This is a genomic window from Pseudarthrobacter sp. CC12 (genome assembly GCF_039907755.1).
GTDB classification, from domain to species: Bacteria; Actinomycetota; Actinomycetes; order Actinomycetales; family Micrococcaceae; genus Arthrobacter; species Arthrobacter niigatensis.
In genome coordinates this window covers 171,496-228,417 of record NZ_JARDJH010000005.1, presented here as the reverse complement: position 1 = coordinate 228,417, position 56,922 = coordinate 171,496, and the positions used below count along the sequence as shown (strand labels likewise).

Genomic DNA, 56,922 nt, shown 5'->3' with positions numbered 1-56,922 from the left:
TCCCGTGTTCCGGGGTCGTGGGTCATCCTGGTCATGGTGATGGTGTGCAGAGCCCGGTTGAGTCGCCTATCGCCACCCCGGTTAAGTCTGTGCCGGACTGTGTTGCCGCTTGAGGCCGGCAAGGGATTCACCCCTGCCAGTGAGGCGAAGGCAGCTTCGCTGCGTACCCTGCCGGGGTGCGACCACACCGTAAGGACAGTGGCTACCGTGACCGCCCCGGCGCCCATAATCTCCAACAGCGGTGCAGCGGGGCTTTGCTGGATCAGCTCTGTCATGCGCTTCTGGTTCGCTGCCAGCTGGGTGGTCACTTCGAGAACGCGGCGTCCCAGCCGAATTGCTTCCTCGCGAGCAATCGATAATTCGATCGGTTCTTGCCGTTCCCGCCATCTGGTGATCGTCGCGATCTGCGCGGGGACCAGTGCTTTACGGGCGTCAATTCCAAGACCATGTGCCCGGAGCAAGGCGACGAGTGCATTGACATTCATTGTCCGGTCGCGGGTCAACTGATCCCGAGCTGCGCTGAGGATCCTGAGTGCGGCACGGGTTCCCTCATCACGACGCGGAGCTCGGAGCTGCGACTCCTCCAGGCCCAAAACAGCGGTTCCGATGGCGGCCGCGTCCAGCGGGTCGGATTTACCGAGACCCCGGCGGCCACGGGCGTTCATCCGTGGAGCTTCGGCGACGTCGTAGCCGGCGTCGGTTACGGCCCTGGCCAGACGTGCCCCATAAGTACCGACACCCTCAATGGCCCATAAACACGCCATATCCCCGTCTGTCCTGCGGCCTGCCCAGGCAAGTGCACGGGAAATCCCTGTCGGGGTCGTTGGGAACTGCTCGCTCGCGACTTGTCGCCTGCTGCTGGCCTCGATGACGGCGTAAGTGTGGGTGCGGGCGTGACAGTCCACGCCGATGACGAATGGTCGGGTCTGAGCAACGATAGTCAACGCTGTGACCCTCCTTCCTTTCGAACGGACAAGAACGGCCGCACGGCGGCCGGTATTGGACCTGGGAAGAGTCACCTCGAGGCAAAACTGTGATGAGCCACAACCACCAAAGGCTGGGCAAGCTTCTAATCAAGCCACCAACGTGGAACAGGCCAACGCCGGCCGCTCCACCCAGCGCGGACAAGTCGGGGGAAACGCACCCTCAAGAGGAGCAAATTGTTTTTCGAGTCACGCGCCAGGCAGAACGACCGGCATCAACACTGCCAGCCAGTCCCAGACCAACCACTGCAAGACTCACAGTTGTTTTTGGCTGCTGGCGAAGCTTGCGGAGCTGTGCACGTGCAGGCCCGTCTACCCGCAGGGCAAGACCCGGGAAATCTTCGAAAGGAAATAAGCGACGAAGGAGCGCCGGAGAAGACTTTCCCGGGGCGCAGGCCCCGGGAGGAACGACAGGGGCTAGAGGGGCCGGAACGGGCACGTACAATCCGAAGGAATCTCAATGATGTTGTCAACGGATGTTGGTGTGCAGTGAGGGTGTCCCGGCCGGTCTTGGCCGGGACACCTCAAGAAACCCTTTAGCTGGTCCAGCCCGGATACGGTCTGCGGTCATGCTCCGGGAGTTCGGCGGCTGTGGTGGGGAGGTTGTCCGGGCCATCGGACTGGCCGGAGGACCAGTGGAAGAAGACCGGTGATGGTTTCGAAGCAGGCGTCCGTGGAGCGGAACCAGTGCGTCGCGGTGTCGCCTTCGACGTAGGTTCCGTAGCCGAAGAGTTCCCCGTTTTCGTCGCGGGTGCGGGCGACGGCGAGGATGATGTAGGGCCAGGACCCGGCGTCCCAGCCCTCGCTGGCCCAGTTCGGCAGCACGGACCACGCGGTGCCCTCGAGGGTGTCCATCCAGTCGTACCCGTCCCCGGTCGGGTCGTCGGCGGGAAGGACCGGGGCGGTCACCGGTTCGGCGGTGTCGGCCGTGACCGTGCGGGTCATGGTTTCTGTGCTCATGAGGTGATGCTCCGTTTCGCTGGGGCGGGGCGGGTGCCTGAAGTACCGGCTATCCCTCTCCCCCACCATGTTTTTTGCCTGCTGGCGGAGCATCGCGTAGCTGTGCCCGACGGAGCCGGGGCAACCCGCAGGGCAAGCAGCGGATGGGTTGTGGGAGGAAATAAGCGCAGCGCCGACCCAAGGCATCCGGTGCGCTGCCGTCCGCAGGACGGTTGAGCCGGTGGAGCGGGCACGTATGATCCAACGGACAGCAGCAAAAAAGGAAATGAAGAATGCTTGTACTGCCCGAGCGCAGCAAGGCCCGATCTGGTGCCCGCTGGGCCGTGGCAAAGCAGTGCAATCCCCTGTAGGTTCATCGTATGTAGCCGTCGCCGCCCGGCGTTTGGCCGTGGCGTGAGGAATGAACCAATGGGGTTGGATTCGCCCAAGAACAAGCCAATGTTTGAGCGGACCGAACGCTGGGCGTCTTCACTCACGGCGTCAGCTGCGTCAGATGCTGTTTCCCGAGCATTCTCCGCCCGAAACGCCACAGTCGATCAGGACGGCAATGCCGTAAGGATCCGCTGCGGATCAAATTGGCAGTATCGGCTGTGGGGCAACCTCTTTCCTGCTGGCCGACAAAACATTCCTGTGGCCCTGGTCATTGAAGCGACGCCTGCAGCTGAGGGATCGGTGATCGAAGCCCACGCTTTTGACACGTTCGGCTTCCGATTGGTCGAGAAAGCTTTCTTCGGAGCCAAGGAAACCTTCGAAGAACGGTTGGAAGAACTTCTCGCCGTCGCTGCCGCGGCAGCGAAGGTTGAGTCGAGATCCTAAATGCAGGGTAGAGCCTCTGCTGAACTTCGACGTCTTAGCGCTCCCGGGATCGGTTCATGTATTCAATCCACATCGGCACAGCAACGCCGGCGCCAATTCCCACGCATATGACCTGGGCCCACATGCCAAGTTGCGGAAAGAGCCGCCCGAGGACCACCGTTGCGGCAACACTCAATACGAGTGTTATGCAGCTCACGAAGACAATGCGCCGAAGTCTTTCCTTACGTGCCATCCTGGGGCCTCTTCTCTAAGTGACTCTGCCGGTCATGCCTGAGACTACTTCAACACCCCATGCGTTCGGTCGACACCGGAGAGATCTCTCTTCAGGCTGTAGTAGATCTCGGGGGCAATGAAGCGTCTGAGGCAGCGGGAGAGGAACGGGACGCATCCGATGGTTCCCGATAAGGTCTTCCTCCTGTGAAGAGTCAGGCGGCAAACCGCGCAGCCTGGACCGGCCCCGGGGTGTAGGTGGTCCCGTCGCGGAGCATGGCCCAGAGGACGTTGAGACGACGCCGGGCCAGGGAAAGCATGGCCTGGATATGGGTTTTGCCTTCGGTGCGTTTGCGGTCGTAATAGCCGCGCGAGGAGGGACAGGACTTCAGGGCCGAGAGCCCGGAAAGGTAGAAAACCCGCAGGAGCCGGCGGTCATAGCGCCGGGGCCGATGGTGGTTGCCGGTGATCCTGCCGGAGTCACGGGGTGCGGGGGCCAGTCCGGCGACGCCGGCGAACCGGTCGGCGGACTGGAAGACGGTGAGGTCACCGCCGGTCGCGCCAAGGAACTCCGCGGCCAGGACCGGTCCGAACCCCGGCATGCTCAACAGCACCTCGGTGTGCTGGTGTTCGGTGACTTTCTCGCTGATCAGCGCATCCAGTTTGGCGAGGTCCTCGTTCAGGGTGGTGATTTCCCGGGCGAGGGCGGCGACGATCTCCTCCCCCATTTGCTGGGCGGGAACGGTGGTGTGCTGGGATTTTGCGGCCTCTACGGCGGCTGCGGCGACGGCTGCAGAGGAGCGGGTGCCGTGTTTCTTCAGCCAGGCGTGGATTCTGGCTTGGCCGGTGCGGCGGATCCCGTCCGGAGTCCGGTGTTTGGTGAGCAGCAACAAGGCGGCTTTGGAGCGGCTGTAGTCGAAGGCACGTTCCAGCGCGTCTCTCAATCAGCGGTCGGGTCATCGCGGGGAGGCAGGCGGCCAATCCTTCGAAGCCGTCACACAAAAACGTCGTAGACACACAGGTTCAGGGGGTCCGGAGCTCTGCGACGGTGCGCCCTGGACCCAACAGCCGGCCGCGCCAGCGGACGCCCACGCTAAGGCAGGCGTGAACTCTACGTCCGCTCGGCGGTTGCTTCCAGTGATCACGCTTGAGTCCCTGCATCGGCTCCGGCTGAGTGCGCATCGCTCACACTGCCAAGACTGGACCCGGACAAGCCAGCTGTGAGCTGGGCGTATCGGTCAAAGAGCCGCTCCTGCCTCTCAAGAAGCGTGGGTGCTTTTCGAAAACCGAATACCGAATCAACGGCACGGTCCAGAGCCTTGTGCGCTGTGACGAGGTCCTGCGGCATCGCCAGCGGGTGATATAGGTCAGCAAGCGTATAACCGGGATGTTCCTCACGGGCTCGAAGCACGTTTTGTCCTGCTTCGATGACACGCGAGCGTTGAAGCTCAGTGATCTCAGTTAGGGGGAAGTTGTTCCACACAATGGTGTTTGAGAATCGGAGGTCCGATTTCAGCCGGCCACCTACCGTTTTTTGCCAGGTCATGAACATGGCTGAAGATATGACTCCGAAGAGGAATCCATCGACGTCGGGCGCCGTGAAGGCTAGATTGCTCGTGACGACATCTGGTTCGAAGCGGCCACAGGTCAGGTAGGGCCTTTGCTCGCTGACAACCGAGGGGATGCATAGATACGGAACGGAAGGTTGTCTACGCTCTGCAAAGACGGCAGGCGTAGAAGAAAGAGCTCGGGTGGCCGCCTTTGTACTTTCAAGACGAAACCGCCTCACGTTCTCGATGCGCTCCCTTAGAAATCCCGAGTCTCTTAGGTCCTGCGCGGATACTGTTTCCAGCCAGAGGCACCAGCGGTTCCCACCATTAATGAGTTCCCGCGCGCCCACAAATGGCCGCAGGTACTGGGCGACGATGGGGTCGGATTTCAGTGCCGGAGCCTCATCTCCCTCGACAATGAGGTGGCCGCCATCCGTGGGCTGTGATCCTTTAGTAACGGGAAGAAGGTGCGGCGAAAGCGGCTGACTTCGCTTTTCGATCAGTACCGTAGGTGCATCCACCAGGTAGGGGTTAATCGTGCGCGAGTCCACCTCAACTGGATCTGCTTTCGGGCTCTCGTACTCCCAGAGTCGCGCCTTATCTGACGCGTTCCGGTCAAATCCGACGATGACGCAGTGCACAGCTGCTTTTCCGGTGGCTTCCGATGTCCACGCAAATGTTCTGTGGGCAAAACGGACCCTCCAGCCATCCCGAAGGATTGGCTTGAAAAGAGCGGGGACGGGCTGCCCCTGCGTAATGGAGTTGGTGGTGACGAAACCGAACCGGCCACCAGGGGCGCTTTTGAGGAAGCTGAGAGCTTTTGCGTGCCAAGCGGTGACGTAGTCGAGGTATCCGTCGTAGTCCGGCCCCCACGCCCGTTTCATGTCTTCGGTTTGCTGCGCAGACTTGGAGTACTGACCGATAAAAGGAGGGTTGCCGAACGACCGTGCTGGGGGACTACCACATGAACGGTGCCGCAGCTGCGGCCGCTGGCGAGGAGGTCATGCGCGCCTTCGCGCGACCCGACCTCGACCACGAGAGCTGGTGGGCGGCGCTGGAGCCGCTCCTGAGCAGCGAGGCCCAGGCCGACTACGTCTACGTCGAGCCCGCCAGCATCCCCGCACGCGAGGTCACCGCCGAGCCCTCCGCGCGCGAGGACACCAGCGCATACATCGCCCGCGTCACGGTCCCCACCGACATCGGCGACTACACAGTCCTGCTCAGCCGGCAGGACGCCAACGCCCCCTGGCTCGCCGAGCGCATCACCCCACCCGAGACCGCGGGCTGAGGTCATGCCATGTCATCCAAGCTCCTGCCCATCACGGGGATCGTCCTCATCCCCGCTGGCCTCCTCGCGCTCGTGCTCAGCCTGCTGCTGCTGGGTGGGTCGTCGGCGGAGGCGACCTGCAATCCCGGCCAGGACTCCACCGTCACCATCGGCGCGGATGACGTGCCCACCGGCGAGGTCAACGGATACCGCGGCGAGCAGCTCATCAACGCGGCCCACATCCTGCGGGCCGGGGCGGACCTCGGGATGAGCGTGCGGGACCAGACGATCGGCGTCATGACCGCCATGGGCGAGTACAGCCTGCACGTCCTGGACCACGGCGACGCCGCCGGCCCGGACTCCCGCGGCCTGTTCCAGCAACGCGACAACGGCGCCTGGGGCAGCTACGCCGACCGCATGGACCCCTACGTCTCAGCCACCAACTTCTTCGAGGCGATGATCCAGCTCCACGAACGCGACTCCCTCGAGCCGACCATGGTGGCCCACCGCGTGCAGCGCAACGCCGACCCCTTCCACTACGAGCGGTACTGGGACGACGCGGTCGCCGTCGTCGAAGCCCTCTCCGGCACCGACACCGGCCTCAACCTCGGCGCCGGCGGCGTCGTGTGCACGAGCCAAGGCACTACGCCGGGCACCGTCAGCTCCGAAGGCTGGGCACTGCCCGCTGAGGGGCCGATCAACAGCGGCTACGGCATGCGCACCGACCCGGTCACCGGAGCCTTCACCCGCCTCCATGCCGGACTCGACTTCCAGGCCGGCGGCTGCGGCGGACCCATCTGGGCGGCCCAGACCGGCACGGTCATCGGTGTATTCACCGACCAGTACGGCGGCTGGACCCTCGACGTCGACCACGACGGCGTGATCACTCGCTACAAGCACATGTACGCCAGCGGAGTCCTGGTCGCGGTCGGCGACCGGGTCGAGGCCGGGCAGCAGATCGCCCGCACCGGCAACAGCGGCTGGTCCACCGGCTGCCACCTGCACTTTGAGATCCACGTCGACGGCCTGCCCGTCAACCCCCGAGAGTTCCTCGCCGACCTCGGCATCGCGCTGTGACAGACAGGAGAGAAGTCATGACCACCAGGACAGTGGCGACCTGGCCCCGCATCCAGGCCGTCACCCGCGAGGACGGCACCGGCGAGATCATCATCAACGGCACCTCACGGCCCATCGAGACCACACACGCCGAGGCAGCCCGCGCCGCCATCGTCGCGGTCATCGCCGAAACCGCCACCAAGGTCAACCGGCCCGTGCGCGTCACCGCCACCGGCCCGGAGGGGACCTGGCCGCTCATCGTCCACCCCGACGGCACCGTCGAAGCTGATGAGGACGCCGAGGCCGCACCCCAGCGCCGCTCCCGGCGCCGGCAGGCCACGCCCGTGGACGACCCAGCGACCGCCCCCGCCAGCCCACCCCCGGCAGCGCCGCAGACCCAGAATCCTGCCTCCACAGGCAGCTCTGCACCATGGGTGCGGGAGGCGCCCGAAGCCACGCGCCCCACGACCCGGCGAGAGCTACGCCAGTCCTTCCTGGCCGGGGGCACTGGCCCGACAGGGTCGGGCGCCCGGACAGCCTAGATCAGCCCCGCCGCGCCCTCGAACCGATTTCGCTCACGGCATGCCCTCACCCGAACGGCCACAGGTGTGCTCCGTCGGTCGTGGACCGACGGAGCACACCGATCGGTGCGGTGGGGTTCGCCCGGCTACCGATTGCCGTGATCCGGGGCAGGCGTGTGTCGGAGCTGACTGTCCATGTCCTCGAGCTCGATGCCCGCCGTCTCCTTGACGAGGTGCTTCACGAGGAAGAACGACGCGAGGGCGCTGAGTGCGTAGAAACTGTACGAGCCGGTCAACGAGATCGCCGCCATCACGGGGAAGGTGGTCGAGATGGCGAAGTTCGACAGCCAGTTCACGGCGGTCGAGACGGCCATCGCCCCGGCACGGATTCGGTTGGGGAACATCTCGCCGAGCAGCACCCACATGACCGAGCCCCAGGCCACGCCGAAGAAGGCGACGAACAGGTTGGCGCTGACGAGGGCGACCACACCCCAGACGCCCGGCAGCAGGACCTCACCAGCGACGGTGGTGATCGCCTGCGAGAACGCGAGTGCCATGACCCCGAGGGTCACCGCCATGCCGAGTGACCCGGAGAGCATGAGCAGGCGCCTGCCAACCTTGTCGATGAGCAGGAGCGAGAGCACCGTCGCGCCAATGTTGATGAGGGAGGTGATCGCGGTGATGAGCAGTGCGTTCGACTCACCGAATCCGACCGAGCGCCAGAGGGTGGTCGAGTAGTAGAAGATGACGTTGATACCGACGAACTGCTGGGCGGCCGCGACGAGGATGCCTACCCACACGATCGGCTTGAGCCCGAACGCCCGACCCGCGAGATCGCGTAGCGATGCGCGGCGGTCCGTCTGCAGCGAGCCACGGATCTCCTCGATCTTCGCGCGTGGGTCGGCCAGGCCCGTGCAGGTCCTCAGCACGTGCTCGGCGTCCGCGTCGCGCCCGAGGCCGACGAGGTATCGCGGTGACTCCGGCACCCTCAGTGCGGCGACGCCGTAGGCGATGGCCGGAACCGCCTCGACGATGAACATCCACCGCCACGCGGGCAGGTCGAACCAGAGGGGGTTCGCGGCACCGCCGGCCTGCCACGCCAGGCCGGCATCGACGAAGAGCGAGACCGCGATGCCGGTGACACCCGCGAGGCCCTGCACCGAGACGAGGCGCCCGCGCATGTGTGCTGGAGAGATCTCGGCGATGTAGGTGGGGGCGATGACGGAGGCGGCGCCGACTCCGAGACCGCCGACGACCCGCCACACGATGAGATCGGTGATGCCGAACGCGAGGCCAGTACCTATCGCCGACACGAGGAAGAGGACGGACGAGGTGAGCATGACTGGCACCCGGCCGACGCGGTTCGACAGCGGGCCGGCGAACCACGCGCCGATGACGCAACCGAGCAGGGCAGAGGAGACCGCGAAGCCCTTGAGGCCACTGCCGAGGCCGTAGTGGTCGGCGAGCGCGTCGATAGCCCCGTTGATGACGGCCGTGTCGTAGCCGAAGAGGAAGAAGCCCAGCGCTGCGGTCACCGTGACCAGGACGAGCCTCTTGCTCACCGATGCCGAGGGGGTCGATGCCATCACTGCTCACTCCCCTTGAGCACACGGCAGATCTGGGCCTCCCAGGGGCGCAGCCGCTGCAGGACCGCACCCTCGGGCGGCTCGTGGTGAGTCCCGAGTATCAGCTCGGCGGCACCGACGGCGCCGCCGAGAGCCGCAGCGACATCGAGCTCCTCGTCGGAGAAGTTCGCGACCACGATCCATCGCTCGTCGCCGAGCGTCCGCTCGAAGGCGTACAGGTACTCGTGGTCGCGGGCGAGGAGGCGGTAGTCACCGAAGACCACGATGTCACTGCTGTGACGCAGCTCGATGAGGCGTCGGTAGTGGGCGAGGACCGAGTCCGCGTCGTCGATCTGAGCCTCGACGTTGACCTCGGAGGTGTTCGGGTTGAGCGGCAGCCACGGAGTACCGGTGGTGAATCCCCCGTGCTCCGACGCGTCCCACTGCATGGGCGTGCGAGCGTTGTCGCGGCCGTTCTGGCGCAGGCCCGCAAGGAGCCGTTCCGGCAGGACACCCAGTGCCCGGCCGTACGCCCACGAGTTGTGCGCATCGATGTCGGCGAACTGCTCGATGCTCGCGAACGGGTAGTTGCGCATGCCGATCTCGTCGCCCTGGTAGACGTATGGCGTCCCACGGTGCAGGTGGAGAACCGTGGCGAGCATCTTCGCCGAGGCGACCGCGTGCGCCGGCGACCGGGAACCGAAGCGGGAGGCGACGCGGGCCTGGTCGTGGTTGCCGAAGTAGAGACTGTTCCACCCGGAACGGCCCAGTCCTTTTTGCCAGCGTGCCATGGTCGATTTCAGCGCGAGCAGGTCGAACGGCCTCGGCTCGTACCGTCCGCCCCAGCCGGGCGCGTGATCGACGTCCATGTGCTCGAACGTGAAGATCATGCTGAGGCGGGGGCGCTCACCGCCGGTGACGGCGAGCCCGTCCTCGACGGTCGCCCCCGGCATCTCGCCCACCGTGAGCAGGGTCTTCTCGGCGGTGTCGAACACCTGGTCCCGCAGCTCGTCGAGGAACTCGAGCATCCGTGGCCCGCAGGTGTACTGCGAGGAGGCATCACCGTAGTGGCTCGAGTGCGGCGTCGGCACGTCCTGCAGCGGATACCTCTTGGAGATGAGGTTGATGACATCGAGGCGGAACCCGTCGACGCCGCGGGCGAGCCAGCGGCGCAGCATCGCGTAGAGCGCTTGGCGAACCTCCTGGTTCTCCCAGTTGAGGTCGGGCTGCTCCGGGGCGAAGAGGTGAAGGTAGTACTCACCGCTCTCCTCGTCGTACGTCCACGTCGGCTGGGCGAAGAAGCCGAGCCAGTTCGTCGGCTCCGCGCCGGGCGTGCCTGGTTCCACCCCGTCCCTCGGGGGCCGCCAGATGTACCAGTCGCGTCGAGACGACGAGCGCGTGCTGCGCGACTCCACGAACCATGGATGGTCGATCGACGTGTGGTTGAGGACCACATCGATGATCACCCTCATACCACGGCGGTGGATGTCGGCGATGAGATCGTCGAGGTCCCCCTCGGAACCGAAGCGCGGGTCCACCGCCTCGTAGTCACTGACGTCGTACCCGTTGTCCGCCATGGGCGAGGGGTAGAAGGGCGTGAGCCAGATGACGTCGACCCCGAGGCTCTCGAGATGGTCGAGGCGCGAGCGGACACCCGCGAGGTCCCCGAGACCGTCGCCGTCGGCGTCGGCGAAGGAACGCACGTAGATCTGGTAGACAACCGCCTCGTGCCACCAGGCACGGCTGTTCGTGGGCATGCCAATCTCCTCCATTGGAAACTTAAGCGCTGCACTTATGCGCATAACTAATATAGGGTGGAGTCGCGCACCCGACAAGGGTCGGCAGTTCATCCGGTTCGTGATCCTCGTCACGGAGGTGAGGCAGTGGTTCGACGCCCGACGTTGGCGGACGTCGCCTCCGCAACAGGCGTGTCCACGGCAACCGTGAGCTACGTCCTCAACGACAAGCCCGGTCAGAGCATCCCGGAACACACGCGCGAACGCGTGCGTGCCGCCGCCGCCGAGCTCGGCTACGTCCGATCGGGTGCCGCCCGCGCGCTCGCCCGGGGACGCAGCGACCTCGTGCTGCTCGTCGTCCCCGACGTCCCGGTGGGCCCCGTCCTCGTCGGGCTGCTCGAGCGACTGACCACGGCCTGCTCACGCGCCGGCCTGCACCTGCTCGCCAAGCTCTCGTTCGCAGGTGACGACCTCGGTGCTCTCTGCCGGGAGCTGCTGCCGGCAGCCGTCATCGTCCTCGTCGACCTCGACCCCGAGCGCATCGACCCGATCCGTGAGCTACGGATCCCCGTGGCGCGGTGGACGGTCTCGCACTCATCGGCACGGGACGCCGACGGAGTCCACGACGTGCCCGTTCCGACTGCGGCGGTCGGACGCGCCCAGGCCGAGGCGATGGTGGCCGCCGGACGTCAGCGGCTCGCGTACGCGCTCCCGGCGGACCCTCGCCTCACCGGCCTGGCCGAGGGGCGCCTCTCCGGGGTGACGGCCGTCTGCCGCGAGCTGGCGCTGCCCGATCCCCTGATCCTGGGGTCCCCGAGTGGCGCGGTATCGACGGCGGAGCTCCGCTCGTGCGTCGAGGCCGGTGTCACCGGGGTGTGCGCCCACAACGACGACGTCGCTCTGGCCGTGCTCACTGCTGCCCGGGCCGCCGGCATCGAGGTGCCCGCACGGCTCGCGGTCATCGGCGTCGACGACATCCCCGCCGGGCGACTCGCACAACCGGAGCTCGCGACGATCTCCTTCGACCTCGACGTGATCTGCGCCCGCCTCATGCTCGCCGTCACGAAGAGCCTCGGCAGCACCCTCGCCGGAGCACCCGGACCTGCGTCAGAGCTGAGACTGCACCCGCGGGCAAGTCTGGGTGACGGCGGCGGCTGATCCACGCCGACGGCCCCGACGCCTGCGACCGGTGAACTCTGTCCGTGGATGGGCCAGGTTCACCGGTCGCAGGTGGCGAGGCGGGCCAGTGCCCTACTGACCCGGCCGCTCCTCGTCGCCTTCCGGCCGGGCGGGCGGAGGCGCGTCGGGCGCCGGCGGAGTGTCGGGCGCCGGCGGCACCGCGGTGCTCGGCGGACCCGCGGTCGGGCCGGGCTGGTTCGCGCTCGGCGGCGGGGGCGGGAACTCCTGCCCCGGCACGGTCCCGGCCGGCGGCGCGAACCGCGACTCGTCGCGCGGCCGGGTCCGTCCGGCGTCGCGCCGCTCGCTCTCGGCGGGCCGCTGCCCGCGCTCGGCCGAGCGGGAGAACGGGCTGCCGGAGCGCTCACCGGCCGCGGTCGCCTCGGAGGTCGCCTGCTGCGCCTCGCTGCGGGCCTGGGCAAGCGCCTCGTCGGGGTCCTGCAGACTGGTCTCGGCCAGCCCGGAGGCCATCATCGGGCCACCCGGGCCGAAGTCGACCTCGGGCGTGGGTCCGGAGTCGTCGTCGTCGGACGGGCCGCTACCGCCGGGCGAGCCGCCGAAGCCGCGGGCGATGGTGCCCAGCGCCGCGGTGAACTCGGTGGGGATGACCCACAGCTTGTCCGAGGTGCCGTTGGCCAGCTCGGGCAGCATCTGCAGGTACTGGTAGGCGAGCAGCTTGGAGTCGGGCTTGCCGCGGTGGATCGCGTCGAAGACCTGGAGGATGGCGCGCGACTCACCCTGGGCCTGGAGGATCGCGGACTGCGCCTGCCCCTCGGCGCGCAGGATCGCGGCCTGCTTCTCACCCTCGGCGGTGAGGATCTGGGACTGCTTGACACCCTCGGCCGTGAGGATCGCCGCACGGCGGTCACGCTCGGCGCGCATCTGCTGCTCCATCGAGCCCTGGACGCTGGCCGGCGGGTCGATCGCCTTGAGCTCCACCCGGTTGACGCGGATGCCCCAGCGGCCGGTGGCCTCGTCGAGGACGCCGCGCAGCTGGCCGTTGATCTGGTCGCGGCTGGTGAGCGTCTGCTCGAGGTCCATCGAGCCGATGACGTTACGCAGGGCGAGTGCGTGGTGAAGAGCACTTGGTGCTCGGGAGCGAGGCGTTCCCGGATGAATCGCAGGAGGTCATGCTGAGCCGTGGCATGCAGACTCAGCCCAGGCTCATCAAGCAGCAGGATTAGCGGGTAGGAGGACTCGTCCTCGATCTGGGAGAAATAAGCTAGGAACGAGAAGAACCACACGAAGCCGCGCGAACGCTCATTGAACGGGACGGTGACACGGTGCCGGTCGTTTTGGACACGGACCTGTAGGAAGGGCCCTTGTTCGCTCGTTGCACGAGACGTTGATGGCCCGGGTCCTGGGATGAGCGTGAGTTTCACGCTTAGCTCAGTGTTCTGGCTCCAGTAGTGGAAGACCTCGTCACTGATGGTGTTGGAGGCGTTCTCGAGTTTACGGATCTGGTACTCAGCGTCTGCAGGGTCGGTCGCTGCGGAGAGGTCTTCTGGCTTGACCCCAGCGATCGACAGGAGCGCCATCAGGGCCTTCTCGCCCCTGGTGAGGGTGCCGTCCTCTCGTCGTTCGATGAGGTCGGGGATCGACACTTTGCCCGGCATGACGTCGTAGTCGCCGAAGTAGACGAACCGGGGGCGACGACCGCCCAAGATGTCGATCGCTTTCAGGCTGGGGCGCGACTCCCGCCACTTGGTGACCTTAGCTATCACCGCGTCGGCAGCCGGGCTGGACACCTCCATCTCTTCAAGCACAGCGACCATGTCGGCTGCCGTCACCGCATCGTGCGCAGCTTGCGCGGCGCTTGGCGGAAGCTCGAGTCCGTCGAGCAGATGCTTAACGACAGCCGCCTCGTCGACCTGCACGTCGACCGTCTTCGATCCGTCGTAGCGCGTTGTGTATGTGACAGTTCGTCCTATCAACGCTCCCTGGCCAAGGACTTCTTCTACCGCCTGGGCATCGTGATCGTCCAACTCGTAGCTGAGGTAAGTGACCTCTGGTGGCACCTTGGCTGCGGTCGCCTCACGGGTGCGATGCGATGGATGGTCCATTGTCAGATCGAAAGCGGCGTCGCCGTCAACAGGCAGTGACTTATAGAGCGCCTGAAGGGTCGCTGTCTTACCAGATTCGTTCTTGCCCACTAGGCATGTGACACGGCGCTCCACGTCGAAGGGGGTGCTGTCATCGATGCTGCGGTACCGCCGTACGCGCGCTGCCACGAGGTCCATAGTGGGAGGCTATCGGGGCGCACCGACATCATCCGCCGTGAAGCATCGGACCGGTGCCTCCCGCCCCGCGAACTCGGACTGATCTGACTGGTAGTTCCTGGCGACGCGATGCCCGTCCTGCAATGGATCAAGAGGCGGCAGCTGTACGGACGTCGGGGAAGAGCCCGGGCGGTGGCGGCGCGTAGGGAAGTGGCTCATCCTTCCGTGCCTGGTTGGATTCACCGGACACGTCCGCAGTGAAGAATGGACCGTCAGGTTCCATCAGGACTGCCATGTGGTGGTCGGCGTGGTCTCGCCACCACACGCTCATGCCGGTGCCTGGGTCGCGGCGTAGGTGCTCCCATGCTCGCCAGAGCGCTTCGAGTCGGATGACCGCTTCGTCGTGCTCCCACCAGCGGGCAGCCCACACGCGGTGTCGGCCGTCGATCCGCCGGCGGTAGACGTGGCGCAGGTACTCGCGCACGAACTCATCGACGGAGCCGTAGTACAACGTCGGCTGCGCCTCACCGCCTGCGTCGTCGTCCACCTCAACGGTCCGGGCGTCAATGCCCTCATCCTCGAGGTGGTCGTTAGCCCAGTCGCTCATGATGCCTCCCCGGCTCCAACGGATGCTTCGACCGCAGCCACCTCGCGTTGTGCTTCAAGGATGGTGCGCTCGGCCTGCGGGTCGTGAGCCGCGATCGAGGCTTCGACCTCGCCGGCGTGGGGACCGCTCATCCACGGCTGTGTGCGAATGAGGGTGGGCCGAGAGCCCGAGGCCATCACCACCGCCCTCCCCTTGGGCAGGGCAGCGAGGTCAGCGACGTCCAGGATCCGCTCGCGGTGGAGCTGCTGGGACACGGTGCGCTGCCCGCGGCCGTGGGACGTGGAGGACGAAAGGCGGTCGTAGTCCCCGATCATCCGTGACAGGTCCTCGAGGAAGCCGGCCTCGCTCACGCCCCCGCCGTAGACCTTGACGTTTGAGGCGCTCCACAGCTAGGCGGCCTGGGACTCTAAGCGCCGGCCGCGGCTATCCACACCCCGATGACCCAGGTACTGGCAGCCAGGCAGGCGAGCCCGAATTCGGCGAGCATTCCCAGGCCCGTGGCCTTCAGTGCCGCCCAGCTGGATCGCGCCGCGGTCGAGATGTTCCGGGTGCGGAGGAACTCGCTGGCCAGCAGCCCGGCGGCGAAGCCAACGAAGAGTCCCACTACCGGGATGATGAACATTCCCGCCACACCCGCCACCAAAGCCACCACGACGCTGCGGCTTGGAATGGCGTGCTGCTTCAGTTTCCGGCCGGTGAGGACGGCGCCAGCTGTCATTCCTGCGGCCACAAAAATCATGGCCACTGCGAATACCACCCATCCCGCCGTTCCGGCACCGCCCCAGATGGCCCACGCCAGCAGGCTCACGCCGATCAGGACGCTCCCGGGCAGGACAGGAATGATGGTGCCGGCCACCCCCACCAGGATCGCCAGGCCGCACAGGATGGTCACCACGGTTTCGGAGCTCATGGTGCCCAGTCTAGGGTGCTGCCTTAATGCCCGACGGCGGTACCTCCTTCAGGAAAGGAGGCACCGCCGTCGTGGTTTCCGGGGAAGGAAGCCCTACCCTGCTTCGACCGCTGCGGCGACCGCGGCGGTGACTGCCGGGGCCACGCGGGGGTCCAGGGGGCTGGGCACGATGTAGTCGGCCGACAGTTCCTCTTCGGCGAGCTCGGCGATGGCGCGTGCCGCCGCAAGCTTCATGGCAGGGGTGATGCGGCGGGCGCCGGCGTCGAGGGCACCGCGGAAAATGCCGGGGAACGCCAGGACGTTGTTGATCTGGTTCGGGAAATCACTGCGGCCCGTGGCCACAACGGCGGCGTACTTCACGGCAACCTCAGGCAGGACTTCGGGGTCCGGGTTGGACAGCGCGAACACGATGGCGTCCTTGTTCATGGTGGCAAGGTGCGCCTCGTCCAGCTTGGAGGAGGAGACGCCGATGAAGACGTCGGCACCGGCCAGCGCCTCGGCGGGTCCGCCCGAAATGCTGCGGGGGTTGCTGCGGCCGGCGATGTCCGCTTTCTTGCCCGCGGGGCTTGCGGCGAGGTCGGCTCGGTTGCTGTTGATGACACCCCGGGAATCGAGCAGCACCACGTCGGTGATGCCCGCTGCCAGCAGGATTTCGGCAACGGCGATTCCGGCCGCGCCTGCACCAGACACCACGACCTTGAGCCCTTCGAGGCCGCGGCCGGTTACCTTCGCGGCGTTGGTGAGCGCAGCAAGGGCCACCACGGCGGTCCCGTGCTGGTCGTCATGCATGACGGGGCAGTCCAGGGCTTCGATGAGCTTTTCCTCAAGCTCGAAGCAGCGCGGTGCCGAGATGTCCTCGAGGTTCACGGCGCCGAAGCTGGGGCGGAGGCGGACCAGGGTCTCCACGATCTCGTCCACATCGGTGGTGTTGAGGACCAGCGGGATGGAGTCGAGGTCGCCAAAGGTCTTGAAGAGGGCGGACTTGCCTTCCATCACCGGAAGCGAGGCGCTGGCGCCAATGTTGCCCAGGCCCAGGACGGCGGTGCCATCGCTGACCACGACCACCAGGCGTTCCGCCCAGGTCAGTGTGCGGGCGAGTTCGGGCTTGGCATGGATGGCACGGCTGACCTCGGCGACACCCGGCGTGTAGGCGATGGACAGGTCCCGCTTGTTGGACAGCGGAACAGTACTGGTGACGGACAGCTTGCCACCCTGGTGGGCGCCGAAGATCTCTTCTTCGGTCAGGGCAGTGGCTGCTGAGTTGTCGGTGGCGGTGATTGCGTCAATGGACACGTCGTTGTCTCCTGGTGCTTGCCGTGGGCGCACGGCACATGGGGCTGGAGCCCGGCAGCGGGCCCAGCATGGAAAGTAGTGCGACAGGAAACCCAGGGGTGGCGGGTCCGTGGGGAACGCCGGGGATGTTTCCGCCCTGCCGCTCCTGTGCCTCCATGGTAGGCAGCCGCAGGGGTGCGGTCCGGCCACCCTTGACACGAAGCAACCCTGCTAAAACGCTTACGCATGACATTTTGTGGTCCGCATCACGTGATTATGGCGGATTTAATGCCGTTTTGGTCTAGACCAGTTACGCGGTTTTGCCCACTGTGAACCCTGATTCAGCACCGGGGGACAGCCGTCCGCAGGCCTTTTTGAGGTCCTCCTCGGCTTCGAAGAGCGAGAGGCGGCGGTTGCGCACTGACTGGACCAGACCAGTGACGGTCAGGAGCAGGACCCGGGCGCCAACGGCATCACCGCAGGCTCCGGCCACAAGCTTCTCACTGAGCGCGTCGATCTCGCGCAGCAGATCCGTGGTGTCCTTCTCGGGGAGGTAGACGCCCCGGCTGAGGCACTGCTCCACCGCGGGCTGCATGACGCGCATGTGGAAGATCTCCATCAGCAGGCCGGAAAGCGCCCGGCCGCGGAAGCGCGGGGACGAGCCGCGGGACCCTGCCTGCAGCTCATCCAGCTGCTGGCGGTACAAGGCGAGCATCAGGTGCGTGGGGGAGGGAAAGTACCGGTAGAGCGTGCCGAGCGGAACGTCCGCTTTTTCCGCGACCTCGGAGAGTTCCACGGCGTCAAGCCCGGTCCGGGCAAACCCTGCAGCAGTGTCGAGGATCCGTGCATAGCGGAGCCGCTGGCGCGGAGCGGAAGGCCTGGCGGCCATGGGCGGATGGTCTGAAAAAGTCTCGGGCATCAGCATTCCGGGGTTGTGTTTTAGCGACTGCGGCCAGGAGCGCCCCCACTTCCGTACCGCCCTGCAGCCGGTTCAACTATACGGCACAGGTCCGTGCCCTAATTCGTCAGCCACCCTTACTATCAAGGGCCGCAGGGTCAGTCGACGCCCTTGATCTTCACCACGAAGACGGCGCCCAACAGTCCGATGACCGCCGCCGTGAGGAACAGTGTCCGGTAGCCGCCGCAGTAGGCCACGGCCAGCAGCGCCAGCCCCGGGGCAACCACCTGCGGCAGCGAGTTGGCCACGTTGATGACCCCCATGTCCTTGCCGCGGCTGACCGCGAAGGGCAGGACCTGGGTCAACAGCGCGAAGTCAACGGCAAGGTAGGCGCCAAACCCAATGCCCAGGACGGCGGCACCGGCCAGGGCTCCGGGCCACACGGGAAAGAACGCCATGATGGCACCCGCCATCGCGATGGTGGCGGAGGAGGCGATGACGAAGGGCTTCCGGCGGCCCACCCGGTCGCTCCAGGGCCCAGCGACCACGGCGGTGATCATCACCATGACGGCGTAAATGCCCGTCAGGGCCAGCACTCCCGCGGCGGGGTCCTCATGGTGGATGACGTCCCGCAGGAAGAAGAGCAGGTAGACGATGGTCAGTTGGTTGCCAACGTTCACCAGGAAGCGTGTCAGCCAGGCCCAGGCGAAGTCCGGGTGGCGCCGGGGGCTGATCCAGAAGCCCCTGATGAATACCCGGGGGCGGAAAGCCTCCAGTTCCGACTTGGGCAGAGCGGGGTCATTGCGGTGGAACAGGTACGGCAGAACGGATAGCACCAGGGCCCCTGCGCAGAGCCAATAGCCCACCAGGAAGTTTCCCGAAACCACGGCTCCGAAAACCGCCCCGGTGAGGATGCCGAGGGTCTGGCCCATCGCTGCGAGGCCGCCCACTCCTCCGCGCTGGACCACGGGGACCCGGTCGGGGACCGCAGCGGTGATCGCTGCGTAGGCGGCATTTGCGCCCAGCTGCACCAGGCACCAGAAGAGGACCATCAGGGCCACGGCACCCGAGAAGGACATAGCCACAAGCGCCGCAGCAGCGAGCACTGCCCCGGCCAGCACCCACGGAGCCCGGCGGCCGAAGCGCGACGTTGTCCGGTCCGAGAACGCGCCGGCCAGGGGATTGGCCACCAGGGAAACAGCCGCGCCGCAGGCCGTGACCAGCGAGAGGATGGCTTCCTTGCTGGGCGCGTCGATGCTGATGGCCTGTTGGCCGATGAAAACGTTAATCGGCCCGAAGAATGCCGCGTTGATACCCACGTTCACCAGCACCAGGCCGGTCACCCAGCGGGCGGTGACCTTTCGCACCGGCTCGGCGAGCGCCGCCCCGGTGCTCTCCTCGTCCGCGGGCGGCCCCGAGGGCGCGGGAGTGTTGGACAGGCTCATTGCGTGGCTCCCCCCGGTGCGGCCGTTTGGCAGTGGGATCAGACTATCGTGGGCGGTATCGCGCCGCCCGTCCCAAGGCGCCGCATGTGCATAATCCACCACCAGGCGAGGAGAGCCACGTGACCACACCAGCAGGAACCGGATCCGCCCCGGCCGTGAACACCGCCGATCTTTATGATGAGCGCGGCGACGGGCTGGCGTCCGTCTCGCTGCAGTTCCAGTCCCTGGGCGGCCGCTCCCATTTCAGCGGCCCGGTCCGGACCATCCGCTGTTACCAGGACAACGCCCTGGTGAAGTCCACGCTCGGCTCCCCGGGGAACGGTGCGGTCCTGGTGGTGGACGGCGGCGGCTCGCTGGGGACTGCCCTGATGGGGGACATGATTGCCGAAAGCGCCGTGGCCAATGGCTGGGCCGGCGTCGTTATTCATGGCGCCATCCGCGACCGGCTGGCCATCGCGGAACTGGATCTTGGCGTCAAGGCGCTCGGCAGCAACCCCCGCAAAAGCCAGAAGGCCGGAGCCGGCGAGGTTGACGTGGATGTAGTGATCGACGGCGTGACCTTCCGCCCCGGAGCCACCGTCTGGTGCGACCCGGACGGCATCCTCGTGGAGCCGTGAGGAAGGACGGGCAAAACTTTTTCGGTAAAACTCCGAAGGACGGGGAATAGAAAGAACCGGTAAGATAGTTACTGAAAGCAACTATCGCTGCTTATATCCTTTTCTTTCCCTGGAGCACCCATGTCCAAAGCCCCTTCCGCGCCCCGTGCCGGAGAAACACTGACGCAACGACAGATCGTCACGGTAATGGTGGGCCTGATGCTGGGCATGTTCCTGGCGTCGCTTGACCAGACCATCGTCTCCACGTCCATCTACACCATCGCCAACGACCTCGATGGGCTCTCGCTGCAGGCCTGGGCCACCACCGCGTACCTCATCACGTCCACCGTCAGCACGCCGCTGTACGGCAAGTTGAGCGACATCTTCGGGCGCCGGCCGCTGTACCTGACGGCGATCCTCATCTTCCTGGTGGGCTCGCTGTACGCCGGCTCGGTCCACTCGATGACCGAACTCGCAGTTGCCCGCGGCATCCAGGGCCTGGGCGCCGGTGGCCTGCTGGCCCTGGCGCTGACCATCATCGGCGACATCGTCTCTCTCAAGGACCGCGCCAAGTTCCAGGGCTACTTCATGTCGGTGTTCGGCATCTCCTCCGTCCTGGGCCCGGTGGTGGGCGGCGCGTTCGCCGGTTCCGCCAACATCCTCGGTTTTGACGGCTGGCGCTGGGTGTTCTTCATCAACATCCCCATTGGCCTCGCCGCGCTCACGGTGGTCTTCCTGTTCCTGCACCTGCCCGCCAAGCACCTGAAGCAGAAGATCGACTACTGGGGCGCAGCCGCGATCACCGTCGCCATCCTTCCGCTCCTGCTGGTGGCCGAACAGGGCCGCACCTGGGGCTGGACGTCGCTGAACTCCTTCCTTTGCTATGGCCTGGGCGTGGTGGGCATTGCGTGGTTCCTGCTGGCGGAAAAGCGTGCCGGCGACTACGCCCTGATCCCGCTCCGGCTCTTCCACAACGTCACGTTCGGGCTGTCTTCCCTGCTGAACTTCATCATCGGCATCGGGATGTTCGGCGCCATCGCGATGCTCCCCATGTACCTCCAGCTCGTGAAGGGCCTCACCCCCACCGAGGCCGGCCTGATGATGATCACCTTCACGGTGGGCATCCTGTTCGGTTCCATCACCGCCGGCCGCACCATCTCCGCCTCCGGGACGTTCCGCATCTTCCCCATCATGGGCACCGGCATCCTGACCGCGGCCGCCCTGGTGATGGGCTTCTCCCTGGGCGTTGACACCGGGCTCTGGGTGCCTGGCGTCATCGCGGTCTTCTTCGGCGTCGGCCTGGGCTTCTGCATGCAGCCGCTCACCCTGGCCATGCAGACCTCGGTCCCGCCGCGGGACATGGGCGTGGGAACCTCCTCGGCCGCGTTCTTCCGCTCCATGGGCGGCGCCGTGGGAACCGCAGTCTTCATCTCCATGCTCTTCAGCCTGGCCGCAAACCGGATTGCCGACGGCATGAAGGCCGCCACCACGGACCCCGCCTACCTGGCCGTCCTGAAGGATCCCGCCGTCGCGTCGGACCCGGCCAATGCCAAGCTGTACGACTTCTTCAAGAACGGCGCGTCCAACGACTCCCTGAACGACACCAGCTGGCTCCACACCGCCAACAGCACGCTCACCAGGCCCATTACCGAAGGCTTCGCCACGTCCATTGACACGGTGATGCTGACGGCCGCGGCCCTGACTGGCCTGGCATTCCTCATCAGCTTCGCCCTTCCCCGCAAGAAGCTGACGGACCAGAAAGCATCCCAGCAGGACGACGACAGCATGCAGATCCCGGCGCACTGACGCCGGGCACCCTGCCGGGGTGAGCGGGACAGTGGGATGAGACGACGACGGCGGCACGGCCCGCCGTCGCCGTCGTTCCTTAAGGCCCGGGCAGACCCTGCCAAGTGGAACCTGCGGCGGTGACGTGCCACACTGTTTAGCGCGTGTGCGCCGGCCCCTCCGGCCGGTACCGCAGCCGACGACGTCCGCACCGCATCCATAAACCCCCAAACCCAGGGAGAACCATGCCCACTGCACAGGAGCAGACCAATACCGGGATACCGCGGCGGGTGATCTGGCTGGCACTTGCGGGGGCGGTGGGCGGATTCCTCTTCGGCTTCGACTCGTCCGTGGTCAACGGGGCCGTGGACGCCATGAAGGAAGAATTTGCCCTGTCCGAGGCAGTGACCGGCTTTGCCGTGGCCATCGCCTTGCTGGGCTGCGCGGCCGGAGCCTTCCTGGCCGGCAAAGTGGCTGACCGCTACGGCCGCATTCCGGCCATGAAGCTGGGCGCGCTGCTGTTCCTGGTCAGCGCCATCGGTACCGGGTTCGCGTTCGGCGTCTGGGACCTGGTCTTCTGGCGCCTGGTGGGCGGCCTGGGCATCGGCCTGGCATCCGTGATCGCCCCCGCCTACATTTCCGAGATTTCACCGCGAAAGGTCCGCGGCCGCCTGGCCTCCCTGCAGCAGCTGGCCATCACCACGGGTATCTTTGCCGCCCTGCTCTCCGACGCGCTCTTCGCCACCAGCGCAGGGGGCGCAGACCAGGCCTTCTGGCTGGGCATTGAGGCGTGGCGGTGGATGTTCCTCGGTGCTGCGGTGCCGGCCGTCGTGTACGGCTGGGTTGCCTTCACCCTGCCCGAATCCCCGCGGTTCCTGGTCTTCCAGGGCAAGGAGGACGAGGCCCGGACGATCTTCGACTCGATCGCACCCGCGGAGGACACGGAGCGCCATATCCGCGATATCCGCGAAGCCATCGAGGAGGACAAGGTGGCCGGCCAGAAGGGATCGCTGCGCGGCAAGACCCTGGGCCTGCAGGCAGTGGTCTGGGTGGGCATCATCCTCTCCGTGCTGCAGCAGTTTGTTGGGATCAACGTGATCTTCTACTACTCCACCACCCTGTGGAAGGCTGTGGGGTTCCAGGAGAAGGACTCCCTGGCCATCTCGGTGGCAACGTCCATCACCAACATCCTGGTCACCCTGGTGGCCATTGCGCTGGTGGACCGTGTGGGCCGCAGGCCCATCCTGCTGGCCGGCTCCGTAGGCATGGCCGTGTCCCTGGGCGCCATGGCCCTGGCCTTCTCCTCCGCCACCGGCTCGGGCGAGGACATCAGCCTCCCCGGCGCCTGGGGTCCGGTTGCCCTCGTGGCCGCCAACATCTTCGTCATCAGCTTCGGCGCCTCCTGGGGTCCGCTGGTATGGGTGCTCCTGGGCGAGATCTTCCCGTCCCGGATCCGAGCCCGCGCGCTGGGCCTGGCAGCGGCGGCGCAGTGGGTGGCCAACTTCGCGATCACCCTCAGCTTCCCGGTCATGGCGTCGGCGTCCCTGGCGCTGACGTATGCCATGTACGCCATGTTCGCTGCCGCGTCCTTCTTCTTCGTCATGTTCAAGGTGCCGGAGACCAACGGCATGTCCCTGGAGCAGGCTGAGACGCTGTTCGTGCCGAAGGGTTCAGCGAAAGCCAAGTAACACCCCATCACATCCTGCGGCCTTTCCGGGGACGCCCCATCGGCTTTCGCCGGAAAACAACAAACCCTCCATCACCTGGTGTGATGGAGGGTTTGTTCGTTGTCCGGATATCTACACGACGTGCGGTTCGTGCGAGGACAGGTAGGCCCGGCCACCGAAGGCGATCAGGATGGCAATCACCATGGCCACGGCACCGGCGAAGAACGGAACCTGCGGACCGAAGTGTTCACCGAGCTGGGCTGCCAGGAAGGGGGCCAAGGCTCCGCCCATCCAGCGGACGAAGTTGTAGCCGGAGGACGCCACGGGCCGGGGCGAATCGGAAACGCCCATGGCCAGTTCGGTGTAGATGGTGTTGTTGACGCCCAGCAGGGCACCGGCAACGATCACCAGGACGACGACGGCCGGAACCGAGTGCCCGGCGGCCAGTCCCAGCCCGGCCAGGTCCAGCATGAGCAGGAACAGGGTGCCGGTCAGGACCTTGACGGCACCGAAGCGGGCCTGCAGGGGCGGGGCAACGAAGACGGAGAAGACCGCCACGGCTACGCCCCAGCCGAAGAACACGCCGCCGATGCCGTAGGCGTTCATGCCCAGGATGAAGGGGGTGAAAGCCAGGATGGTGAAGAAGCCGTAGTTGTAGAACAAGCCGCTTGCCGCCGTCGTACGGAGGCCCTTGTGGCCCAGCGCCAGCAGCGGGTCGCGCAGCCGCACCTTGCGTTCGGGCAGCGGCGTTTTAGGCAGCAGGGCGATCAGGGCGATGAAGGCGGCCGCCATCAGGACCGCAGTGCCGAAGAACGGTGCGCGCCACTGCCAGCCGCCCAGAAGGGCTCCCAGGAGCGGGCCCAGGGAGATGCCAAGGCCCAGGGCGGCTTCGTAGAGGATGATGGCGGTGCCGGCACCGCCGCTGGCCACGCCCACGATTACAGCGAGGGCGGTGGCCACGAACAGGGCGTTGCCCAGGCCCCAGCCGGCGCGGAAGCCCACCAATTCACCGACGCTCGCGGACAGGCCGGACAATGACGAGAAGACGACGATGACGGCCAGGCCGATCAGCAGGGTCTTCTTGCCCCCGATCCTGGAGGAAACATAGCCGGTGATCAGCATGGCGAGTGCGGTGACCAGGAAGTAGCTGGTGAAGAGCAGCGATACCTGGCTGGGGCTGGCATTGAGGTTGGTGGCGATTGCCGGGAGGATGGGGTCCACCAGCCCGATCCCCATGAAAGCGAACACTGCGGCGAGGGCGGTAGCCCACACTGCCTTGGGCTGCTTCAGGAACGAGGCCTTTTCGGCCTGCAGGGTGGATTCTGGTGCCGGCAGGGTTTCTGCGAGCTGGCCGTCCATGGAGGGTACTCCTAAGTTCGTGGCTGTTTCAGTGCGGGGTGGGTGGTTCAGTTCTGGAGTGACGCATTGATTTTGTCGATCACCGGAAGGGCTTCCGCCAGGGCTTTGCGGTCCCGGTCGGTAAGGCCGCTGAGGATGTCTGCCATCACCTGGTTGCGGCGCTTGTTCGCGGCGTCGACGGCGGCGCGGCCTTCGGGGGTGAGGATCACCCGGACGGCGCGGGAGTCTGCCGGGTCAGGTTCGCGGCGCGCAAGGCCTGCGCGTTCAAGCTTGATGATCTGCTCGGTGGCGCTGGGCACGCGGACCCCGAGGTTCCGCGCGATCTCGCCGACGCGCTGGCCATCGCCGAGCAGCATCTTGAGGGTGCTGAGCTGGGCGGCGCTGAGTTCACCGTCCGCGTCGAGCCGCCGGACCAGGTAAACGCTGTGGCGGAGGGCTTCGCGGAACCCGCCGGCGAGTTCCTCCAACTGGGGATCTATGTCATTCATCGTTAGGTAGCCTAACATTTAGGGCACCTAACGGTCAAGGCCCTAGAGGGTCAACTTCATCCCGACGTGGCTGGCCTCGAAACCCAGCTGTTCGTAAAACCGATGCGCGGCCGTGCGGCTCTGGTGCGTTGTCAGCTGCATCAGGTTGCAGCTCCGCCTGCGGGACTCCGCGATGGCCCAGCCCACCATCAGCTTCCCGATCCCCTGGCTGCGGAGGGACGCGTCCACCCGGACGCCCTCGAGCTGCGAGCGCCATGCCCCGTGCCTGGAAATGCCGGGGAGAAAGCTCAGCTGGAACGTGGCCACCACCGCTGGAGAATTTTCGCCGGGCCGCACCAATTCGCCCACCACCAGCAAGTGGGAGGGGTCGGCCGCGATCGCTTCAAAAGCCAGTTCGTAGGGTTCCATGTCCGCGCCGTACTCCCGTCCGGCCCCCATGGCGTCGTCGGCCAGCAGCCGCACTATGGCGGGCAGGTCGGCGCGGGTGGCGTGGCGGAGTCTGAACGTCCCGCCGTCGACGTCGGCGGTAAACAGGGCAGGAACGGCATCTTCAGCAGGGGTCACCTGCCCAGCTTTGCACAGGAACCGAACGACGCCGGCACTTGGGGAAGTGCCGGCGTCGTTGTGATGGGGCGTTGCCGGAATTCCTGCAGGATCGGATGGCGCGTTGCGTTAAAAGCCGCAGGAAGTGATGGCGCGTGCCGGGGGGGCGTCAGGCCGGGGTGCGGGCCAGCTCCGCCTGCCGCTCCTCCACCAGGGTGGCGACGGCGTTGAACAGTGGATGGTCCTTCCCCAGCCCGGTGATCTTCTCCGTGGCATCCGCCGGACTTTCCGAGCCCAGGATGGCCGCCAGCTCGGTGGCCTCGGCATCCGCGGGATCGGTGAAGCGCAGGGCGGCGGCAATGGCACCCAGCAGGGCTTCCGGCACCACGCCGCGTTCCGCCAGTTCCGCAGCCGGGCCGATGAACCGTTCATGCCGGCTCAGCTTCCGCAGCGGTGCACGGCCCACCCGGTTCACGGTGTCAGGCAGGTACGGGTTGGAGAACCGGACCAGGATCTTCTGGACGTAGGCCTCCTGTTCGTCGTTGCTGAACCCATGCTTGGCCACCAGGAGCTGCTTGGTTTCCTCAAGCACCGCCCGCACGTCCTCGGCCACGTCCTGGTCCGCCATGGCGTCGGAAATTTTCTCCACGCCGGCTTGGAACCCGAGGTACGCCGCCGAGGCATGTCCGGTATTGACGGTGAACAGCTTCCGCTCGATGTACGGCGACAGGTCATCCACGAACGTGGCACCAGGGATCACCGGGGCCGCGTCGCCGAAGGCGGTGCGGTCGATGACCCACTCGTAGAAGGTCTCCACGGTCACGTCCAGGCCCTGCCCGGCCTCCTGGTTGGGCACGATCCGGTCCACGGCGGTGTTGGCGAACACAGCCTTGCCGTCAAGGACTGCTGCGGTGACTCCCGGCTGGGACGCCACCTCCCTGGCCAGGATGTCCGTGGCGTTGATGGCGTTCTCGCAGGCCATCACCTGCAGGGGCGCCAGGCCCGGTTCCCTGGCAACAATGCCCTTGGCGATCACGGGTGCCACGAACTTCAGGATGTGCGGGCCCACCGCCGTGGTGACGATGTCCGCGGTCGAGATTTCCTGGACCAGCTCAGCCTCCTGGGCGTTGGAGTTCAGCGCCCGGAAGTTGTCCACCGTCCGCACGGCGGGGTTCTCACCCACCTCGTGCACCGCGTAGCTCTCGGCCTGCGAGAGCCGGGTGATGAGTTCGTCGGCCACGTCCGCGAACACCACCTCGTAGCCTGCGTCATGCAGGAGCAGGCCCACGAAGCCGCGGCCGATATTGCCGGCACCGAAATGTACTGCCTTCACTATGCGTTGACCTTTCCGAAGAGCTCCAGGACTTCATCCTCGGACGTGGCAGCCTCGAGCCGCGCCACCTGCTCCTTGTTGGTGAAGACCTTGGCGATGGAGGACAGGATGTGCAGGTGCTCATTGTTGATGCCTGCCACGCCCACCACGAACTTGACCTGCTTGCCGTTCCAGTCGATGCCTTCCGGGTAGCGGATGACGGACACCGCCGATTTGCGGATGTGGTCCTTGGCGGCGTTGGTGCCGTGCGGGATGGCCAGGAAGCTGCCCATGTAGGTGGACACGGATTCCTCGCGTTCGTGCATGGCGGCAATGTAACCCTCGTCCACGGCACCGCGCGCCAGCAGGAGCCGGCCGGCCTCGTCGATGGCGGCGTCACGGGTGGTGGCCTTACCGGCCAGCACCACACTCTCGCGGGCCAGGATTTCGGAGGTTCCGTTGGCGGAGGCGCCGGACGCCGCAGCTGTTCCCGCGGCAGCGGGCGCTGCGTCAATGGGGGCGTCGGCGGCGTGCGCACCGTGGGTGGTGCCGGCGTCGGACTTTTCCCCTTCGGTGTTGCTCTCACGGACCAGCTCGACGATCTCGTCGTAGCGCGGGCTGCTCATGAAGTTGTCCACGGAGTAGTGGACGGCGCTGGACGTGGCCGGCTTGGCGCGTTCGGTGAGGTCCTGGTGGGTGACCACCACATCGTAGGTGTCCGTGAGGTTGGCAATCGAGGCATTGGTGACCTTGACGTCCGGGAAGCCGGCAGCCTTGATCTTGTTCCGCAGCACCGAGGCGCCCATGGCGCTGGAGCCCATACCGGCGTCGCAGGCGAACACGACGTTCCGCACGGGGCCCGCCAGGACGCCCACCCCGCCGCGGCCGGCGGCTGCACCAGCGGCAGTTCCTGCAGCGGCACCGGTGAGGGTTGAGGCAACCGAGCTCTTCTTGCCCTTCATGGCTTCCATGCGGGCGGTGGCGTCACCCAGGTCGGCCTCGTCGCTGTGCTTGGTGGTGCGCAGGATGACCGAGGACACCAGGAAGGAGACGGCCGCCGCGAGCACCACGGACAGGATGACGCCGAAGTAGCTGTCACGCGAGGTCTGCGCCAGCACGGCGAAGATGGAACCCGGGGCGGCCGGAGCGACCAGGCCGGAGTTGGTGACGGCCAGGGTGGCGATGCCGGTCATGCCGCCGGCGATGGTACCCAGGATCAGCAGCGGACGCATCAGGACGTACGGGAAGTAGATCTCGTGGATGCCGCCGAGGAACTGGATGATGGCTGCGCCGGGGGCCGATGCCTTGGCGGCGCCGCGGCCGAAGAACGCGTAGGCGAGCAGGAGGCCCAGGCCGGGACCGGGGTTGGCCTCCAGCAGGAACAGGATGGACTTGCCCTGCTCCAGCGACTGCTGCACGCCCAGCGGGGTGAGCACACCGTGGTTGATGGCGTTGTTCAGGAACAGGACCTTGGCGGGCTCGATAAAGATGCTGGTCAGCGGCAGGAGGCCGTTGTGGACCAGGAACTGCACGAAGTTGCCTGCGGCAGTACTGAACGCCGTGACCAGCGGCGATATGCCGTAGAAGCCCAGCAGCGCCAGCAGGGCGCCCCAGATGCCTGCGGAGAAGTTGTTGACCAGCATCTCGAAGCCGGGGCGGATCTTGCCGTCCCAGATCGAGTCGATCTTCTTCACGGTCCAGCCGCCCAGCGGGCCCATGATCATGGCGCCGATGAACATCGGGATGCCGGCACCGACGATCACGCCCATGGTGCCGATTGCCCCCACCACGCCGCCGCGGACGTCGTAGACCATCTTGCCGCCGGTGTAGCCGATCAGCAGCGGCAGGAGGTAGGTGATCATGGGGCCTACCAGGCCAATGTTGGGCTTCCCGTCGGTCTCGCCGAAACCACCGAGCTGCGGTACGGGCAGCCACCCCTTCTCAATGAAGAGGGCGGTGATGATGCCCCAGGCGATGAACGCCCCGATGTTGGGCATGATCATGCCGGACAGGAATGTCCCGAACTTTTGGACGTGCACGCGCGCGCTGGTGCGGGGTTTTGCAACTGTCTCTGTTGCCATGTGATTTCCTAACCGTCATTCCTGCTGCTCCGCAGGATTGGTCCGATGATTACGACGACGTACTGCTGGGTAATGCGTGGTTGTGGGGCTACCCGGCCGGGCTGGTGGAGATCCGGTGGAGCCATTCGAGGAAAAGCTTGAGTTCCGAGCTGGAAAGCTGGTCAGAGTGCGAGGCCTGAAGTGCGGCGTTCAGGGCGATCGCTGCCACCACCACCGAGGACTTTCCGGCGCCGCCCGGGGCCGGGCCGCTGGCGGGCTCGGCGGACACCGCGAAAATCATGGCGTCCCGGGTCATGGTGGACAGTTCGAGGTTGCGTTCGGTGGCGGGCTCCGCAATCAGCATCAGCGTCACGCCCACGTTGGCCGCCAGGATGGACCTGGCCGCTTCCCGGGGCTGGACGTTCAGCTGGCCCGCCGCCGCTGCCTTGTTCAGCATCTCCTCCATCAGCGCCTCGGCGTCCGCCACGATGGCGGGCCGGCTTTCCGGACGGATATTGCCGAACATCACCAGGTACAGCTCGGGCTGGTTGAGCCCGAACTGGACGTGGTTGTCCCACATTCTCCGGATGTCCTCGAGGGGCTGTCCGGAAGGGGCGAAATCCCTTTCGCCCGCGACATATTCTTCAAATCCTGCGGCGACGACGGCGTCGAACAGACCTTCCTTGTCACCGAAGTGGTGGTACAGGGTGGGAGCGGAGACGCCTGCCAGCTGGGTGATCTGGCGGGTGGAAACCGGAGCTCCCGCGGAATTTGCCAGCAGTTCCGCGGCAGCACGGAGCAGCCGCATTTTGGGGGGAAGCTGGCCATCCAAACTCATAACCGCTACCCTAGCACCTATAGCGTTGCTATATGAACTGAATCACATACAATTTTTTCAGGCTCGTTTCCACCTCCTGACGTGGCAGTCCGGCGGTGTTCCGGCACGGCGCCGGAAATGTTTGGCGGGCCTGGCTACCGGCAGAGAATGAGGACCTTCAGTGCAGAACTTCCCAGGAGTAGGCGTCAGTCCAGGCCGCGTCATCGGCACCATCCGCCAGATGCCCAAACCGATCAGTGAGCCTCCTGCCGGTGAGCAGCTGGCGCCGGACACCACGGCGGAAGAAGCCACGGCTGCCCTGAAGGCGGCCTCGCAGGCCGTGCATGACGAGCTGAAGGACCGCGCCGCGCACGCCACCGGAGACGGAAAGGCGGTCCTTGAAGCCACTGCACTGATGGCCAAGGACACCATGCTGATCAAGGGCGCGGCCAAGCTGGTGGCCCGGGGCACCTCCGCCGAGCGCGCCATCTGGGAATCAGGCTCCTCGGTGTCGGAGATGCTGCACAACCTGGGCGGCTACATGGCCGAACGCGCCACCGACGTCCTGGACGTCCGCGCCCGGATCGTCGCTGAGCTGCGGGGCGTCCCCGCGCCCGGCATTCCCGCCTCCAGCACCCCGTTTGTCCTGGTGGCTGAAGACCTGGCCCCCGCGGATACCGCCACGCTGGACCCCAACAAGATCCTGGCGCTGGTCACCGCCGGCGGCGGACCCCAGTCCCACACTGCCATCATCGCCCGCTCGCTCGGCCTGCCCGCCGTGGTCGCAGCCGTGGGCGTTGATGAACTTCCGGACGGCACCGAGGTGTACGTGGACGGCGCGGCCGGCAGCATCACCGCCGAACCCGACGAGACCCTCCGTGCCACGGCCGAAGCCTGGGCGGCAACGGCCTCCCTGCTGGCCGAATTCACCGGCACGGGTACGACGGCGGACGGCCACGAGGTGCCGCTCCTCGCCAACGTGGGCGGCGGCAAGGACGCCGAAGCAGCTGCCAAGCTGGGCGCCCAGGGCGTGGGCCTGTTCCGCACCGAGTTCTGCTTCCTGGAACGGGACACGGAACCTTCCGTGGAGGAGCAGGCGGCGGCCTACAAGAGCGTGTTTGATGCATTCCCCGGCAAGAAGGTGGTGCTCCGCACGCTCGACGCCGGCGCCGACAAGCCGCTTCCGTTCCTGACCGACTCCACGGAGCCCAACCCTGCCCTGGGCGTCCGCGGCTACCGCACCGACTTCACCACGCCGGGCGTCCTGGACCGGCAGCTGGAAGCCATTGCCCTGGCCCAGCAGCAGTCCGAAGCCGACGTCTGGGTCATGGCTCCCATGATCTCCACGGCCGAGGAAGCCTCCCGCTTCGCCTCCATGTGCGCGGATGCCGGGATCAAGACCCCCGGCGTCATGGTGGAGGTCCCCTCCGCCGCCCTCACCGCAGAAGCGATCCTCCGCGAAGTGGAATTCGCCAGCCTGGGCACCAACGACCTCACGCAGTACGCCATGGCGGCCGACCGCCAGCTGGGCCCGCTGGCCAACCTGAACACCCCGTGGCAGCCCGCAGTCCTGCGCCTCGTCGGGCTGACCGTCGAAGGATCCCGCGCCGAGGGCCACAACAAACCCGTTGGAGTCTGTGGTGAGGCTGCCGCCGATCCTGCCCTCGCCGTCGTCCTTACCGGCCTTGGCGTCAATACACTCTCCATGACCGCGCGTTCGCTGGCCGCAGTGGCCGCGGTCCTGAAGACGGTAACCCTGTCCGAGGCCCAGGAACTGGCCAAGCTGGCCCTCTCCGCCCCGAGTGCCACCGAGGCGCGGGCCTGGGTGCGCGAAAAGCTGCCGGTCCTGGAGGAACTGGGACTCTGACCAGCCGCGGGCGGCCGGGCGGCACCCGGGATAGGCTACGTCCATGGCACTGATAGCCCCCCGGGTCTCGGCCGGCCTGCCCGCCGGCGAGGCCCGCGCCCTGACGCGCGCCCTCGAGGACAGCAACGACGTCACCGTGTTCGTGGACGGCACCGTCCACCGGCTGCCCGCGGAGGCCCGCGACGCCGTCGTCGATCTCCTCGCCAGGCTGGGACGCGGCGAAACGGTGACGGTGAGCAGCGTGGAGGAGATGCTGACAACCTCCCAGGCCGCCGAACTGGCCGGGATTTCGCACACCTACCTGCGGAACATGACCGATCGCGGGGAAATCCCGGTGGAGTACCGCGGATCGCACCGCCGGATCCGCACGGCCCACATCATGGCCTGGCTGGAGCAGCAGAAGCTTGCCGAACAGAAGCGCAAGCAAGGCAAGAACGCGGCCGTCGACGCCGGCGCGGGCGAATAGTGCGGGCCCCCCTGTCCTGGCCACGGCGCCGGAAGGATGTTGTGCTCCACTCAGCCGACATGGAAGCGAACGGTTTCACGGGCCGGATCCTCTGGGCTGACGGGACACCAGCCCCTGGACCGGATGCCGCAGGCGCCTCCACGGCACCCGCCTACATCCTCATTCACGGCATCGGCGTTTCACACCGCTACCTTCGCCGCTTGCACGGTGAGCTCGCCGCCGTTGCCCCAACGTACTCCTTGGAACTGCCGGGCTTCGCTGGAACGCCCAGGCCGGAGCGGCAGCTGTCCGTGGCCGACTACGGCGCCTTCATCGCCCAGGCACTCAAGGCAAGCGGCATCGCCTCCTACATCCTGGTGGGGCATTCCATGGGCGTGCAGTTCGCCATCGAGGCAGCGCTCTATGCTCCCGGCCAGGCGCAACGGCTGGTCCTCATGGGTCCGGTGGTGGACTCGCGGCACCGGACCGTCGTGCGGCAGGGCATGGCGCTGTTCCTGGACGCCCTCCTCAGGGAGAGCCCAGGGTCGAACTGGCTCGTGCTCTCGGACTACTTCCGCTGCGGGCCCCGCTGGTATTTCACCGTGCTCCCCGTCATGATGGCCTACCCTACGGAGCGGAGGCTGGCCGGGATCAACGTTCCGGTCCTGGTGCTGCGCGGCGACAACGACCAGGTGGCAGGCGCTGACTGGTCGCTCCAACTCTCCCGGGCAGTGCCGGAGGGAAGCTTCGCGGAGATCCAGCACGCCGGGCACGTGGTCCAGCACCTGCGCCCGCGGCAGGTGGCGGATGCCATCAAATCCTGGGCCGCCCTGCCCAGCGCCGCATCTTGAGGGCCGCGTGCAGCTCCAGCCGGGGCATCCCCTTCAGCGGGTCCACGCCCAGCAGCTGCCTGATCCGTCCGAGCCTGTTGTAGATGCTGCTGCGGTGCAGGTGGAGCCTGGTGGCCACGTCCTGGACCGAGCCGTCGTTGTCATAGAGCAGCTCCAGGACCGGAATGAGCTCACCGTTGCGGTCATGGTCCTCGAGCATGCGGAAGTACACCGACCCGGAGTCCGCCCAAGCACCTACTCCTCCCCCGGCGGAGGCCAGCAGCTGGTACACGCCGGTGGCCCTGCAGTCCACCAGCTCGCCCAGCTGCGGATCCACCGCGGCCGCCTGGGCTGCCATCCGTGACTGCCGGTACGCCTCCGAGAGCTGCCGGGTCTTCGCGAAGCCTTCACTGATGCCAAGGATGATCCGGTGCACCGGGCGGCCGGATCGCTTCGCCAGCTCCAGCTGGTAGTGCACCAGGACCTGGGCATGGTTTGCCCGGCCGGTCGATTCGCGGAACAGCACCACCGAATGCGTCTCCGTCCCCGCGCTGAAGAGGGCGGCATCCACGCCCACCGTGGCCTGCAGCGCGGTGGACCGGTGGATCAGGGTGGAGGCGATGGGGTCCGGGCCGCTGGCCCAGCCGTCTGCGTCCAGGACTGTGACCATCTGCCACGGCCCCCTCCCCTGGACTTCCTTCCAGCCGGCCACCGCGGCCACCGCATTGGTCTCCCCGGCGCAGGCGGCCAGGAACTCCCGCTCGCGGCCCCGCCGGAATTCCGATTCAGCCGTGTTCGAGTCGAGCAGGAGCCCAGACAGCAGCTCAAGCTCGTGGTTGACGCCCGGCAGCTGCGTGAGGATCGCCGTCGGGCTTTCCTCCGCCGAGTCCTGTTGCACCCAGAGATAGCCCACCCGGAAACCGCGCACCATCAGCGGGACGCACACGCGGCCCAGCATGCCCAGGTCCGGGTTGGCCGGCACCACAACAGGCCTTACGGCGGTGGCGATCCCGTGCGCGAGCTGCCACGCGCTCACGTCCGCCGGGACCTTCTTGCTCAGCAGGAAGTTGACCCGGACGCGGTCAGCGTGGGACTGGTTGGAACTGTAGGCGAGCAGCAGCCCGTCCAAATCCTCCAGGGACAGCCCCCGGCCCAGCTTCTGCGCCACCTGTTCGACGAGCTGTTCCACACCCTGCTGCTGCATGGGCCAACAGTACTGCCCCGGCGGCCCCGCGGACGAACGGACACGAGGCGACACCTGACGCTCCAAGGCTCGACGGATGTCGAGGTTAAGGATCCAAAAACCGCGGAATCCCGCGGTTCCGGCCAGCGCAAGGGCACAGGATCATGTCACCTGGCTCACAGCGGGATTTATCGTTGAATCACGAAAATCCTTCCACCTGTACGGCCTACCGGCCCCCAAAAACTGGAGCAGACGATGATCATCGGCGTCCCCAAAGAAATCAAGAACAACGAATTCCGGGTGGCCATCACCGCGGCCGGCGTCCACGAGTTCCTCACCCACGGGCACACCGTCCTGGTGGAGCGCGGCGCAGGCCTGGGCTCGGGCATCACCGACGAGGAATACTCGATCGCCGGCGCCGAGATCGTCAACGAGGCGGACGACGTCTGGGCCCGCGCCGACATGGTGATGAAGGTCAAGGAACCGATCAAGTCCGAATACCACCGCTTCCGCAAGGGCCTGATCCTCTTCACCTACCTGCACTTGGCCGCCGAGCCCGAGCTCACCGCGGAGCTCATCAACTCCGGCGTCACCGCCATCGCCTACGAAACTGTGCAGGAAGGCCGCACGCTGCCGCTGCTGGCCCCGATGTCCGAAGTGGCCGGCCGCCTGTCCGTCCAGGTGGGCGCCACCTCGCTGATGGCACCGGCCGGCGGCAAGGGCGTGCTGCTGGGCGGCGTGCCCGGCGTGCGCCCCGCGAAGGTGGTTGTCCTGGGCGCCGGCGTGGCCGGAACCAACGCCGCTGCCATGGCCCTGGGCCTGGGTGCCGACGTCACCATCCTGGACATCAACATCAACCGCCTGCGCGAACTTGATGCCCAGTACCAGGGACGGCTGAAGACCGTTGCCTCCAACAAGTACGAGATCGAGAAGTCAGTGGTGGACGCCGACCTGGTGATTGGTTCCGTCCTGATCCCCGGCGCCAAGGCTCCCAAGCTGGTCACCAACGACCTCGTGGCCCGCATGAAGCCCGGATCGGTCCTGGTGGACATCGCCGTGGACCAGGGCGGCTGCTTCGAGGACACCCACCCCACCACCCACCAGGAGCCCACGTACAAGGTGCATAACACCATCTTCTACTGCGTGGCCAACATGCCAGGCGCCGTGCCCAACACCTCCACGTACGCGCTGACCAACGTCACCCTGCGCTACGCGGTGTCCCTGGCAAACCTGGGCGTCAAGGCCGCCTTCGACCGCGACCCCGCCCTTGCCGCCGGCCTTAACATCGCCGCAGGCCACGTGGCGCACCACTCCGTGTCCGAGGCCCACAACCTGCCCCTCGTCGCCGACTGGCACGAGCTGGTCTCCGCCTAAGCCCTCTCCATCGATTGCTCCGTAATCGTCCTTTTGAACCCTCAGAACGGCGCTTACGGAGCAATCGATGAGTCATTTGACCAGTTCCCTGGCCCTCTCGATGATTTTGAGGACCTCGACGGCGTCCTCCGGGTTTACGGGGAGGGGCAGGGATGACTCTGCTCCGCCGTCGAGGATCTTGTCCCCCAGCAGGCGGTAGAACTCCGGGTAGTTCCCGCGTTCGGTGGCGAGGCGGTCCAGGTGCCCGTCGCGGCCCAGGAGCCCGGCCCATTCCGGTGCCTCCACGCCATAGTCCGCATCCCGCGGACTGCCGCCGGCTGCCATGTAAGGCTCCTGCGGGTCCACCCCGTTCTTGGTGAAGCCGCCGATCGAACCCAACACCCGGAAGCGCGGCCCCTGCTGGGCGCACAGCATGTTCATGGCCAGGTGGCTGGTCACACCGGACTGGTGCCGCAGGGCCAGGAAGGCGTCATCATCCGCCCGCTCGTCGGACCGGCGCGCCTGCAGCTCCGCGTGGAGGACGGTGGCCGGGCCGAACAGCTGCAGGGCCTGGTCGATCAGGTGGGTGCCCAGGTCGAACAGGACGCCTCCGCCGTCGGCAGCAGTGGCCCGCGCCTTCCAGGCCTTGGCAATGGAGGGGGACCACCGCTCGAACGTCGACTCGAACCGGGCCACCTTGCCCAGGGACTGGGTTGCCAGCAACTTCCGGAGCGTGAGGAAATCCCCATCCCACCGGCGGTTGTGGAACACCGTCAGCACGCGTCCCTCCGCCCGTGCCAGCGCAACGAGTTCCTGTCCCTGGGTGCTGGTGACCGCGAACGGCTTGTCCACCACCACGTCCAGCCCCGCTTCCAGCGCGGCCTTGGCCAGCGGGTAATGGGTCAGCGGCGGGGTCGCCAGGACCACAAGGTCAAGGTCTGCGGCCCGCTGCAGGACGGCGGCGCCGTCGCGCACCACCGCCACCCCCGGAAGCCGGGACGAGGCAGATCCCTGCCGCGCGGCGTCGGATGTTGCAATGACGTCCAGCGAGTAGCTGGCGTTGGCTGCCAGCAGCGGCGCGTGGAAAACGCTGCCGGCGAGTCCGTATCCGACGACGGCGGTGCGGATGGTGCGGGGGTCCGCTGCAGTTCCGGTCATGGAAGCAACGCTACCCCCGGTCCCGTATGGATAAGGCGCCGGGTTAAAGGAAGCCGGCACCCCTGGAAGACCAGGGGTGCCGGCTACTCGACAGGGCTGGGGGTGGTTACTTCTTTACCCAGCCGATGGTGGTCCAGTCCGGGACCTGCGAGGTGCTCTGGAAGAGCGACGGGCCGTAGTTGGCCAGTCCGGTGCGGACGAAGGAGATCTGCGGGCCGTTGAAGACCACGCCCATGGAGTAGTACTTGGCCATGTGCTCCTTCTCCACGTCCATGGCTGCCTTGTTGCGGGCTGCGTTGTCCTCGATGGAGGCGAGGTCGGCGATCTTCTTGTCCAGGTCGGCGTCGCCCAGCTTGTTCTCGTTGACCTTGGAGTCGTAGTACTGCTTGACGGCGTCGGTGGCATCCGGGCCCACGGTGTAGCCGGAGATGCTCAGGTCGAACTCGCGGCTGCCCAGCACCTTGCCGAAGTCGGCGGAGGCGCGCTGGTCGATGCCCACATCCATGCCACCGGCCTGGAGCTGCTTCTGCAGGGTCTGGGCCACTGCCAGGGTGGTGGGGTCGTCGCCGAAGTTGCTGATCTTGAAGGCGGCGGGCTTGCCGTCCTTCTCCATGATGCCGTTGGCGTTGGCCGTGTAGCCGGCGTCAGTGAGGACCTTCTTGGCCGCATCGGCTCCGGTTTCCTTCACCGGGTAGTTGTCCTGGTAGTACTCGGAGAACGGCAGCAGCATCATGGAACCGGAGCTGGGCTCTTCCCAGTTCAGTCCATTGAAGCGGACCTTGCGGAGGGCTTCGCGGTCCACGGCAGCGAAGATGGCCTTGCGGACGTTGACGTCGGTGATGCGCTGGGCGTTAAGGTTCAGGCCACCGGCGAAGAGGCGCTGGCCGCGGCGGATGTCCGAATCCTTGGTGCCGTCCAACTGCTTATACAGCGAGATGGTGTTGGCGGACATCGCGTCGATTTCACCGTTCTTGAAGGCGGCGATCTGTGCGCTGGTTTCCAGCTGGCGGAACGTTACGTTGGCCAGGACCGGCTTCTGGCCCCACCACTTGTCGTTCGGCACCATGGTTACCGTCTTGGCGGCGGTGTCGTACTGGTCAAGCTTGAAGGGGCCTGCCATCCACTCCGGGTGCATGTTGCCGTTGAAGCCCTCGTTGAAGATCTCGGGGGTGTTGACGGCGGGGTGGATGAGTCCGAAGAAGAGTGAATCCACGGGGAAGACCGGGCGGCTGGTCTTGACGATGACTTCCTTGTCGTTGCTGCCGGCCTCGACGGAGTCAACGAACTCGTAGGCGCCCGAGCTGACGATGTCGTAGCCGGCGTCCGGGCTCTTGAGGATGTTCCAGGTGTTCTTGAAGGCCTTGACGTCGATGGGCGTGCCGTCGTTGTAGGTGGCCTTGGGGTTGACCTTGATGGTGATGGTCTGCTTGCCGTCCTTGACCTCGCTGTCCACTGATTCGCAGAAGTCAGGGTTTGGCGTGACCTTGCCCTTGAAGTCCACCTTCCAGCAGCCGCCGATGCCGCCGCTGTTCATGGCAACCGGGTTCATGGGGATCTGCAGGGCGGAGTTGTCCGCACTGTTGCCGTTGTTGGAGAACCCGTTGAAGTCCGGGCCAATGTTGCCCAGCGGCAGGGTGACCTTGCCGCCCTGCTGGAGGTCGGACGCCGGCTTCTCGTTGATGCTGATCAGCTTGGACAGATCGCTCCCGGATTCCTGTCCTTTGGCTGTTTCGGGGCCGCTGGCACCGCCACCGCCGCAGGCCGTCAGCGCCAGGGCGGCAGCAATGGCTGCAGCTCCGCCGATCCTGTTCAGTTTCCTCATGGTTTTCCCTTCATTTGGTGCGAGTGGTGGTGCTTGGGATCGAAAAGTCCTTAGGGCGCATGGTGGTCCGCCGGTTCGTGGACCACCAGCATGTCCTCATCCAGTTCCCCGTCCGGGAAGAAGCAGGCGAACTGCTGGTCCGTGGCAGTGGACGCCGTTTCCAGGGGCGGCTCAACGGTGAGGCACTTCTCCTGCTTGGCAGGCGGAAGTGCAGCGAAGACTGGACAGCGGGTGGCGAAGTTGCAGCCTTTGGGGGCCTGCAGTGGCGAGGGCAGGTCGCCCTGGAGGATGATGCGTTCGCGGGTGCGTTCCAGCCGGGGATCGGGCACCGGGATCGCGGAGAGGAGGGCGCGGGTGTAGGGGTGCCGCGGGTTGTCGAACACCCGGTCCACGGCGCCCACCTCCACGATCTTGCCGAGGTACATGACGGCCACCCGGTTGGAGATGTGGCGCACCACCGAGAGGTCGTGTGCCACCAGCAGGTAGCTCAGGCCCAGCTCTGCGCGCAGCTGGTCCAGGAGGTTGATGACCCCGGCCTGGACCGAGACATCCAGGGCCGAGACCGGCTCGTCGAGGACCACCAGCTTGGGGTTCACGGCCAGTGCCCGGGCGATCCCGATCCGCTGGCGCTGGCCGCCGGAGAACTGGTTGGGGAAGCGGTTGACGTGGTCCGGCTGCAGGCCCACGAGCTTCATCAGCTCCATGATCCGCTTCCTGGTCGCGGCCCGGTCCATGCCCGCGTTCTGCAGGGGTTCGGCCAGGACTTCGTACACCGTGAAGCGCGGATCAAGGGCGCCGGTAGGGTCCTGGAACACCATTTGGAGTTCGCGCCGCATCTTGCCCTTGGTCTTGGCATCAGCCGCCTGCTTGTTGCTCAGGCCGCCGATCACCACCTCGCCGTCCTGGTCCGGATGGAACTCCATGATTTCCAGGAGCGTCGTGGTCTTTCCCGAACCCGATTCGCCCACGATCGAAAAGCATTCGCCTTCGCGGATGTCGAAGCTCAGGCCGTCCACCGCCTTGACGGTGCCGATCCTGCGTTTGATGAGGGCTCCCCTGGTCAGGGGGAAGTGCTTGCGCACGTCCTTGAGCTGCAGGACGGTGGACCGCTCTTCCCGGGGAATCGCGTCGAAGCGGGACACAGCCACCGGCGGGGCGGCGAACACGTCGTGCACATCCACGGAGCCGCCCAGGGACCCTGCTTTGATGCAGGCGGCGCGGTGCTGGGCGTCGCCGTCAACGGGTGCCAGCGCAGGTTCGCCGTGCAGGCAGGCGTCCGAGGCCAGGGGGCAGCGCGGAGCGAACGAGCAGCCGGTGGGAGTGTGCAGCAGGTTCGGCGGCATGCCTTCGATGGGAACGAGCGAGGACTTCTCGGCCACATCCACGCGGGGCACCGCGCCCAGCAGGCCCATGGTGTAGGGCATCCGCGGGTTGTAGTAGATGTCCTCCACGGCCCCGGTTTCCACCGGTTTTCCTGCGTACATGACCATGATGTCGTCTGCCATCCCCGCCACCACGCCAAGATCGTGGGTGATCATGACCACCGCCGCGCCCGTCTCCTCCTGGGCCGTGTGGAGCACCTCGAGGACCTGGGCCTGGATGGTGACGTCCAGGGCCGTGGTGGGCTCATCCGCAACCAAAACGCGGGGGTTGTTGGCAATGGCGATGGCGATCATGACGCGTTGGCGCATGCCGCCGGAAAATTCATGCGGGAAGGCCTTCAGCCTGTCCTTGGGGCTGGGGATCCCCACCATGGCCAGCAGTTCGACGGCGCGGGCCTCCTTGGCCGTCCTGCTCATGGTGGGGTGGTGGATGGTGAGCGCTTCGATGATCTGGGTGCCCACGGTGAACACCGGGGTGAGGGACGACAACGGGTCCTGGAAGACCATGGCAAGGTCGTTGCCGCGGTACTTGCACATGTCCTTGTCGCTGAGCCCCAGCAGCTCCCGGCCCTTGAGCCGGACAGAGCCGGAGACCTGGGCGGTGGGCGGGAGGAGCCCCATGACGGCCAGGGAGGTGACGGACTTGCCGGACCCCGATTCGCCAACGATCCCGAGTGTCTTGCCCGGCATCAGGTCGAAGTCGACGCCCCTGACGGCGTGCACAACGCCGTTCTCCGTATTGAAGCGGACGTTCAGGTCGCGGACCGACAAGACGGCGTCGCCGGGGGCGTGCAGGCCTGCCACATGCAGGCGTTCCACGGTTGAACGTGATGGGTCCGTGGCTCCGGTGGTGGTTTCGCTGCTCATGCCGCCTTCTTTTCCGCGGTGGTTTTCCGGGCTTTGGCTTTCTTGGCCCTGCCGCTGGAGGTGGAGCTGGGGTCAAAGGCGTCGCGCAGGCCGTCGTTCATCATGGCCAGGGAACCGGTCAGCAGGAACATCACGGTGAGCGGCACCCAGAACATCCAGGGGAAGGTTTGCACCTGGGAAGTGGCCTGGCCGATCAGGACGCCCAGGCTCACGTCCGGGACCTTGATGCCGATGCCGATGAAGGAGAAGGCGACCTCGGCCAGGATGGCTGCGGTGACGCCGCGGGTGATGTCGAGGATCAGCAGTGAGCCGATGTTCGGTACCAGGTGCCGCCAGACGATCCGGCGCGGCGGGACGCCCATGTACTGGGCCGCCTTGACGAAGTCACGCTGCATCAGCGACATCGACATGGACCGGATCAGGCGGGCGGTGCCCATCCAGCTGAACACCAGCAGGACGATGATGAGGAGCAGCCAGGAGGGAAGGTCGCGCTTCAGCCCGGCCCCGCCGCCGCTCGTGGCGACAGCGACCACCAGGAGCGCCGGCATCATGATCAGCGCTTCGAGGATGAACAGCATGACCTTGTCCACCTTGCCGCCGAAGTAGGCCATGGTGCAGCCGTAGACGGCGGCGATCAGGACCGACACCAGTCCCACCACCAGGCCGATCAGGATGGAGATCCTGGTGCCCTCCACGGTCATGGCGTAAAGGTCGATGCCTGCCTGCGAGGTTCCGAGGTAGTGGTCGGCCGACGGGGGCATGCCGATATTGAAAGGATCGATGGTTTCCTTGTCCCACTGGGTGAAGAATCCGCCGATGAACGAGAAAACGGTCAGGGCCAGGAAGATGGCCAGGCCCGCAACGGCCGTCTTGTTCCGCAGGAAGCGGCGGAAGATGATGGTGGTTTTGCCGATGACGACGTCGGCGCTTTCCAGGTGCGCATCCTGCGCCACTGCTGCCGGGTCCACCGCGTTCAGGTTGGTCATGGCTACTGCACCCGTACCCTCGGGTCGACAAGCGTGGTGGCGAAGTCCGCCAGGATGGCGCCCAGAGCGAAGATCACGGAGCCGTAGGCCAGTGTGGCCGTGGCCGCGTTGACGTCCTGCAGCGAGATGGCGTCGATGCTCCAGGACCCGACGCCCGGCCACGCGAAGATCTTTTCGGCGAAGAAGCCGCCGGCGAAGATGGCCGGGATGGTGAAGGCGATGCTCTGGGCCACCGGGATGAAGGACACGCGAAGTGCGTGCCGGGCAATCGCCTGGTTCCGGGTCAGCCCCTTGGCCCGTGCGGTGCGGACAAAATCCGCGTTGACGTTGTCCAGCAGGTATTGCCGCTGCGCGATCTGGTAGGCACCCCAGCCAACCAGGGTGATGGCCACGGTGGGCACCACGTAGTGGCCCAGCATGTCAACGAACTGGGCCCAGCCTGGGGCGAGGCCGGGGGTGGAGATGCCGGTGACGAAGAAGATCCGGTCGCCCACGGACTCGTTGATGTTGATGGCGCCCAGCTGGACCAGGAAGTAGGCGATGGGCGCCGGCACGATATAGGCGAGGTAGCTGTAGGACGTGATGACCCGGTCCTGGAACTTGTACTGGCGTGCCGCCGAATAAACGCCGAGCGCGACGCCGATCACCAGGGTCAGGATGATGGACGCCAGGAACAGCCGGGTGGAGATCCAGACACGGTCCCCGAACTCGGCGTTGATATAGGCGCCGTTGGGGCTGCGGCCCCAGTCCCAGCGGGTGACGATGCCGGTGAGCCAGTCAACGTAGCGCTCCCAAGGGCTGAGCGCCGGGTCCAGGCCTTTGAGCCGCATGGAATTCGCCACCTGCTCGGGGGTGGGCCGCGGGATGCGCTCCTGTTCGAGCAGTGCCGGCTTGAGCGAGCTGACGGCCAGGAAGTAGCCGGCGGATGTGGTGAGGAAGATCATGACCACATACGTGATGCCGCGCTTGGCGAGGTACTTGAGCATGGGCGCTGCTGGATCCTTCCGTCCTCCCCGGACAAGCACGGATGGTGCCGCCTCACCGGGTCCCCTGTACCAGCGGGTAGCTGGCTTCCCGCAGCCCCTGGGGGCAGGTCCTGGTGGACTATGTTGCGGGTCACATTCCAGAGGAAACTATCACAAGCCTCGAGCCGAAAAGCCGGGGAATCCCCGGAAACCAGGCGCGCCGTATCAGATCGTTATGAATAGTTCTGTGAAGCCCGCGTGACTGGACGCAGGGTCCGCTCAGCGCGTACCATGCGCGCTTGTGACAACCCGTGTCACAAGCTCTCGCCACGATGCAGCCAGCCGTTCGCATGTGACTCCATGTTCACGGATCAGGTGTAGAAGCCTCTCGGGGTCCAGAGTCGCGTTGAGGGATCCCGCCATCAGCCAGGGCTCCGGGGATTCTGCGCCGGCTTCACGCAGCAGCATCTCCACGTGGCGGTCCCAGAGGGCGGCAGCAGGGACTTCAAATCTTCCCCTCGAAGCATTTCCGGCTGCGAGCACCAACTCCCCGAATTCCACGACGTACGCGATCCGCCCGGCTCCAAAGGCGATGAGCCGGTCCAGTGGCGGTGCGCCCGGACCCAGGGGTGGCGGGCCGAACAGGAAGCGGGCCTGGAACGCGGCCTCCGAGTCGTTCAGCAGGGTGAGCATCAGCCCGGCCCGGCTCCCGAAGCGGCGGAAGACGGTGCCCTTGCCCACGCCGGCCTGCTCGGCCAGCCGGTCCATGGTGAGCGCGGCGGCCCCGCCTTGTTCGATCAACTCCCGGGCAGCCAGCAGGAGGCGTTCACGGTTCCGGGCGGCGTCGCTGCGTTCCGCGGCCGTCACGGGGGCCACGACCGGCCGCACTGGGATGGACCTCACACAGACAGTGTAGCCATGCGGAATATAAACGGACTGCGGTCCGTTTAGTCTGGTGAAGGCTCCATGAGCCGGAAGTTTGACCGAATGCGGCCCCCGCCGCCCCCTAGCCAGGAGTTCCCATGACCAAGAGCACAGTCCTTACCCTTGTCGGCAGCCTCCGCGCCGAGTCCACCAACCAAAAGCTGGCCGAGGCCATCCAGCTCAATGCGCCGGAGCAGGTGGACGTGGTGATCCACGAGAGCCTGGGCAACATCCCGTTCTACAACGAGGACCTCGACGTCGAGGGCCAGGTCCCTGCAGCCGCAGCAGCCCTGCGGGCCGCTGCCGAAGAGGCGGACACCGTCCTCTTGGTTACCCCCGAGCACAACGGCACCGTGCCCGCCGCACTGAAGAATGCCATCGACTGGCTGTCCCGCCCCTTCGGCGCCGGCGCCCTTGCCGGCAAGCCAACCGCCGTCGTCGGTACCGCGTTTGGCCAGTACGGTGGCGTCTGGGCCCAGGATGAAGCCCGCAAGGCCGCCGGCATCGCCGGTGCGCAGATCCTGGAAGACGTCAAGCTCGCCGTCCCCGGTTCCATGGTGCGCTTCGCTGAAGTCCACCCCAAGGACGACGCCGAGGTCGTGGAGCAGATCAAGGGCGTTTTCGATGCCCTTGCCGCAGCAGCACCGGCGGCCTAGCCCGACCAGCAACGCGCCCGGCACGCTATGTCGCGTGCCGGGCGCTCTCATGTCCACGGAACGTCTCGCCCGTCCGGGATAAACAGGTGTTGCCCTGCAAGCAACATCGGGCTGTATCCTGACTCTGTGACCCACGAAACACTGGATGCCTCCGCCGGAACGCTGCCTGCCGAAGCCATCGATGCGATCGAGCGTGCAGCCACCTCGGCCCACCGCCACGAGGAACTGTTCTCGGAGCGGGCGGCGAACATCCGCCAGTCCGCCGTCAGGGACGTTTTCGACATTTCCATGCGGCCCGGACTGGTCTCCCTCGCGGGCGGAAGCCCGTATCTCCAGTCGCTGCCCCTTGACCGCCTGTCAGCGACGGCAGCGGACATCATTGCCAAGGATGGACTTACTGCCCTGCAGTACGGCGCCGGACAGGGTACCCCCGAGCTCCGGGAGCAGATCTGCGAGGTCATGGCCGCCGAAGGCATCCTGGACGCCCGCCCCCAGAACGTAGTGGTCACCGCGGGATCACAGTCGGCCCAGGATGTGGCCACCAAGCTCTTCTGCAATCCGGGAGACGTGGTCCTGGTGGAGGACCCCACCTACGTCGGCGCACTGAACACCTTCGAGGCATACCAGGTCCAGGTGGAAACGGTGGAGATGGACCAGTTCGGCCTGGTCCCGGAACTGCTGGAGGCGCGGATCGCCGCGCTCCAGCTCGCCGGCAGGAGCATCAAGTTCCTTTACACCATCCCGAACTTCAATAACCCCGCCGGCATCACCCTGGCCCGGGAACGGCGGCAGCAGGTGGTCGATATATGCCGCAGGGCGAATATCCTGGTCCTGGAGGACAACCCGTACGGACTCCTCCGCTTCGAAGGTGAGCCGCTGCCCCCACTGCGCGCCGCCAACCCGGACGACGTCATCTACCTCGGCTCCTTCTCCAAGATCTTCGCGCCCGGCCTCCGGATCGGCTGGGCCCTGGTTCCGGAACACCTGCAGCGCCGCTACTACCTCGCCGCGGAATCGGTCACGCTCTGCCCGCCCGCCCTGAACCAGATGCTGGTTTCCGCCTACCTGCGCGACTACGACTGGAAGGGCCAGATCGAAACCTACCGCGGGTTGTACGCCCAGCGGTGCCGGGCCATGCTCGCCGCCCTCAAGGAATACATGCCCGCCGGGACCACCTGGACCAGCCCACAGGGCGGCTTCTTCGTCTGGGTGACGCTGCCGGAGGGCATTGACACCTACCCACTGCTGCGCAAGGCGATCGATGCCGGCGTCGTGTTTATCCCCGGCGCAGCGTTCACGCCGTCGGACGAGCCGTCCAACAAGCTCAGGCTCGCCTTCAGCGCCGTCCCTCCCGAAGCCATCGCCGAGGGAGTGCGCCGGTTGGCGCCGGTGCTGCAGGAAGCCATCGCGGCGCTGTAGCGTAAGCCACACGAACGCCGAAAACCGAGCAAAGGAGCATGCATATGGGTGGAATCATCGTTGTAGGGGTCGACGGCAGCGAAACCGCAAAGAGGGCAGCGGAATCGGCCAAGAACCTGGCGGCGGGACTGGACGCCTCGCTGCACGTCGTGTCGGCCTTTGACAGCGACCGGACCGAGGTGTTCGGCAGCGGCAGCGACCGCTGGATCGTCTCCGACGCCGACGCCGCAGAACAGGTGGCCCGGACCGTGGCGGAATCCCTGGGCCGCGACGTCGCGGTCACCTATTCGGCGGCCCGCGGGCGGCCCGCCGATGCCCTCATCAAGGAAGCCGTCCGAATGGATGCCCGCATCATCGTGGTGGGAAACCGCCGCATGCACGGCATCGGCCGGGTCCTGGGCAGCGTGGCAAACAGCGTGGCCCACAACGCCCCTTGCGACGTTTACATCGCCAACACCTACGACGCCGACTAGAGCCAGGAACCCCCTTGGGGTAACGCAGGACACCACCCGTGGTGGCGGATATCGCTGCGGGTGGTGTCCGTTCTCACCGCATTATCATCATTTGCGCTGCTGGCGCAACGATAAAATTGGATGGGCCCCCAACGGCGTGGACACTGACGAATCCACCCACCAGCGAAGGGCTCCCCTTGATCACCATGCAGCGCCGCCAGCTTGTTGGCCACGACATCCTCCTTGCCCGCCACGGCAACCACATCAGCTCCATGCGGGTGGACCGCAGCAACGACCGTGTGGTTGCGCTGCTGGACGACGGCAGCCTGGACAGTGCGCCCAACCTCATTACCCCGGGGCTCCAGCTCCCCGCCACCGTGCGCAGCGTCCTGCGCGAGGACTGGAAGCTCCTGAGCGCCTGGGCCGGCGCGGCCGCGCTCATGGGCGGCCTGATGACCGCCGCCGCAGTAGTGCTGGGAACCACCGCGGATCCGGCCATACTCGAAGCCTTCACCGCATACGCCGCCTACTAGGCTGGCAATTCCCCCGGCCGCGTAGAAGGTCAGCCCACCAGCCAACCCTGCAGCAGCCACCAGATCCCGGCCATCACCAGGCCGCCGAAGAGCGATCCTGCCACCACCTGTGCCAGGGAATGGGCCCGCAGCACCACCCGCGACCAGCTGACCGCCGGGACCAGGAGCAGCAGCGGTGACCACGCAGCGCCGAGCATCAGCACAGATACGACGGCCGCGCAGGACACGGCAGCGGCGTGGCCGCTCATCTTCCAGAACGGGCTGACCACGGCCAGGACCGCCACGCCGCCCACTACCGCCAGCACCATCGCAATGACGCTTTGGGGCGCATCCACGGCGCCCAGCACCAGCAGCCCCAGAGCGATGCAGCCCAGCGCCATCAGCAGCACGGGTGCACGCTGCTTCCGGTCGCTGACGTGGTGGTCCGTGACTTTGCCCAGCCTGACCAGGACCAGCAGCACCACCAGCGGAAGCACGCACACGAAGAGGGCCGCCAGCGCACCGTAGCCGATGGTTCCCGGGAATCCCGGCTGGGCCAGTGGGCTGACCAGCAGCTGCAGGGAAACCACCACCGGCGGCTGGAAGACCTCCGTCAGCCATTTGGCTGTGCGGTTCCTGTTCCGGATCGCCCCGTTGCCTACTGCCATGTCCTGGGCCGGTTCCCTAGTCCAGGAGGAGCGCGGGCTCCTCCAGGATGGCTGCGACGTCGGCCATGAAGCGGGCGGACAGGTCACCATCGACCACGCGGTGGTCGAAGGATCCGCCCAGGGTGGTGATCCAGCGGGGAATCACCTCTCCATCCAGGACCCATGGCTTCTGCTTGATGGTTCCGAAGGCAACAATGGCCACCTCCCCCGGATTGATGATCGGCGTACCGGTGTCGATGCCCAGGGCCCCGATGTTGGTGATGGTCAGCGTCCCGCCCTGCATCTGCGCCGGCTGCGTCTTCCCGGCCCTGGCCGTGGTGGCAAGGTCGTTCAGCGCCAGGGCCAGCTCCTTCAAGGACAGGTCCTGCGCATTCTTGATGTTGGGCACCATGAGGCCGCGCGGAGTGGCCGCGGCAATGCCCAGGTTCATGAAGTGCTTGACCTGGATCTCGGCGCTGCCGTCTTCGTTGTCCACCCAGGCTGCGTTCACGCTGGGATTCCTTGCGGCGGCCCAGATGACGGCCTTGGCCAGGATGAGCAGCGGCGAGACCTTGATTCCCTCGAAGTCCCGGGAGGCCTTGAGCCGCTTGACGAATTCCATGGTGCGGCTCGCGTCGACGTCCACGAAAATGCTGACGTGCGGTGCCGCGAAGGCAGATTCCACCATCGCCTTGGCCGTGGCCTTGCGGACGCCCTTGACCGGAATGCTCTCCACGCGCTGGTCCTGCGGCTTTCCGGCCGCGCCCCAGAAGCCGTCCGCCTTGTCCAGCTCGGCGTCGCGCTGCGCCTGGTAGCTGACCAGGTCTTCGCGGGTCACCTCGCCGCGCGAACCCGTTGCGACGACGTCGGCGAGGTCGATGCCAAGGTCGCGGGCAATTTTGCGGACCGGCGGCTTGGCCAGTACCCGGTTGACAAGGCCCGTGATGGTGCCGCCGAGGGTCGGCCGGGTGTCGACGGCGGAAGGTGCGCCGGCGGAAACTTCGGCCGGCGTACGGGGCTGGACCGGTTCGACCTCGGGCGCGTTCACTGTCATGGCGGCCGACGGTGCGGTCTTCCGGGGCCGGCGCTTGACGGCGTCGGCCTTCGGCCCGGAACCCACCAGGGGTGCGGCGGAGGTCTCGCCCGCCTCCCCTGCGTCTGCGGGCAGCGTGCCGTAGAGCGGCTGGGTGGAGGCACCGGAAGCGACGGTGGCCTGGGGTGCGCGGACGTCGGCGGGGGTGGGGTCGCCGGAGACTTCGTCGCTGACACTGATGATGGCGGTCCCGACGTCGACCGTCACCCCTTCCTCCACCAGCAGTTCGGTGACGGTGCCGGCGAACGGGGACGGCAGTTCCACGATCGACTTCGCGGTTTCGATCTCGCAGATGACGTCGTTGATGGCCACGGTGTCGCCGGGCTTGACCTTCCAGGAGACGATTTCCGCCTCCGTGAGGCCCTCGCCGACGTCGGGCAGGTTGAACTTATTAAGGGTCATGGTGTCCTCAGTAGGAGAGGGCGCGGTCCAGCGCCTCGAGGATGCGGTCGATGTCCGGAAGGTAGTCTTCCTCCACCTTGGCAACGGGGTAGGGCATGTGGAAGCCGCCGACGCGGATCACCGGCGCCTCGAGGGAGTGGAATGCCCGCTCGCTGATCCGGGCGGCGATTTCGCCTCCGATTCCGCCGAATGTGGGGGCCTCGTGGGTCACGATCAGACGGCCGGTTTTTTGGACGGAGGCGGTGACGGTGTCGAAGTCGATGGGGGAAATGGACCGGAGGTCGATGACCTCCAGGCTCCGGCCGTCCTCCTCCGCTGCGTTGGCGGCCGCCAATGCCACGGGCACCAGGGGTCCGTAAGCCACCACGGTGGCGTCGGTACCCTCGCGAAGAACGTGGGCCTTGAACGGATCCTCCGACGGCCCGGGCGCCTCGACGTCTACCTCCCCTTTGAGCCAGTAGCGGCGCTTGGGTTCGAAAACGATGACGGGGTCCTGGCACTCCACGGCCTGCTGGATCATCCAGTAGGCGTCATGCGGGTTGGACGGGGTGATGATGCGCAGGCCGGCCGTATGGGCGAACAGGGCCTCCGGGGATTCGGAGTGGTGCTCAATGGAGCCGATGCCGCCGCCGTAGGGGATGCGGATGACCACGGGGACGGTGAGGTTGCCGTTGCTGCGTGAGTGGATTTTGGCCAGCTGGGTGGTGATCTGGTTGAAGCCGGGGAAGACGAACCCGTCGAACTGGATCTCGCAGACCGGGCTGTACCCCCTCAGCGCCAGGCCGATGGCGGTGCCGATGATTCCGGACTCGGCCAGCGGGGTGTCCACCACGCGGTCCGGGCCGAACTCGCCGATCAGTCCGTCAGTGACGCGGTAGACGCCGCCTAGGGGTCCGATGTCCTCGCCCATCAGCAACGACTTGGGGTTGGCGGCCAGGGTGGCGCGGAGGCCTTCGTTGATGGCCTTCGCGATGGTCATGGTGGTCATCAGTGGCCTGCCTTTGCTGCGTGCCCGGCGGATTCTTCCCCGCCGGCGAATCCTGCGCTGTATTCCTCGAACCACGCCAGTTCCTCGGCCACCAGCGGGTGGGCCTCCCTGTAGACGCTGGCGAAGGCCTGCCGGATGTCCGGGTTCTGAAGATCGTGGGCGGTGCGCCTGACATAAGCGGCCAGGTCGTCACCGTCGGCCTTCACCTTGGCGAAATAGGCGTCATCTGCCAGGCCTTCGGCGCGCAGGTACTTCTCCAGCCGGGCCAGCGGATCCTTGGCCCGCCAGGCATCCTCCTCCTCGGACTGCCGGTACTTGGTGGGATCGTCCGCCGTGGTGTGCGCCCCCACCCGGTACGTGAAGGCCTCAATGAGGACTGGCCCCTTGCCCTGGCGGGCATGCTCCAGCGCCCACTCGGTGACGGCGTGGACCGCGATCACGTCGTTGCCGTCCACCCGTATGCCGGGGAAGCCGTATCCCTTGGCACGGTTCGAGAGCGGAACGCGGGTCTGGACGTTGGTGGGCACGGAGATGGCCCAGTGGTTGTTCTGGCAGAAGAACACCACGGGGGCCTTGTAGGAGGAGGCAAACACCATGGACTCGTGGACGTCGCCTTCCGAGCTGGCGCCGTCGCCGAAGTACGCGATGACGGCGGCGTCAGGCTCCCTGCCGGCGGTATTGGAGGCGGCGGCGAGCTTCTGGTCCCGCTGGATCCCCATGGCGTATCCCACGGCGTGAAGGGTCTGCGCCGCCAGGACCAGGGTGTATAGGTGGAAATTGGTGTCCTTGGGGTTCCATCCGCCGTTGGAGACTCCGCGGAACTGGCGCAGGAGTTCGGCAAGGTCCACGTTCCGGGTAAGCGCCACGCCGTGTTCCCGGTAAGTGGGGAAGATGTAGTCCTGCGGCTGGCTGGCCCGGCCTGAACCGATCTGCGCCGCTTCCTGGCCTGTCAGCGGCACCCACAGGGCCAGCTGGCCCTGGCGCTGGAGGGCGGTCGCTTCGACGTCGAACCGCCGGATCGCGGCCATGTCGGCGTACAGGCCCCGCAGGTCGCCGGCGGTGAGCTTGTCCGCGTAGGCGCTGTAGACGGGATCGGTGCCCAGCTTCCCGTCAGGACCGAGAAGCTGAACCATTTGTGCCGCGGGCTCGCCCATGACGGCTTCAGCATCGGCTTCCCGCTGGTCGTCTACCGCTGTTCCGTCGAACTCGGTGGAAGGCAGATGAGTGCCCATACCGTCTCCTTGCTTGCCGCATCCGGATGCAATGCAATGTCGCTGGGATATATGCCGCGCACGGAATACATTCCCGGCATGGCATATATATTGGCTTACTGATCCTAACTTTATCTTCGGTAAGTAGCCGGAGGGCTACTTGTTAAGTGCTAGGAAGTTGCAGGCGCCTTTGTATAGTCGGCACACAATTGGAGGAACCGCGTGTTGGCCTCGGGCTCCCCGATGCTGACCCTCACACCTTCTCCGGCGAAGGCCCGCACCGAGAGAGCCCGCGTCCCCGCCAACTCTGCGAAGGCGGCACTTTCGGCGCCAAGCGCGAGCCAGACGAAGTTGCCCTGGGCGTCAGGGACGCTCCAGCCGAGGTCCTTGAGGCCGTTGACCACCCGGTCCCTCTCGTCAACGAGTTTTTGTACCCTTTCCACAACCTGGCCAAAATTTGCCAGGGAGACAACCGCTGCCTGCTCGGCAATTTGGGAGACAGCGAATGGAGTCGCAGCCACCCTCAAATACTGCGTCAGCCCGGGATGGGAGACGCTGTAGCCCACACGGAGCCCGGCCAGGCCGTGCGCCTTGGAGAAGGTCCGGAGCACCACCACATTGGGATATTTCCGGTATAGCGCGATTCCGTCCACGGCGCCTTCCGCCCTGACAAACTCCTGGTACGCCTCATCGATCACCACCACCACGTCAGCCGGAACGGACCGGATGAAGGCTTCGGTTTCGGCCGCGTCCAGGGCCGGGCCGGTGGGGTTGTTGGGCGTGCAGAGAAGGATGACTTTGGTGCGGGCACTTACGGCCGCCGCCATGGCTGCGAGGTCGTGCCGGCCGTCGGCCGTGACGGGAACCTGGACACTTTCGGCGCCTGCCAGGCCAACGCTGATGGGGTAAGCCTCAAAAGAGCGCCACGCATAGATGACCTCGTCCGCTTTCCCGTCCTCGTTCTGGCCGGCAAAGGCGGCCAGGATCTGGTTCAGCGCGCCAAGGCTTCCCGCTCCGGTCACAATGTCGTCGGCGGGCACACCGAGAAATTCCGCAAGGGCAGCGCGAAGCTTGCTGCTCAGGGGATCCGGATACCGGTTGAAGTCGGACTGGTTGGCGATGGCTTCCAGCACTGCCGGGATCGGCGGTAACGGGTTTTCATTGGAGGACAGCTTGAAGCTGGCCAGACCGCTGACCGCGGCCGGCGGTTTTCCTGCCGCGTAGCGGGGCAGCCGGTCCAGCACCGGGCGCGGCGCAATTCCGCCCGCCCGGGTCTCAGGTGAAGTCATGGCCTCTAGCCTACGTCCCGCTCCCGCGAGGACCCGGGGTATGCGGGGCACAAATTCCTTGCCGTTCCCCAGGTTCCCATGGGAACGGTATGGAAGCATGGGGGCATGGGTTCCTTCATCCTTCGGGTCGTCGTTAACGCCGCTGCGCTCTGGGTGGCCAGCTGGATCCTGCCGGGCATGGACATCTCGAGCACGGCGGCATCCGACGCCGTCGCCAGAACCGGGATTTCACAGGACACCGAGACCATTGGGATTGTCCTGGCCTACCTGTTCATCGGCCTCATCTTCGGCGTCGTCAATGCCTTCGTACGGCCGCTGGTGCGCCTCCTCGCGCTGCCCATCACCATCCTGACGCTTGGCCTGTTCGCCATCGTCATCAACGCGGCCATGCTGTACCTGACGGCCTGGATCAGCAGCTATACGCCAGTGCACCTCACCATTGATTCCTTCTTCTGGACGGCGCTGCTCGCCGCCATCATCATCTCGCTGGTGTCCCTGGTGGCGGGGCTCCTGCCGGGAGGCCGGCGCTGACCCGGACCGCCTCCGACGTGAAGAAGCCCCCACGGTGCCATGCCGCCAAGTAGCAGGGCGGCCGGCGAGCAGGTACCCATCAGGTGCCATTCCCCGAATCAGCAGCACAAACTCCAGTACCAGCCACCCATGACCCCTGCGCTGGCGGCCGCCTAGGCTGCAATTCAGGCCGGGCACGGCCCGTCGTTGTCGGTTCCGGAACATTGGGGTCAAGCTATGAAGTCCATCAGGATATGTCTCGCTGCCTGCCTGCTCCTGGCATGGCAAGCCGGCCCGGCACGTGCGGAATCCGGCACCGCACCGCACGGCCCCGCGGGGTTGGGCAACGACATCTCCTGGCCGCAATGCGGCGCTGATCTTCCTGCGCCCCCGCCCTTCGCGATCGTCGGGGTGAACGGCGGGCGTCCCGACACCGCCAACCCTTGCCTGGCCGCCCAACTGGCGTGGGCGGGTCAAAGTGCTGAGGCGGCAGGCGGCACCCCGGCTGCAGTGTATGTGAACACTGCCGCGACCGGGCCCGCGGAGTCGTTATGGTGGCCGGCCGGGAACACGTACGGGGAAACCGCTGTCGGCAATCCATATGGTTTGTGCGACGGCACCGCGTCCCCGGCCTGCGCCTACGTGCACGGCTACGCCATGGCCGCCACGTCAGCCGGCATCTTGGCGGCAGCCGGGCAGGACATACACCGCATGTGGTGGCTGGATGTTGAGTTTGGAAACACCTGGCTGTGGGACAAGGCAGCCAATGCAGCCGAACTGGAAGGCATGACGGCCTACCTGCAGGGGGCCGGGGTGGAAGTGGGGATCTATTCAACCGGATATCAGTTCAACGAGATTGCGGGTGACGTCAGTCCCGGCAGCAACCTCTACAAACTCCAGAACTGGCTTGCGGGCCCCGACTCGGCAGAGTCGGCAGAAGAGTATTGCGGCGCTCCGCCGTTGACGCCGGGCGGAACTGTCACCACAACGCAGTTCACGGAAAACGACCTCGACTACAACTACCGGTGCCCTGCCGCCGTCCCGGCACCTGCCCCACAGCCGGCTGCCCCCGCCCCGCAACCCGAACAGTTGCGCTCCAGCCGGTACATGGAATTGCACGCCGCCCCAATCTCCTGACGCCTGCCGCACGTGCGGAGAAACTTCCTAGCGGGCTCCCGGTTGTGGCCGCCCGGAAAAGGGATCCCTGCGGTCCTTGGGGACGGTGGGCGGCGGAGTCCTGGACAGGGAGAATCGCGTAGCCGTGACGGCCCCGCCTGCGCCCAGGACAGCACCCAGCGCCGCGGTGGACTGGACCAGTGAGGGATCTTTGCTGGCGGCAACCAGGCTTGCCGCCTCCCCATAACCGCTGAGTCGGTGCCCTGGCCCCAGCCCCGCGCCTTCCCCCTCCGGAGTGGTTACCGGATTTGTCAGAGTGACCGTTACCCTGTCCCGGGTGTCGGGATTTGGTGCTCCGTCTGCGCCGGGAACCCAGTCTGCTTCATGCTCCAGGTGCAGCGAACTGACCCCCACTCCAGGTGTAATTCCGGCAACCGGCGATCCAGCAGTAAGCACGTAGCGGACATCGTAGGCGCGGAGGACTTCGGGATCGGCAGCAAGGTTCATGGCATGGATGCCGCCCTGGCTGTACCCCACCGCTACCAGCGGAGCTCCCCGCTTTGCCCCGGCCGCCTCAAGTGCCTCAAGGATTGCCTGGTTCACTTCCGAAGAGCTGTAGAACATCCCCTCGCCGATGCCTGCTTCATCGAAGGGATTGTCGCCCCCTGCCTGGATTCCTGCCGCTTGAGTGCCGGGAATGACCACGACATAAGCTGTTTCCCCTCCTTTTGGCACCTCAAGGACTTCGATGAACCCCGGTCCCCGTGCCTCAATCTGCCGTATCCGCTCCAACAGGCCGGCCGGCGAAGCCTCGAGGTCCACTGCCACCTCCTCTTCGCGCTGCACAGCAATGCGCCTTGGCCTGAGGCCCGATGCCATGCCAAATACGGCGTCCCGGACCCAGGGGTTTTGTCCAATGTTGGTTTTCATTACCGAGGCCTGCGCGCCCAGTTGGCTCACCAGCCATTCCATAGTCTTTCCGTCGGCAGCCTTGGAAGTCAGGATCACGATGGCCGAGTGCAGGAGATCCTGATGGCTGCGGTACCCGAAATACTGGCTTGTTTTTGCGTGCTCTTCAGCCTTCTCGTAGTCCCGGATGCAGGTGCGGACCTCGGCACTGATCCGTTGCATCTCTGCCCGGACCGTCCGCAGCGCCCATGCACTGTCGCGCACGCTCGCCACGTAGCCCGCACCGGACCAGGCTGGCTGGTGGTCCGCCCGGCAAAGCTCGTCCAGGATGCGGCCGGATTCCTCTTCGGCCCACAACAGATCCTGTGCGAGCCCGTCGAGTTTCTCCGCGCCGGCCATGAGTTCCTCAAGCTGCACGCTGAACCCCGAGACGCCTCCGCTCACGGTGATACTGCCGTTCCGGGACGGGCCATACAGCCCAATGTCGCCCTCCCCCCGTGGAGCCGCGGTGCTCATCCTGGCCAGCCGGACGTGGCGATTGGCACCCCGGTGTCTTCCTGGGCCCGCCGTGCTACCGCGAGCCGCGCCTCCTGCAGACGGTCGAGGGCGCGGCGCAGGCTGGAGGCCTGGAGAGTGACAGCATCCCGGTAAGCGCGCCCGGCCGGAGATTGCCAGTCGAGCAGCTGAATGTCATGGAATCCGCCAAGTACCTGTTCGACCTTGGCGCTGCAGGTTTCAAGGCGGCCCGCGACCGACATCAGCGTGGCATCCAGCTGCTGCCGGCTGTCCCAGATCCCGTCCATCGGACCGTCCCCCTGCTTTCCGACCCAGCCTCCCCGGCCGGATAATCCGTCCCAACCCTGCTGCTCCCAACGCTAGGCACGCGGCCCCGCCCCCGTAAGCGCCGCCGTCGGCTATGTGGACAAGTAACGTGGACGACCACGCTTAAGGCGGCCCCGGACTTCATGAAAGAATCAGCACATGCCTGAAACTGCCGCCACAGCTCATACCCGTACGCCCTCAGGACGTCTGGCCCTCGCCGCGTCATCGGAAAAGATCGCGCTTGGACCCCTGGACGGCCGTTACCAGTCCGCCGTCGCGCCACTCGTTGACTACCTGTCCGAGGCCGCCCTGAACCGGGACCGCGTGGCGGTCGAAGTGGAATGGCTCATCCACCTGACCAGCAACAACGTCCTTCCCGGCGCCGGTCCCCTGAGCCCGGAACAGCAGGACCAGCTCCGCGCCATCGTCACTGAATTCGACGCCGCGTCCGTCGCCGAACTGGCTGAAATCGAAGCCGTGACCGTGCACGATGTGAAGGCCGTGGAGTACTACATCGGCCGCCGCCTCCCCGCCATCGGCATCGAAAACCTGACCGCCATGGTCCACTTCGGCTGCACCTCCGAGGACATCAACAACCTGTCCTACGCCCTCGGCGTGAAGGGTGCCGTGGAGGACGTGTGGCTCCCCGCTGCCCGCAAGCTCGTGGCGCAGATCAGCAGGATGGCGGAGGAGAACCGGGCAGTTCCCATGCTGTCCCGCACCCACGGCCAGCCGGCCACCCCCACCACCCTGGGCAAGGAACTGGCCGTCATCGCGCACCGCCTGACCCGCCAGCTGGACCGGATCGCCAAGACCGAATACCTGGGCAAGATCAACGGGGCCACCGGCACCTACGCGGCCCATGTGGCGTCCGTCCCCGGCGCCGACTGGCAGCAGGTTTCCGAATCCTTCGTGGAGGGGCTGGGCCTTACCTGGAACCCGCTCACCACGCAGATCGAAAGCCACGACTGGCAGGCTGAGCTCTACGCCGACGTTGCCCGCTTCAACCGCATCCTGCACAACGTCTGCACTGACATCTGGAGCTACATCTCCATCGGCTACTTTGCGCAGATCCCAGTGGCCGGTGCCACGGGTTCGTCCACCATGCCGCACAAGGTCAACCCCATCCGCTTCGAAAACGCCGAGGCAAACCTGGAGATCTCCTCCGGACTGCTCGATGTCCTGGGCTCCACCCTGGTGACCTCCCGCTGGCAGCGGGACCTCACCGATTCCTCCAGCCAGCGCAATATCGGCGTCGCATTCGGGCACTCCCTCCTGGCCATCTCCAACGTTGCC

General features: G+C 66.2%; 51 protein-coding genes and 2 pseudogenes (2 of these 53 cut by a window edge). 20 read left to right on the top strand and 33 right to left on the bottom strand.

Going from position 1 to position 56,922, the window contains the following annotated elements; genetic code table 11:
- Together PV772_RS06655 and PV772_RS06650 are read right to left on the bottom strand one after the other, a co-directional pair.
- On the bottom strand, positions 1-944 hold the 5' portion of the coding sequence (locus tag PV772_RS06655; protein ID WP_347885699.1) for an IS110 family transposase. It extends 145 nt beyond the left edge of the window; 944 of the gene's 1,089 nt are visible here — the first part of the coding sequence; the start codon lies at positions 942-944; its stop codon lies off the left edge, out of view.
- 606 nt (positions 945-1,550) lie between these two features.
- The gene (locus tag PV772_RS06650) at positions 1,551-1,943 is read right to left on the bottom strand and encodes a hypothetical protein (RefSeq protein ID WP_347885698.1); all 393 of its coding nucleotides are present in this window, start codon (positions 1,941-1,943) and stop codon (positions 1,551-1,553) included.
- Positions 1,944-2,351: 408 nt separating this feature from the next.
- Here PV772_RS06650 and PV772_RS06645 point away from each other — a divergent pair, with 408 nt between their 5' ends.
- On the top strand, positions 2,352-2,759 hold the full coding sequence (locus PV772_RS06645; protein WP_347885697.1) for a hypothetical protein: 408 nt from the start codon (positions 2,352-2,354) through the stop codon (positions 2,757-2,759).
- Positions 2,760-3,184: 425 nt separating this feature from the next.
- Here the strand turns inward: PV772_RS06645 and PV772_RS06640 are convergent.
- Positions 3,185-3,904 (bottom strand): annotated as a pseudogene (locus PV772_RS06640) (transposase); the annotation flags it as partial.
- Between the two features lie 206 nt (positions 3,905-4,110).
- A complete protein-coding gene (locus tag PV772_RS06635; RefSeq protein ID WP_347885707.1) occupies positions 4,111-5,499 on the bottom strand; it encodes a type IIL restriction-modification enzyme MmeI in 1,389 nt (462 codons plus the stop codon).
- Here PV772_RS06635 and PV772_RS06630 point away from each other — a divergent pair.
- Genes PV772_RS06630 through PV772_RS06620 form a run of 3 tightly spaced genes read left to right on the top strand, consistent with a single transcriptional unit; the run spans position 5,484 to position 7,384 of the window.
- On the top strand, positions 5,484-5,807 hold the full coding sequence (locus PV772_RS06630) for a hypothetical protein (RefSeq protein ID WP_347885696.1): 324 nt from the start codon (positions 5,484-5,486) through the stop codon (positions 5,805-5,807). The genes PV772_RS06635 and PV772_RS06630 overlap by 16 nt on opposite strands.
- Positions 5,808-5,816: 9 nt before the next feature.
- On the top strand, positions 5,817-6,863 hold the full coding sequence (locus tag PV772_RS06625) for a M23 family metallopeptidase (RefSeq protein ID WP_347885695.1): 1,047 nt from the start codon (positions 5,817-5,819) through the stop codon (positions 6,861-6,863).
- A 17-nt stretch (positions 6,864-6,880) separates the two neighbouring features.
- Entirely contained in the window at positions 6,881-7,384 is a 504-nt protein-coding gene (locus tag PV772_RS06620) for a hypothetical protein (protein ID WP_347885694.1), read from the top strand.
- A gap of 125 nt (positions 7,385-7,509) precedes the next feature.
- Here PV772_RS06620 and PV772_RS06615 read toward each other — a convergent pair whose 3' ends face one another.
- Together PV772_RS06615 and PV772_RS06610 are read right to left on the bottom strand one after the other, a co-directional pair.
- Positions 7,510-8,949 (bottom strand): sugar porter family MFS transporter, encoded by a 1,440-nt coding sequence (locus PV772_RS06615; RefSeq protein WP_347885693.1) that lies wholly within the window; start codon positions 8,947-8,949, stop codon positions 7,510-7,512.
- Positions 8,949-10,685, bottom strand: a complete 1,737-nt coding sequence (locus PV772_RS06610; protein WP_347885692.1) for an alpha-glucosidase — start codon at positions 10,683-10,685, stop codon at positions 8,949-8,951. Before PV772_RS06610 ends, PV772_RS06615 begins: the two co-directional genes overlap by 1 nt.
- Before the next feature lie 57 nt (positions 10,686-10,742).
- On the opposite strand from PV772_RS06610, the gene PV772_RS06605 reads away from it, so the two are divergent.
- Complete coding sequence (locus tag PV772_RS06605; protein ID WP_347885691.1) at positions 10,743-11,822, top strand: LacI family DNA-binding transcriptional regulator; 1,080 nt, start codon at positions 10,743-10,745, stop codon at positions 11,820-11,822.
- Positions 11,823-11,915: 93 nt separating this feature from the next.
- Here the strand turns inward: PV772_RS06605 and PV772_RS06600 are convergent.
- Positions 11,916-12,902, bottom strand: a pseudogene (locus PV772_RS06600) (SPFH domain-containing protein); the annotation flags it as partial.
- 347 nt (positions 12,903-13,249) lie between these two features.
- On the opposite strand from PV772_RS06600, the gene PV772_RS06595 reads away from it, so the two are divergent.
- Positions 13,250-13,942, top strand: coding sequence for a hypothetical protein (locus PV772_RS06595; protein ID WP_347885690.1), 693 nt, complete (start codon positions 13,250-13,252; stop codon positions 13,940-13,942).
- 265 nt (positions 13,943-14,207) lie between these two features.
- On the opposite strand, the gene PV772_RS06590 is transcribed toward PV772_RS06595, so the two are convergent.
- The 6 genes from PV772_RS06590 to PV772_RS06565 form a co-directional block, all read right to left on the bottom strand.
- On the bottom strand, positions 14,208-14,666 hold the full coding sequence (locus PV772_RS06590; protein ID WP_347885689.1) for a DUF4913 domain-containing protein: 459 nt from the start codon (positions 14,664-14,666) through the stop codon (positions 14,208-14,210).
- On the bottom strand, positions 14,663-15,055 hold the full coding sequence (locus tag PV772_RS06585) for a TraM recognition domain-containing protein (protein ID WP_347885706.1): 393 nt from the start codon (positions 15,053-15,055) through the stop codon (positions 14,663-14,665). The genes PV772_RS06590 and PV772_RS06585 overlap by 4 nt, the downstream gene beginning before the upstream one ends.
- Positions 15,056-15,072: 17 nt before the next feature.
- A complete protein-coding gene (locus tag PV772_RS06580; protein ID WP_347885688.1) occupies positions 15,073-15,576 on the bottom strand; it encodes a DUF456 domain-containing protein in 504 nt (167 codons plus the stop codon).
- 93 nt (positions 15,577-15,669) lie between these two features.
- On the bottom strand, positions 15,670-16,869 hold the full coding sequence (locus tag PV772_RS06575) for a malic enzyme-like NAD(P)-binding protein (protein WP_307361225.1): 1,200 nt from the start codon (positions 16,867-16,869) through the stop codon (positions 15,670-15,672).
- Positions 16,870-17,158: 289 nt separating this feature from the next.
- Entirely contained in the window at positions 17,159-17,767 is a 609-nt protein-coding gene (locus PV772_RS06570) for a TetR/AcrR family transcriptional regulator (protein WP_141158957.1), read from the bottom strand.
- Positions 17,768-17,904: 137 nt separating this feature from the next.
- Positions 17,905-19,191, bottom strand: a complete 1,287-nt coding sequence (locus PV772_RS06565; protein ID WP_347885687.1) for an MFS transporter — start codon at positions 19,189-19,191, stop codon at positions 17,905-17,907.
- Between the two features lie 119 nt (positions 19,192-19,310).
- Between PV772_RS06565 and rraA the strand changes: the two genes are divergently transcribed.
- From rraA to PV772_RS06550, 3 genes are all read left to right on the top strand, one after another.
- Positions 19,311-19,808 carry a ribonuclease E activity regulator RraA gene (gene rraA, locus PV772_RS06560; protein WP_347885686.1) on the top strand — a complete coding sequence of 166 codons (498 nt, stop codon included), beginning with the start codon at positions 19,311-19,313 and terminating at the stop codon, positions 19,806-19,808.
- Between the two features lie 120 nt (positions 19,809-19,928).
- Positions 19,929-21,593, top strand: coding sequence for an MDR family MFS transporter (locus PV772_RS06555; RefSeq protein ID WP_347885685.1), 1,665 nt, complete (start codon positions 19,929-19,931; stop codon positions 21,591-21,593).
- Positions 21,594-21,817: 224 nt separating this feature from the next.
- On the top strand, positions 21,818-23,260 hold the full coding sequence (locus PV772_RS06550) for a sugar porter family MFS transporter (protein ID WP_347885684.1): 1,443 nt from the start codon (positions 21,818-21,820) through the stop codon (positions 23,258-23,260).
- Between the two features lie 111 nt (positions 23,261-23,371).
- On the opposite strand, the gene PV772_RS06545 is transcribed toward PV772_RS06550, so the two are convergent.
- The 6 genes from PV772_RS06545 to PV772_RS06520 form a co-directional block, all read right to left on the bottom strand.
- Positions 23,372-24,598 (bottom strand): MFS transporter, encoded by a 1,227-nt coding sequence (locus PV772_RS06545; RefSeq protein ID WP_347885683.1) that lies wholly within the window; start codon positions 24,596-24,598, stop codon positions 23,372-23,374.
- 47 nt (positions 24,599-24,645) lie between these two features.
- Positions 24,646-25,086, bottom strand: a complete 441-nt coding sequence (locus tag PV772_RS06540) for a MarR family transcriptional regulator (RefSeq protein WP_141158952.1) — start codon at positions 25,084-25,086, stop codon at positions 24,646-24,648.
- 42 nt (positions 25,087-25,128) lie between these two features.
- On the bottom strand, positions 25,129-25,650 hold the full coding sequence (locus tag PV772_RS06535; RefSeq protein WP_168225722.1) for a GNAT family N-acetyltransferase: 522 nt from the start codon (positions 25,648-25,650) through the stop codon (positions 25,129-25,131).
- Between the two features lie 148 nt (positions 25,651-25,798).
- Positions 25,799-26,962: a mannitol-1-phosphate 5-dehydrogenase gene (locus PV772_RS06530; protein WP_141182753.1), complete on the bottom strand. Its 1,164-nt coding sequence runs from the start codon at positions 26,960-26,962 to the stop codon at positions 25,799-25,801.
- The gene (locus tag PV772_RS06525; protein WP_347885682.1) at positions 26,962-29,022 is read right to left on the bottom strand and encodes a PTS mannitol transporter subunit IICBA; all 2,061 of its coding nucleotides are present in this window, start codon (positions 29,020-29,022) and stop codon (positions 26,962-26,964) included. Before PV772_RS06525 ends, PV772_RS06530 begins: the two co-directional genes overlap by 1 nt.
- A gap of 88 nt (positions 29,023-29,110) precedes the next feature.
- Entirely contained in the window at positions 29,111-29,839 is a 729-nt protein-coding gene (locus PV772_RS06520) for a TetR/AcrR family transcriptional regulator (protein WP_141158949.1), read from the bottom strand.
- 160 nt (positions 29,840-29,999) lie between these two features.
- Here PV772_RS06520 and ptsP point away from each other — a divergent pair, with 160 nt between their 5' ends.
- The 3 genes from ptsP to PV772_RS06505 are packed head-to-tail and all read left to right on the top strand — an operon-like array spanning position 30,000 to position 32,981.
- Positions 30,000-31,685, top strand: coding sequence for a phosphoenolpyruvate--protein phosphotransferase (gene ptsP / locus PV772_RS06515; RefSeq protein WP_347885681.1), 1,686 nt, complete (start codon positions 30,000-30,002; stop codon positions 31,683-31,685).
- Positions 31,686-31,728: 43 nt separating this feature from the next.
- A complete protein-coding gene (locus PV772_RS06510; protein ID WP_141182756.1) occupies positions 31,729-32,151 on the top strand; it encodes a helix-turn-helix domain-containing protein in 423 nt (140 codons plus the stop codon).
- Positions 32,152-32,210: 59 nt separating this feature from the next.
- Positions 32,211-32,981 (top strand): alpha/beta hydrolase, encoded by a 771-nt coding sequence (locus tag PV772_RS06505; RefSeq protein ID WP_141161431.1) that lies wholly within the window; start codon positions 32,211-32,213, stop codon positions 32,979-32,981.
- On the opposite strand, the gene PV772_RS06500 is transcribed toward PV772_RS06505, so the two are convergent.
- Positions 32,944-34,164: a helix-turn-helix domain-containing protein gene (locus PV772_RS06500; protein ID WP_347885680.1), complete on the bottom strand. Its 1,221-nt coding sequence runs from the start codon at positions 34,162-34,164 to the stop codon at positions 32,944-32,946. The genes PV772_RS06505 and PV772_RS06500 overlap by 38 nt on opposite strands.
- A gap of 234 nt (positions 34,165-34,398) precedes the next feature.
- Here PV772_RS06500 and ald point away from each other — a divergent pair, with 234 nt between their 5' ends.
- Complete coding sequence (ald, locus tag PV772_RS06495) at positions 34,399-35,517, top strand: alanine dehydrogenase (RefSeq protein WP_307361200.1); 1,119 nt, start codon at positions 34,399-34,401, stop codon at positions 35,515-35,517.
- A gap of 72 nt (positions 35,518-35,589) precedes the next feature.
- Here ald and PV772_RS06490 read toward each other — a convergent pair whose 3' ends face one another.
- The 6 genes from PV772_RS06490 to PV772_RS06465 form a co-directional block, all read right to left on the bottom strand.
- Positions 35,590-36,654 carry a Gfo/Idh/MocA family oxidoreductase gene (locus tag PV772_RS06490; protein WP_307361198.1) on the bottom strand — a complete coding sequence of 355 codons (1,065 nt, stop codon included), beginning with the start codon at positions 36,652-36,654 and terminating at the stop codon, positions 35,590-35,592.
- A 106-nt stretch (positions 36,655-36,760) separates the two neighbouring features.
- On the bottom strand, positions 36,761-38,476 hold the full coding sequence (locus PV772_RS06485) for an ABC transporter family substrate-binding protein (protein ID WP_141158943.1): 1,716 nt from the start codon (positions 38,474-38,476) through the stop codon (positions 36,761-36,763).
- 50 nt (positions 38,477-38,526) lie between these two features.
- On the bottom strand, positions 38,527-40,725 hold the full coding sequence (locus tag PV772_RS06480) for an ABC transporter ATP-binding protein (RefSeq protein WP_347885679.1): 2,199 nt from the start codon (positions 40,723-40,725) through the stop codon (positions 38,527-38,529).
- Entirely contained in the window at positions 40,722-41,711 is a 990-nt protein-coding gene (locus PV772_RS06475) for an ABC transporter permease (RefSeq protein ID WP_141158941.1), read from the bottom strand. The genes PV772_RS06480 and PV772_RS06475 overlap by 4 nt, the downstream gene beginning before the upstream one ends.
- 2 nt (positions 41,712-41,713) lie before the next feature.
- On the bottom strand, positions 41,714-42,697 hold the full coding sequence (locus PV772_RS06470; protein ID WP_141158940.1) for an ABC transporter permease: 984 nt from the start codon (positions 42,695-42,697) through the stop codon (positions 41,714-41,716).
- Positions 42,698-42,955: 258 nt separating this feature from the next.
- Positions 42,956-43,579 (bottom strand): helix-turn-helix domain-containing protein, encoded by a 624-nt coding sequence (locus tag PV772_RS06465; RefSeq protein WP_347885678.1) that lies wholly within the window; start codon positions 43,577-43,579, stop codon positions 42,956-42,958.
- Between the two features lie 119 nt (positions 43,580-43,698).
- Here PV772_RS06465 and PV772_RS06460 point away from each other — a divergent pair, with 119 nt between their 5' ends.
- The 4 genes from PV772_RS06460 (at position 43,699) to PV772_RS06445 (ending at position 46,660) form a co-directional block, all read left to right on the top strand.
- Positions 43,699-44,256, top strand: coding sequence for an NADPH-dependent FMN reductase (locus PV772_RS06460; RefSeq protein ID WP_141182763.1), 558 nt, complete (start codon positions 43,699-43,701; stop codon positions 44,254-44,256).
- Positions 44,257-44,382: 126 nt separating this feature from the next.
- Positions 44,383-45,675: a PLP-dependent aminotransferase family protein gene (locus tag PV772_RS06455; RefSeq protein WP_347885677.1), complete on the top strand. Its 1,293-nt coding sequence runs from the start codon at positions 44,383-44,385 to the stop codon at positions 45,673-45,675.
- A gap of 44 nt (positions 45,676-45,719) precedes the next feature.
- Entirely contained in the window at positions 45,720-46,148 is a 429-nt protein-coding gene (locus PV772_RS06450; RefSeq protein ID WP_141158936.1) for a universal stress protein, read from the top strand.
- Positions 46,149-46,324: 176 nt separating this feature from the next.
- Positions 46,325-46,660, top strand: a complete 336-nt coding sequence (locus PV772_RS06445; protein WP_141158935.1) for a hypothetical protein — start codon at positions 46,325-46,327, stop codon at positions 46,658-46,660.
- A 29-nt stretch (positions 46,661-46,689) separates the two neighbouring features.
- On the opposite strand, the gene PV772_RS06440 is transcribed toward PV772_RS06445, so the two are convergent.
- The 5 genes from PV772_RS06440 to PV772_RS06420 form a co-directional block, all read right to left on the bottom strand.
- Complete coding sequence (locus PV772_RS06440) at positions 46,690-47,307, bottom strand: phosphatase PAP2 family protein (RefSeq protein WP_307361182.1); 618 nt, start codon at positions 47,305-47,307, stop codon at positions 46,690-46,692.
- Between the two features lie 16 nt (positions 47,308-47,323).
- Complete coding sequence (locus PV772_RS06435) at positions 47,324-48,781, bottom strand: dihydrolipoamide acetyltransferase family protein (protein ID WP_141158933.1); 1,458 nt, start codon at positions 48,779-48,781, stop codon at positions 47,324-47,326.
- Between the two features lie 7 nt (positions 48,782-48,788).
- Entirely contained in the window at positions 48,789-49,769 is a 981-nt protein-coding gene (locus PV772_RS06430) for an alpha-ketoacid dehydrogenase subunit beta (protein WP_141158932.1), read from the bottom strand.
- Entirely contained in the window at positions 49,769-51,001 is a 1,233-nt protein-coding gene (gene pdhA, locus PV772_RS06425; protein WP_141158931.1) for a pyruvate dehydrogenase (acetyl-transferring) E1 component subunit alpha, read from the bottom strand. The genes PV772_RS06430 and pdhA overlap by 1 nt, the downstream gene beginning before the upstream one ends.
- A gap of 149 nt (positions 51,002-51,150) precedes the next feature.
- Positions 51,151-52,269 (bottom strand): histidinol-phosphate transaminase, encoded by a 1,119-nt coding sequence (locus tag PV772_RS06420; protein ID WP_141158930.1) that lies wholly within the window; start codon positions 52,267-52,269, stop codon positions 51,151-51,153.
- A 105-nt stretch (positions 52,270-52,374) separates the two neighbouring features.
- On the opposite strand from PV772_RS06420, the gene PV772_RS06415 reads away from it, so the two are divergent.
- Positions 52,375-52,800 (top strand): phage holin family protein, encoded by a 426-nt coding sequence (locus tag PV772_RS06415; protein ID WP_141158929.1) that lies wholly within the window; start codon positions 52,375-52,377, stop codon positions 52,798-52,800.
- A gap of 216 nt (positions 52,801-53,016) precedes the next feature.
- Positions 53,017-53,916 carry a hypothetical protein gene (locus PV772_RS06410; protein WP_347885676.1) on the top strand — a complete coding sequence of 300 codons (900 nt, stop codon included), beginning with the start codon at positions 53,017-53,019 and terminating at the stop codon, positions 53,914-53,916.
- 27 nt (positions 53,917-53,943) lie between these two features.
- Here the strand turns inward: PV772_RS06410 and PV772_RS06405 are convergent, their stop codons facing one another.
- Together PV772_RS06405 and PV772_RS06400 are read right to left on the bottom strand one after the other, a co-directional pair.
- Positions 53,944-55,320 carry a hypothetical protein gene (locus PV772_RS06405; protein WP_347885675.1) on the bottom strand — a complete coding sequence of 459 codons (1,377 nt, stop codon included), beginning with the start codon at positions 55,318-55,320 and terminating at the stop codon, positions 53,944-53,946.
- Entirely contained in the window at positions 55,317-55,607 is a 291-nt protein-coding gene (locus PV772_RS06400) for a hypothetical protein (protein WP_347885674.1), read from the bottom strand. The genes PV772_RS06405 and PV772_RS06400 overlap by 4 nt, the downstream gene beginning before the upstream one ends.
- Before the next feature lie 178 nt (positions 55,608-55,785).
- Here PV772_RS06400 and purB point away from each other — a divergent pair, with 178 nt between their 5' ends.
- A protein-coding gene (gene purB / locus PV772_RS06395; protein WP_347885673.1) for an adenylosuccinate lyase crosses the window boundary here: on the top strand, positions 55,786-56,922 show its 5' portion. 306 nt of this gene lie beyond the right edge of the window; the window shows 1,137 of its 1,443 coding nt (coding positions 1-1,137); the start codon lies at positions 55,786-55,788; its stop codon lies off the right edge, out of view.

Coding starts and splice junctions, on each gene's coding strand:
- PV772_RS06650 (WP_347885698.1), bottom strand. CDS start 1,943: ATGAGCACAGAAACCATGACCCGCACGGTCACGGCCGACACCGCCGAA.
- PV772_RS06645 (WP_347885697.1), top strand. CDS start 2,352: ATGGGGTTGGATTCGCCCAAGAACAAGCCAATGTTTGAGCGGACCGAA.
- PV772_RS06630 (WP_347885696.1), top strand. CDS start 5,484: ATGAACGGTGCCGCAGCTGCGGCCGCTGGCGAGGAGGTCATGCGCGCC.
- PV772_RS06625 (WP_347885695.1), top strand. CDS start 5,817: ATGTCATCCAAGCTCCTGCCCATCACGGGGATCGTCCTCATCCCCGCT.
- PV772_RS06620 (WP_347885694.1), top strand. CDS start 6,881: ATGACCACCAGGACAGTGGCGACCTGGCCCCGCATCCAGGCCGTCACC.
- PV772_RS06615 (WP_347885693.1), bottom strand. CDS start 8,949: ATGGCATCGACCCCCTCGGCATCGGTGAGCAAGAGGCTCGTCCTGGTC.
- PV772_RS06610 (WP_347885692.1), bottom strand. CDS start 10,685: ATGCCCACGAACAGCCGTGCCTGGTGGCACGAGGCGGTTGTCTACCAG.
- PV772_RS06590 (WP_347885689.1), bottom strand. CDS start 14,666: ATGAGCGACTGGGCTAACGACCACCTCGAGGATGAGGGCATTGACGCC.
- PV772_RS06580 (WP_347885688.1), bottom strand. CDS start 15,576: ATGAGCTCCGAAACCGTGGTGACCATCCTGTGCGGCCTGGCGATCCTG.
- PV772_RS06570 (WP_141158957.1), bottom strand. CDS start 17,767: ATGCCCGAGACTTTTTCAGACCATCCGCCCATGGCCGCCAGGCCTTCC.
- PV772_RS06565 (WP_347885687.1), bottom strand. CDS start 19,191: ATGAGCCTGTCCAACACTCCCGCGCCCTCGGGGCCGCCCGCGGACGAG.
- PV772_RS06555 (WP_347885685.1), top strand. CDS start 19,929: ATGTCCAAAGCCCCTTCCGCGCCCCGTGCCGGAGAAACACTGACGCAA.
- PV772_RS06550 (WP_347885684.1), top strand. CDS start 21,818: ATGCCCACTGCACAGGAGCAGACCAATACCGGGATACCGCGGCGGGTG.
- PV772_RS06545 (WP_347885683.1), bottom strand. CDS start 24,598: ATGGACGGCCAGCTCGCAGAAACCCTGCCGGCACCAGAATCCACCCTG.
- PV772_RS06540 (WP_141158952.1), bottom strand. CDS start 25,086: ATGAATGACATAGATCCCCAGTTGGAGGAACTCGCCGGCGGGTTCCGC.
- PV772_RS06525 (WP_347885682.1), bottom strand. CDS start 29,022: ATGGCAACAGAGACAGTTGCAAAACCCCGCACCAGCGCGCGCGTGCAC.
- PV772_RS06520 (WP_141158949.1), bottom strand. CDS start 29,839: ATGAGTTTGGATGGCCAGCTTCCCCCCAAAATGCGGCTGCTCCGTGCT.
- PV772_RS06510 (WP_141182756.1), top strand. CDS start 31,729: ATGGCACTGATAGCCCCCCGGGTCTCGGCCGGCCTGCCCGCCGGCGAG.
- PV772_RS06505 (WP_141161431.1), top strand. CDS start 32,211: ATGGAAGCGAACGGTTTCACGGGCCGGATCCTCTGGGCTGACGGGACA.
- PV772_RS06500 (WP_347885680.1), bottom strand. CDS start 34,164: ATGCAGCAGCAGGGTGTGGAACAGCTCGTCGAACAGGTGGCGCAGAAG.
- ald (WP_307361200.1), top strand. CDS start 34,399: ATGATCATCGGCGTCCCCAAAGAAATCAAGAACAACGAATTCCGGGTG.
- PV772_RS06490 (WP_307361198.1), bottom strand. CDS start 36,654: ATGACCGGAACTGCAGCGGACCCCCGCACCATCCGCACCGCCGTCGTC.
- PV772_RS06485 (WP_141158943.1), bottom strand. CDS start 38,476: ATGAGGAAACTGAACAGGATCGGCGGAGCTGCAGCCATTGCTGCCGCC.
- PV772_RS06480 (WP_347885679.1), bottom strand. CDS start 40,725: ATGAGCAGCGAAACCACCACCGGAGCCACGGACCCATCACGTTCAACC.
- PV772_RS06475 (WP_141158941.1), bottom strand. CDS start 41,711: ATGACCAACCTGAACGCGGTGGACCCGGCAGCAGTGGCGCAGGATGCG.
- PV772_RS06470 (WP_141158940.1), bottom strand. CDS start 42,697: ATGCTCAAGTACCTCGCCAAGCGCGGCATCACGTATGTGGTCATGATC.
- PV772_RS06460 (WP_141182763.1), top strand. CDS start 43,699: ATGACCAAGAGCACAGTCCTTACCCTTGTCGGCAGCCTCCGCGCCGAG.
- PV772_RS06450 (WP_141158936.1), top strand. CDS start 45,720: ATGGGTGGAATCATCGTTGTAGGGGTCGACGGCAGCGAAACCGCAAAG.
- PV772_RS06440 (WP_307361182.1), bottom strand. CDS start 47,307: ATGGCAGTAGGCAACGGGGCGATCCGGAACAGGAACCGCACAGCCAAA.
- PV772_RS06435 (WP_141158933.1), bottom strand. CDS start 48,781: ATGACCCTTAATAAGTTCAACCTGCCCGACGTCGGCGAGGGCCTCACG.
- PV772_RS06430 (WP_141158932.1), bottom strand. CDS start 49,769: ATGACCACCATGACCATCGCGAAGGCCATCAACGAAGGCCTCCGCGCC.
- pdhA (WP_141158931.1), bottom strand. CDS start 51,001: ATGGGCACTCATCTGCCTTCCACCGAGTTCGACGGAACAGCGGTAGAC.
- PV772_RS06420 (WP_141158930.1), bottom strand. CDS start 52,269: ATGACTTCACCTGAGACCCGGGCGGGCGGAATTGCGCCGCGCCCGGTG.
- PV772_RS06415 (WP_141158929.1), top strand. CDS start 52,375: ATGGGTTCCTTCATCCTTCGGGTCGTCGTTAACGCCGCTGCGCTCTGG.
- PV772_RS06410 (WP_347885676.1), top strand. CDS start 53,017: ATGAAGTCCATCAGGATATGTCTCGCTGCCTGCCTGCTCCTGGCATGG.
- PV772_RS06405 (WP_347885675.1), bottom strand. CDS start 55,320: ATGAGCACCGCGGCTCCACGGGGGGAGGGCGACATTGGGCTGTATGGC.
- PV772_RS06400 (WP_347885674.1), bottom strand. CDS start 55,607: ATGGACGGGATCTGGGACAGCCGGCAGCAGCTGGATGCCACGCTGATG.